This is a genomic window from Pseudescherichia vulneris, from assembly GCF_902164725.1.
GTDB classification, from domain to species: Bacteria; Pseudomonadota; Gammaproteobacteria; order Enterobacterales; family Enterobacteriaceae; genus Pseudescherichia; species Pseudescherichia vulneris.
Genome location: NZ_LR607338.1, coordinates 3,147,545 through 3,204,135 on the forward strand (window position 1 = coordinate 3,147,545; position 56,591 = coordinate 3,204,135).

A 56,591-nucleotide genomic window follows, 5' to 3' on the forward strand; every position below is an offset into this window, starting at 1 on the left:
CAAGCGTAGCGCCGCCGGGCGGAAATTACGCCTTTTCCTGCAACCAACCCAGCACAATATCGTGGTGGTTGCTGGTTTTGAAATCGTTGAACACATGCTCAACGACCCCGTCAGCGCCAATCAAAAAGCTGATGCGGTGAATGCCGTCGTAGGTTTTGCCCATAAACGACTTCTCACCCCAGACGCCAAACTGCTCGCAGACCTGATGGTCTTCATCGGACAGCAGGGTAAAGTTCAGCAGCTCTTTTTCAGCAAAGCGGGAGAGCTTTTCTGGCTTGTCGGTGCTGATACCCAGCACTTCCACACCTTTTTTCTTCAAATCGTCCATGTTATCGCGTAGGCCGCAGGCCTGAACGGTACAGCCTGGGGTCATGGCTTTCGGGTAGAAATAGACCAATACACGCTGTCCCTGGAAGTCGGCCAAATTAACTTGTTCTCCGTCTTGATCCGGCAAGCTAAATTTCGGTGCGGTATCACCGGCTTTCAGTGGATTCATCACTTCACTCCATCCTGTTCATCGTTCTGGGAATAGTTGACGACATTTATACTGCCCTGTGCATTTAATTCTGTACATAGTACTTTGAAAGCTTGTTCAATTTTTGCCGCATCTTCCAGCGCCGGGCTATGAGCCGTGATCTGAATAAAGAGCTGGGCGGCCGCACCGGCTTGGGCAGGCTGGGTGCGAGAGACCAGCTCGGCAATATTCATCTGATGGGCATCGAACAGGGCGGTAAAGCGCTCGATCAGGTGCGGGGAGTCCGCTACCTCAACCTGCACCCACACCGTGGCGGGCAGCGCCGCGCCGGGCCGCGCGGTGGTGCGTTTCATCACGATCAGCAGATCCAGCTCAGCGCCCTTCAGCGGCAGCGTGGATTCAATCAGGGTAATGGCGTTCCATGACCCGGAAAGCAGCATGATAAAGGTGAACTCTTCCCCGAGCATCGCCAGCCGGCTATCTTCAATATTACAGCCGCAGCTGCTCACGTGACGGGTGATCGTGTTGACGATACCAGGCCTGTCGACACCTAGCGCGGTAATAACCAGATAATGTTGTGATGAAGGGGTCAAACCTGTTCTTCCTATAGATGCTTCGCTAACGGTTTCGGTAATCCTAAGGAAAGCATAAAAAAAACCGGCATACAACCGCCGGAACGCCTCGCGTCGCTTGCTTTTATTACAGCACCAAACGTACCATTGAGAATCTTGTTTGCACAGAGGATGGCCCATGTTCACGGGAAGTATTGTCGCGCTTGTTACACCGATGGATGAGAAAGGTAATGTCTGCCGGTCAAGCCTGAAGAAACTGATTGATTATCATGTCGCCAGCGGAACCTCGGCGATTGTATCGGTAGGCACGACCGGTGAGTCCGCCACGCTGAGCCATGAGGAACATGGTGACGTCGTGATGCTGACGCTTGAACTGGCCGATGGGCGCATCCCGATTATCGCAGGCACCGGTGCAAATGCTACCGCCGAGGCCATCGGCCTTACCGAGCGCTTCAACGGCAGCGGCGTAGTAGGCTGCCTGACGGTAACGCCTTACTACAACCGTCCAACGCAGGAAGGGCTGTTCCAGCATTTTAAAGCCATCGCGGAACACACTGATCTGCCGCAAATTCTGTATAATGTACCTTCGCGTACCGGTTGCGATATGCTGCCTGAAACCGTGGGTCGCCTGGCGAAAGTGAACAATATTGTCGCAATCAAAGAGGCGACCGGGAACTTAAGTCGTGTTCATCAGATCAAAGAGCTGGTTTCAGATGACTTTGGTCTTCTGAGCGGTGATGATGCCACCGGGCTGGACTTTATGCAGCTTGGCGGTCACGGTGTGATCTCTGTGACCTCTAACGTGGCCGCACGCGACATGGCAGAGATGTGCCGTCTGGCTGCCGAAGGGCAGTTTAGCGAAGCGCGGGTGATTAACCAGCGTCTGATGCCGTTACACAACAAACTATTTGTCGAACCCAATCCTATCCCAGTGAAATGGGCATGTAAGGAGTTGGGGCTTGTGGCGACCGACACGCTGCGTCTGCCGATGACGCCGATTACCGACCACGGTCGTGAGGCTGTTACCGCTGCGCTTAAGCACGCCGGTTTGCTGTAAAGTTTAGGGAGATTTGATGGCTTACTCAGTACAGAAGTCGCGCCTGGTGAAGGTAGCGAGTGTTTCGCTTGTTATGCTGCTCGCTGCCTGTAATTCGGACTCGCGCTACAAGCGCCAGGTTAGCGGTGATGAATCCTATCTGGATGCCGCGCCGCTTGGTGAACTTCATGCGCCTGCTGGCATGATCCTGCCAGTGCAGAACGGTGACTACAACATTCCAGTCACCAACGGCAGCGGTGCCGTTGGTAAAGCGCTGGATATCCGCCCACCGGCCCAGCCGCTGGCGCTGGTAACGGGTGCCCGCACCCAGTTTACCGGTGATACCGCAACGCTGCTGGTGGAGAACGGCAACCGTAGCACGCTGTGGCCACAGGTGGTAAGCACGGTTCAGGGCAACAACTACGCGATTGATAAACGTGACGATGCCGCGCAGACCCTGACCACCGGTTGGGTTGACTGGAACCGCCTCGACGAAGATCAGCAGTACCGTGGCCGTTATCAAATCTCGGTTAAGCCTCAGGGCTATCAGCAGGCGGTTATCGTCAAGCTGATGAACCTGGAGCAGGCGGGCAAGCCGGTGGCCGATACCGCCTCGCTGCAGCGCTACAGCACCGAAATGCTGAACGCGATCTCCGCCGGGCTGGATAAAACCGCCACTGCGTCACAGAACGCCGCGCAGAACCGCTCCGCCGCCACCCTCGACGTACAGAGCGGTGCCGACGATACCGGTCTGCCGATGCTCGTAGTCCGTGGGCCGTTTAACGTGGTCTGGCAGCGCCTGCCTGCGACCCTTGAGAAAGTGGGTATGAAGGTAACCGACTCCACGCGCTCAACCGGCAGCATGGCGGTAACCTACAAGCCGCTCTCAGACAGCGACTGGCTGGCACTGGGCGCGCGCGATCCGGGTCTGACCTCCGGTGACTACAAGTTACAGATAGGCGATCTCGATAACCGCAGCAGCCTGCAGTTTATCGATCCGAAAGGGCACACCCTGACCCAGGCGCAAAACGATGCGCTGGTGGCCGTTTTCGAAGCTGCATTTAAGTAAAAAAATCAGGCCGGATTACTCCGGCCTTTTTTATCAGGGTAGACGCAAACGTGTGCGTAGCGGATAATGGCCGCAGTTAGACTTCAAATCATCACACCTGGAACCTGGAGTAACAAAGATGCAAAAGCAAGCTGAGTTGTATCGTGGCAAAGCGAAGACCGTATACAGCACGGAAAACCCCGACCTGTTGGTGCTCGAATTCCGCAATGATACGTCAGCAGGGGATGGCGCGCGCATTGAACAGTTCGATCGTAAAGGCATGGTGAACAACAAGTTCAACCACTTCATTATGAGCAAGCTGGAAGAGGCGGGCATCCCAACACAGATGGAGCAGCTGCTCTCCGATACCGAGTGCCTGGTGAAGAAGCTGGAGATGGTGCCGGTGGAGTGCGTTATCCGTAACCGTGCAGCGGGCTCGCTGGTGAAGCGTCTGGGCATTGAGGAGGGGATGATCCTCAATCCGCCTCTGTTCGATCTGTTCCTGAAAAACGATGAAATGCACGATCCGATGGTTAACGACTCCTACTGCGAAACCTTCGGCTGGGTGAATCAGAAAAACCTGGCGCGCATGAAAGAGCTGACCTACAAGGCCAACGATGTGCTGACCAAGCTGTTTGATGATGCCGGTCTGATCCTGGTAGACTTCAAGCTGGAGTTTGGTTTGTTCAACGGCGAGGTGGTGCTGGGCGACGAGTTCTCCCCGGACGGCAGCCGCCTGTGGGACAAAGAGACCATGGATAAAATGGATAAAGACCGCTTCCGTCAGAGCCTTGGCGGCGTGATCGAAGCCTATGAAGCCGTGGCCCACCGTCTCGGCGTGAAACTGGATTAATTTCACTCTTTCACTGTTAGCCGGAGGCGTTCCCCACTCCTCCGGCCTGTTACAGCACCTTTCTTATGGTAATCCTGCCTTTAACCGCCTACGATCAATCATATTTATTAAAATATCTTTGAGGTGATTATGCGTTGGCAAGGGCGTCGCGAAAGTAATAACGTTGAAGACAGGCGTAGCGAATCAGGTAGCCCGCTGGGCGGCCGTGGGCTGCGTTTGCCCCGGGGCAAGGGTGGGATTATCTTGCTGGTGATTGTGGTGATCGGCGGCTACTACGGCGTGGATTTAACCGGGCTGCTCACCGGGCAGCCGATGTCCCAGCCGGGTACCCAGCAGGTAGCCACGCCTCAGGAGAATGAAGCGGCGAAGTTTACCCGCGTCATTTTTGCCACCACCGAAGAGACGTGGACCCAGCTGTTTGAGAAAATGGGCCGTACCTATCAGCAGCCGACTCTGGTGATGTACCGTAACTATACCCAGACCGGCTGCGGTACTGGCCAGTCGGTCATGGGGCCGTTCTACTGCCCGGCGGACAGCAAAGTCTATATCGATCTCTCTTTCTACGATGAGATGAAGAGCAAGCTCGGCGCGGCGGGCGACTTCGCTCAGGGCTATGTCATTGCCCACGAGGTCGGTCACCACGTGCAGAAGCTGCTGGGTATCGAGCCGAAGGTGCGCCAGCTGCAGCAAAACGCCTCCCAGGTAGAAGTTAACCGCCTGTCGGTGATGATGGAGTTGCAGGCGGACTGCTTTGCTGGCGTCTGGGGCCGCAGCATGCAGCAGCAGGGCGTGATGGAGGAGGGCGATCTGCAGGAGGGGCTGAACGCCGCCGAAGCGATCGGTGACGACCGTCTTCAGCAGCAGAGCCAGGGCCGGGTAGTGCCGGATAGCTTTACCCACGGCACCTCCGAGCAGCGTTACACCTGGTTTAAGCGCGGCTTCGACACGGGTGATGTTGCCCAGTGCAATACCTTTGGCAAAACGCTGTAAGGCTTCATTTTCGGGAAAGGTGACATGGAGCGTTTGATTGCCCTGAGTGTGCAGATGGCGCGCGAGGGCATCCGTCGCCTGCTGGTTATTAGCGGGGAAGAGACGTGGTGCCAGCAGCAGGCCGCTGACCTGATAGCGCCCCAGGCGGCGCTATGGGTGGGTGACGAGCAGGATGCCGCTCTGGCGGCAGACTACTGCCATCCTCGGGCCCTCACTACGCTGCTGGGCCGCGAGTTCAGCCATGCCGTCTTTGATGCTCGCCGCGGCTTTGACGTTGCCGCCTTTGCGGCTCTCGGCGGTACGCTGCGGGCAGGAGGCTGGCTGATCCTGCTGACGCCCGTGCTTTCCCGCTGGGCAGAGACGCCCGACGTCGACGCCTGTCGCTGGAGTGATACCGCTCTGCCTATCGCTACCCCACGTTTTATTAGTCACTTCTGCCGTACGCTACAGACCCACGGCGAGGCCATTCTCTGGCAGCAGGGGCAACTGCTCACGCTTCCTGAGTTTGCCCCGCGCCCGGCGTGGCACCCGGCCAACGGTGCGCCAGAGCGGGAGCAGGCCGCAATTCTCGCTGAACTACAGGCTATGTCGCCCGGCGTCATGGTGGTAACTGCCCCGCGCGGACGCGGCAAATCAGCGCTGGCGGGAATGCATCTGCGTCATTTGCACGGCAATGCTATCGTGACCGCGCCCACCCGCGCCGCTACCGACGTGCTGGCACAGTTTGCCGGAGAGGAGGTAACTTTTGTGCCGCCGGATGCGCTGCTCCAGCGGCTCGCTGACGGAGATACGCTTTTTCCTGACTGGCTGATCGTGGATGAGGCGGCGGCAATACCTGGCCCGCTGCTGCGCCAGCTGATCGCCGGATTCAGCCGGGTTCTGCTTACGACGACCGTGCAGGGCTACGAGGGAACAGGGCAGGGCTTTTTGCTGAAGCTCTGCGCCGGGCTGGATCGCTTGCAGCACCGTAGCCTCAGCACGCCGCTGCGCTGGGCCAGCGGCTGCCCGCTTGAGGCCTTCATCAGTGACCTGCTGCTGTTTGATGATGCCCTTCCCGGTTCGGCTTCGGGCTCTGAATACCGTATTTTTCCTTTGACGCAGGATACCTGGCTAACCTCGCCAGCGCAGCCCGCCGCGCTCTACCGTCTGCTGACCAGCGCCCACTACCGAACCTCGCCTCTCGATCTGCGGCGGATGATGGATGCCCCAGGGCAGCATTTCTGGCAGGCGTTTGCCAACGAGCAGCCCATCGCCGCGTTGTGGCTGGTGGAGGAGGGGGGACTCTCACCCGAGCTTAGCCAGGCGGTGTGGGCGGGCTTCCGACGGCCGCGCGGCAATCTTGTCGCTCAGTCGCTGGCGGCGCACGGGGCTAGCCCGCTGGCGGCCACGCTGGTGGGATGTCGTATCAGCCGTATTGCCGTTCACCCTTCGCGGCAGCGGGAGGGCATCGGTCAGCGGCTGATCGCCGAAGCGCACGCCCACAGCGCAGGCTACGACTATCTGTCGGTGAGCTTCGGCTACACCCGTGAGCTGTGGCGCTTCTGGCAGCGCTGCGGTTTTCAGCTAGTGCGTCTCGGCAGCCATCGCGAAGCCAGCAGCGGCTGTTACACGGCGATGGCTCTCCTGCCGCTCACCCCTGCAGCTAAGGCGCTGGTGGCGACGGAGCAGCGCAGGCTGGCGAGGGATCTACCCTGGCTGGCTCCCTGGCGTGAGGAAAAGTTACCTCTGCCGCCGGGGGAGCCGACTACCCTTAATAGTGATGACTGGCACGAGCTGGCGGGCTTCGCTTTTGCCCATCGCCCACTTTCGGCAGCGATAGGGGCGCTCAGCCGTCTGCTGATGCACAGCAACCTGCCGCTGGCGGCGCTGCGCAGCCAGCTGGAGCAGGGTTTGAATGAGGCCCAGGCCTGTCACCGCCTCCGGCTGGCTGGACGCAAGGCGCTGCTGGCGGCTCAACGACACGAGACGGCAGCGGCGCTGGCTTCTCTGGATGCGGACCTGACAGCGCAGAGCCAGCAGCAGATAGCAGAGCTGCAATTTTTTTAACTAACTCATTCAGTTAAATGGCATGGTCATCGCCACCGTGCGGCGTAAACTTACCTCAACGCTATAAGGAGACCGCCATGGAACACGATTACCATGTAGTACAACGTCCGGACAAACCTGCCAGCCAGCTGCTGCTGCTGTTTCACGGCGTTGGCGATAATCCTGTCGCCATGGGGCAGGTTGGCACCGGTTTCACCGCTCGCTTTCCGGAGGCGCTGATCGTCAGCGTTGGTGGGGTTGAACCCTGCGGTCCGGCTCCCGCGCGGCAGTGGTTCTCCGTGCAGGGCGTCACCGAGGAGAACCGTCAGGAACGCGTGGACGCCACCATGCCCGCCTTTATTGAAGCGGTACGTTACTGGCAAAAAGAAAGTGGACTGGGGCCGCAGGCCACGGCGCTGATCGGCTTCTCGCAGGGGGCGATCATGGCTCTGGAGGGGGTTAAAGCTCAGCCTACTCTGGCGTCGCGGGTGATCGCCTTTAGCGGTCGCTTTGCCAGCCTGCCAGCGACTATCAGCGCGGCGGTAACAATCCACCTGATCCACGGCGGGGAGGATCGCGTGATTGAGCTGACGCATGCCGTTGCCGCCCAGGAGGCGCTGTTACAGGCCGGGGGCGATGTAACGCTGGATATCATTGATGATGTGGGACACGGCATCAGCCATGAGAGTATGCAGCTGGCGCTGGACCGTCTGAGCTATACCGTGCCGAAGCACTATTTTGATGAGGCGCAGAGCGGAGGCAGGTTCAACGACGACGATATTGTGGAGTTTATGTAGCGTGGTAGGCCGGGCAAGCGGTAACGCCGCCCGGCGTAATCAAAGCCGACTACTTTTTTTTCGGCCAGTCGTCTTCGTCGTCCCACTTATCGTTAAAGTCGCGATGCGGGGGCAGATCGGGCTTGTTGGCGAGAAATTTTTTATGGTCAACGCGCTTGAGGTCTTTAATAACGTTCAGCAGCACGCCCACCAGGAAAACCAGTAACAGAATCCACCAGTATTTAGCCAGCCATTCCATGCTCATGTCCTCATTCAGAAACGCCTATTATGCAACGAGCCGTTCCATAATGCGTTGATACATACGGGCCAGCAGCTGCAGATCGGCGGCGTTTACGCATTCGTTGATTTTATGAATGGTCGCATTCACCGGCCCCAGTTCCACCACCTGAGCCCCCATCCGCGCAATAAACCGCCCGTCCGAGGTCCCGCCCGTGGTTAACAGCTGCGGTTCAATTTCATTATAGTGCGCAATCGACTTCACCACCGCATCCACGAGCTTGCCGCGTGAGGTGAGGAACGGTTGGCCGGAGATCCACCACTCCACGCTGTAGCGCAACTGATATTTATCCAGCAACGCAGCGACGCGAGCTTTGATCATCTCGTCGGTGAGCTCGGTGCTGAAGCGGAAGTTAAACTGCACCTTCAAGTCGCCGGGGATCACGTTGTTACTCCCGGTACCGGCCTGGATATTGGCGATCTGCATGCTGGTCGGCGGGAAAAATTCGTTACCGCGATCCCACTCAATAGCCACCAGCTCGTTAAGCATCGGCGCAGCGCGGTGGACCGGGTTATCCGCCAGGTGCGGATAGGCCACGTGGCCCTGCACGCCGTGAATGGTCAGGTTGCAGGTCATCGAGCCGCGACGTCCGTTCTTCACCACGTCACCCACCACTTCAGTACTGGAGGGTTCGCCCACCAGGCAGTAGTCAAGACGTTCGTTGCGGGCCATCAGCGCCTCCACGACCTTCACCGTACCGTGCGTGGCACTGGCCTCTTCGTCGGAGGTGATCAGGAAGGCCAGACGACCCTTATGATTCGGATGCCGGGCCACGAAGCGTTCCGCAGCCACCACCATCGCCGCCAGGGAGCCTTTCATGTCGGCCGCGCCGCGACCAAACAGCATCCCGTCGCGAATGGTGGGTTCAAACGGCGGATTGATCCAGCGGTCAGCGTCGCCAGCGGGAACCACGTCGGTGTGACCGGCAAACGCCAGCGTCTCGCCCTGGCCGCGCCATGCCCAGAAGTTTTGCGTGTCGCCAAAATCCATCCGTTCAACGGTAAAGCCGATAGCACGCAGGCGTTCAATCATTAACGCCTGGCATCCTGCGTCGTCGGGACTAAGAGAAGGGCGGCGAATAAGCTGTTGGGTCAGCTCAATAACCGGGCATGACATAGACTACACCTCGTTAAAATAGCGCTCGTAGCTGGTTTCTGTGAAACCAAGCAGCATAGGCTTACCGGGCGCGCAGAGCAATGGGCGTTTGATAATTGCAGGCATTTCGAGCATCAGCGCCGCCGCCGCCGGGGCATTTTGGATGCTTTCCCGCCGCGCGTCGTCCAGCTTGCGCCAGGTGGTGCCCCGGGTGTTCAGCAGCGCTTCCCATCCCAGCTCAGCAATAAAGGTGTCGAGCAGTGCCGCATCCAGCCCGTCGGCCCGGTAGTCGTGGAAGCGGTAGGCTATCTGCTGTGCGTCAAGCCAGCGGCGCGCCTTTTTAACGGTGTCGCAGTTCTTGATGCCATACATCACTGGCAGCGCGTCTGATGAAATGTTATTCATAAAATTTCACTTTGTAAGCAGGTAAAGAGAGAGTATTACCCGTTCCGCCGCGAGGGTGAAGCATTTTGTTTTAGTTTAGGTTTAGTACTCATCTATTTTGAATAATGACAATCTATGAGAGAAAATAGTCGGCGGGCAGGCCTTAATATATTTGTCTGCTAATTAAATTGTGTGTTGCGCAATATATGCTCTGATTATTGCTCTGCAATTATTCTGCAACATTGACCCTGCAAATGTACAAACTTGCGAAGTGCGTCACGCTCGCGAAACGTTTCGCTGCCCGTTTTTAGGAATGTTGCTATATGTCACATTTTCTTACATGTCGTTGCGTCATAGTCTATTCAAGCCCAACAAATACCGCGGAGGTGGCCAATCATAGCAATTGATTTAGCGTCTCTTCACAGCAATGGCGATTTTTTGTAGAATACCCATAATAATTAGATGAGGTTGTTATGATTGAACATGAACTGGGGAACTGGAAAGACTTTATCGAAGGCATGCTTCGTAAATAATTCCGGATACGCACTAAGAAAGAAGCACTAATATAACAAAAGCGTGAACAATATCACGCAACAGCGAGGCGGCCACTGTGGGCCGCCTTTTTTTTGTTCAATCTTCCTGACGCTCTTTTAACGGGAAGCGCTGACGCACCAGCACAAAGAACAGCGGTACAAAGAAGATGGCCAGCACGGTGGCCGAGATCATCCCGCCCATCACACCGGTCCCCACCGCATGCTGGCTGCCGGAGCCTGCGCCGCTGCTGGTGGCCATCGGCAGGACGCCAAAGATAAATGCCAGCGAGGTCATCAGGATCGGCCGTAGACGCTGGTGGCAGGCGTGGAGCGTTGCCGAAAGCAGATCCTGGCCTTTGGCATTCATCTCATTGGCAAACTCGACAATCAGAATGGCGTTTTTCGCCGATAGCCCAATCACGGTGAGCAGCCCCACCTGGAAGTAGACGTCGTTCTCCAGACCGCGCATCCAGGTTGCCAGCAAAGCACCGATCACCCCCAGCGGCACCACCAGCATCACCGAGAAGGGTACCGACCAACTCTCATAGAGCGCCGCCAGGCAGAGGAAGACTACCAGCAGGGAGATGGCGTACAGCGCCGGAGCCTGCGCGCCGGAGAGCCGCTCCTGGTAGGACATGGCGGTCCACTCAAGGCCAAAGCTGCCAGGGAGCTGGCGCACCAGATCCTCCATAATGTCCATAGCGGTACCGGTACTGACCCCGGTGGCGGCTTCGCCGACGATCTCTACGGCGGAGTAGCCGTTGTAACGCTCCAGGCGCGGAGAGCCGGTCTCCCAGCGGGAGGTGGCAAAGGCGGAGAAGGGCACCATGCCGCCTGCGTTATTGCGCACGTACCACAGGTTAATGTCATCCGGCAGCATGCGGTACTTCGCTGCTGCCTGAACGTAGACCTTCTTCACGCGGCCGCGATCCATAAAGTCATTGACGTAGCTGGAGCCCCAGGCCGTTTGCAGCGTGTCGTTGATATCGTCGATAGAGACGCCGAGCGCCTGCGCCTTGTGCTGATCGATATCGATCTGTAGCTGCGGACTGTCGTCCAGGCCGTTATGGCGTACGCGGGCCAGAGACGGATCGCGCCCGGCCAGCTCCAATAACTTGTCGCGCGCGGCCATCAGGGCGTCATGCCCGGCTCCGGCGTGATCCTGTAGCTCCATATCAAACCCGGCCGAGCTACCGAGGCCGCTGATGGCCGGTGGGCTGCTGGCGAAGACCCGCGCCTCGTTGATATCACGAAATGCTTTGGTGGCACGGTCAATAATGGCGAACGAGCTGCCGGTGGTCGGATCGCGGTCGTCCCAGTCTTTCAGACGAACAAACATGCGGGCCACGTTCTGGCCGTTGCCGCCCGGCCCGGAGCCGATGGTGGCGAAGACCGACGTCACGTTATCTTTTTCATGGGTGGCGAAATAGTTCTCGACCTTCTCCACCACCTTCAGCGTCTGCTGCTGGGTAGCGCCGCTGGGCAACTGCACCGAGGTGGTGAACATGCCGCGATCCTCCTGCGGCAGAAACGAGGTGGGCAGGCGCAGGAAGAGAAAGACCATGCCGCCGAGGAGCAGGGCATAAATCAGCATCCAGCGCAGGCTGCGATGGAGGATCTTCGCGACGCCGGACTCATAGCGCACCGCGCTGCGGTTAAACATACGGTTAAACCAGCCGAAAAAGCCCGTCTGCCCGTGCTGCTCGCCTTTGTGCACTGGCTTGAGCAGGGTCGCGCACAGCGCTGGGGTGAGGATCATCGCTACCAGCACCGACAGCACCATCGCCGCGACGATGGTGATCGAGAACTGGCGGTAGATCGCCCCGGTGGTGCCGCCGAAGAAGGCCATCGGCACAAACACCGCGGAGAGCACCATCGCAATGCCCACCAGCGCCCCCTGGATCTGGCCCATGGATTTGCGCGTGGCCTGGCGCGGAGAGAGACCCTCCTCGCTCATGATGCGCTCAACGTTCTCTACCACCACGATGGCATCATCCACCAGTAGGCCGATGGCGAGCACCATAGCAAACATGGTCAGGGTATTGATGCTGTAGCCGAAGGCGTAGAGCACGGCGAAGGTGCCGAGCAGCACTACCGGCACGGCAATGGTTGGAATGAGGGTGGCGCGGAAGTTCTGCAGAAAGAGGTACATCACCAGGAAGACCAGGGCAATAGCCTCCAGCAGCGTCTTCACCACGTCGATAATCGAGGCCTTAACGAAGGAGGTGGTCTCGTAGGCCACCTTGTACTCCAGGCCGTGCGGGAAGAAGTGCGCCAGCTCGTCGAGCCGGTTGAGCACCAGGTTCGCCGTCTCCATCTCGTTAGCCCCGGAGGCCAGCTTAACGCCGAGGCCCGACGCTGGCTTGCCGTTGAAGCGGCTCAGGTAGTCATACTTCTCCGCGCCCATCTCGACCTGGGCGACGTCGCCGAGGCGTACCTCGGATCCGTCCTGGTTGACCCGCAGGGTGATATTCCGAAACTGCTCTGGGGTCTCTAACAGCGACTGGGCGTTGATGGTGGCGTTCAGCGCCTGCTTATCCACCGACGGGGTGCCGCCCAATTGACCAACGGCGATCTGCGCGTTCTGTGCCTCAATGGCATCGGTCACGTCCTTCGCCGTCAGCTGAACGCTGTTCAGACGGGCCGGATCAAGCCAGATGCGCATCGAATACTGTGAGCCGTAGGCGTCGATGTCGCCCACGCCGTTAACCCGGCTAAGCGGGTCCTGAATGTTACTCGCGACATAATCGGCAATATCCTGCTTATCCATTGAGCCGTCCGTTGAGACGAAGGCGATGGTTAAGATATTGGTATCACCGGTTTTGCGTACCGTTACACCCTGGTTCTGTACCGCCTGAGGCAGCTTGCGCATTGCCGACTGAAGCTGATTTTGCACCTGCTGCACTGCTTCGTCGGGATCGGTGCCCGCCGTAAAACTGAGGGTCACCGTCGCCTGCCCGGTGGCGCTGCTTTGCGAGGACATGTACATCAGGTTATCTAGCCCGGTCATGTTCTGCTCAATAACCTGGGTCACGGTATTCTCCAGCGTCTGTGCGGAGGCACCGGGGTAGTTGGCTGTGATCCGCACGTTAGGCGGGGCCAGATCGGGATACTGCTCTACGGGCAGCGAAAGAATTGCCAGCGTGCCGGTGAGGCACAAAATGATAGCTAACACCCAGGCGAAAATTGGGCGATCGATAAAGAAATTCGCCATCAGAAGGGAGACCTCTTTTATTGTGCTTTATAACTCTACATTGCTTTATGCCACTTTAACGGTAATCGCCTGACTAAACGTGGAGAAAAAAAGGAGAAAGTGTAAATTATCACGTTGTTTGCGCAGGTGGTGAAGATTAGCTGGCGCGACAAGGCTGGCCCTAAAGCGTAAAATAGGGGCTCACACTTACCGTATAGGGCCCGTATGTCGCTGAAAATAGACGTTATCAAAGATAAGATCCTCTCTGAAAATTACTTCGTATTACGCAATATCACCTACGATCTGACTCGCCGCAACGGGGAAACGATCCGCCACCGCCGCGAGGTGTACGATCGTGGCAACGGGGCAACCATTCTGCTCTATAACCGAGAGAAATGCAGCGTGGTGCTGGTTCGTCAGTTCCGCATCGCTACATGGGTGAACGGCAACGAAGATGGACGTTTGATTGAGCCCTGCGCCGGACTGCTGGACAACGATGCGCCGGAGGTGTGCGCACGTAAAGAGGCGATGGAGGAGACGGGTTACGAGGTCGGCGAAGTGCGCAAGGTCTTTGAACTGTATATGTCCCCTGGCGGCGTAACTAAAATTGTTCACTTTTTTATTGCCGAATACAGCGACAGCTTGAAGGCTAACGCGGGCGGCGGCGTAGAAGATGAGGATATTGAAGTCATTGAGATGCCTTTCACTCAGGCCCTGGAGGCAGTAGCCAGCGGAGAGATACGTGACGCTAAGGCAGTGATATTACTGCAATATTTACAGGCCTCCGGTCTAATGTCTTGATATTAATCGGGTTAATAACATGTATTTAGAATAAATCTATCCGATAAATCCGATTGAGTCGGCTACCCCATGACGACGAAGATACCCTGTTTATTTGCTACGCTTCTACTTCTGGGGTTGTACCGTTCATGCGTTATCGCGTTTTGCTGCTGCTATTGCTTAATCTGTTTGTCGCCTCGTTTGCGTGGGCGGCACCCGCCCAGCAGAATTTTTCCGACTGGCAGGTCACCTGTAATAATCAAAATTTCTGCGTAGCACGCAATACCGGCGAGCACTATGGACTCGTCATGACCCTGACGCGCAGCGCGGGAGCACGAACCGATGCGCAGCTGCGTATCGAGCTTGGCGGGAGCCAGACGCCATCGGCAAAAGAGCCGCCCGTTGCACCACGCCTGCTGCTCGACGGTATACCGCTGCGGCTGGAGGCTCAGCACTGGGCGATTTCGCCGTGGCGGTTGATCACCGAGCATGCGCCGACTATCAACGTTTTTCTACAGACTATTCAGAATGCGCAGGCGATAACCCTCAAGGACGGACAGGGCACGATATCCCTGGTTGGGCTCAAGGCGGCGCTGCTGTTTATTGATGCCCAGCAAAAACGCGTCGGCAGCGAAACGGCGTGGATCAAAAAAGGAGGCAATCCTTCGCTGAGCGTGCCGCCTGCCCCAGCATTGAAAGGGGTAGCAGTGGTGAACCCGACGCCGACGCCGCTGACTCGTGAAGAGATGGATTCCCTGCTGGATTACGGCAGCATGCGGATGAACAGCAGCCAGTGTTCGCTGGATCCGATGCGTCGAGAGGTGCGCGTGACGGCACTCACCGACGATAAAGCGCTACTGATCGTGAGCTGCGAGGCGGGAGCCTACAATACGGTGGATCTCGCCTGGATGGTTTCGCGTCATAAACCCTACGCGACCAAAGCGGTGCGCCTGCGCCTCCCCTTTACTCCCGGCAGCGGCAACGATGAGATGGAGCTAATGAATGCTGAATTCGATCAGAAAGCCCGCGAATTGACAACGCTTGCCAAAGGTCGCGGGCTGGCGGATTGCGGTATCCAGACGCGCTGGCGTTTTGACGGCCAGCGCTTTCGTCTGGTGCGCTATGCAGAAGAGCCAAGCTGTGACAACTGGCATGGGCCAGACGCCTGGCCCACGCTGTGGATCACACGTTAAGCACTTTTTTCGCTTTAGCGACCACGTTCTCAACGGTAAAGCCAAAGAATGGGAACAGCTTATCGGCCGGTGCGGACTCGCCGTAGCCGGTCATCCCAACAATGGCCCCCTTCAGGCCGACATATTTGTACCAGTAGTCGGCAATCCCGGCCTCAACGGCCACGCGGGCGCTGACGTCTGACGGCAGCACCGACTCACGGTACTCATCATCCTGAGCATCAAAGATATCCGTCGATGGCAGAGAAACTACCCGCACCTTGTGACCTTCGGCGCTCAGCTGATCCGCTGCCTTCACGGTAATCTCAATCTCCGAGCCGGTGGCGATCAGGATCAGATCCGGCTGACCATCGCTGTCCTTCAGGATATAGCCACCGCGGGAGATCGCTTTCACCTGCTCCGGGGTACGCTCCATCTGGGTAAGATTCTGGCGAGAGAGGATCAGCGCGGTCGGGCCGTTGTGCCGCTCAATCGCCAGCTTCCAGCCGACGGCGGCTTCGACCTGGTCACAGGGACGCCAGGTGCTGAAGTTCGGCGTCAGGCGCAGGCTGGCGAGCTGTTCAACCGCCTGGTGCGTCGGGCCATCTTCCCCCAGACCGATGGAGTCATGGGTATAAACCATAATTTGACGCGCCTTCATCAGCGCCGCCATGCGCGCAGCGTTACGTGCGTACTCGACGAACATCAGGAAGGTTGCGGTATAAGGCACGAAGCCGCCGTGGTGGGCAATACCGTTGGCGATGGCGGTCATACCGAACTCGCGCACGCCGTAGTGAATGTAGTTCCCGGCCGGGTCCTCTTTCAGCGACGTTGACCCAGACCAGATGGTCAGGTTACTTGGCGCAAGGTCCGCGGAGCCTCCCAGCAACTCTGGCAGCGCCGGGCCGTACTGGTTAAGCGCGTTCTGGGATGCCTTACGGGTAGCGACCTTCGCAGGCTCAGCCTGAAGTTTAGTGATGTACTCCTGGGTCAGCTGCTCCCAGTTTTCCGGCAGGCCACCGCCCATGCGACGGGAAAATTCCGCTGCCAGCTCGGGGTGCGCCTTCTCATAGGCAGCAAACTTCTCTTTCCACGACTGCTGGGCTTTCTCACCGCGTTCGCGGCCATCCCACGCCTGGTAGATCTCTTTCGGGATCTCAAAGGCCGGATGCTTCCAGCCCAGCTTCTGGCGGGTCAGAGCAACTTCTTCTTCCCCCAGCGCCGCGCCGTGGGAATCCTCTTTACCCGCTTTGTTCGGCGAGCCAAAGCCAATCACCGTTCGGCAGATGATCAGCGACGGTTTATCCTTCACGCTCTGCGCTTCAAGAATGGCTGCTTTAATCGCCTCTGGATCGTGACCGTCAATCTCATGCACTACGTGCCAGTGGTAGGCTTCAAAGCGTTTGGCGGTATCGTCGGTAAACCAGCCTTCGGTTTCACCGTCAATGGAGATGCCGTTGTGGTCATAGAAACCGATCAGCTTGCCCAGCCCCAGCGTGCCCGCTAAAGAGCAGACCTCGTGGGAGATCCCCTCCATCAGACAGCCGTCGCCCATAAAAGTGTAGGTGAAGTGATCGACGATCTCGTGTCCCGGCTGGTTAAACTGCGCTGCCAGCGTGCGTTCGGCAATCGCCAGCCCCACCGCGTTAGCGAGCCCCTGGCCGAGCGGGCCAGTGGTGGTCTCAACGCCTGGCGTATAGCCGATCTCCGGGTGGCCCGGCGTTTTGGAGTGCAGCTGGCGGAAGTTTTTCAGCTCCTCAATCGGCAGATCGTAGCCGGAGAGGTGCAGCAGGCTGTAGAGCAGCATAGAGGCGTGACCGTTGGAGAGAATAAAACGGTCGCGGTCGTACCAGGTCGGATCGGTCGGGTTATGCTTGAGGAAATCGTTCCACAGCACTTCAGCGATATCGGCCATGCCCATTGGCGCGCCGGGGTGGCCGGAGTTAGCTTTTTGTACCGCGTCCATGCTCAGGGCGCGAATGGCGTTGGCAAGCTCTTTACGAGACATATTTCACTCCATGACAAAAATTAAAGTTTAGCGGCAAGCAGATCTTCGAGTTTGCGCTGATCAACGGCGAACTGGCGGATACCGTCAGAGAGTTTTTCTACCGCCATCGGATCCTGGTTATGTTCCCAGCGGAATTCTGCTTCGGTCAGCGGCTCCTGACGTGGGAAGCTTTGTGAGGTCGGGACCAGCTTGCGCTCAATGGTACCCTCTTTGTCCTGTAGCTCCTGAAGCAGAGACGGAGAGATGGTCAGGCGGTCGCAACCGGCCAGAGCGACGATCTGTTCGATACGGCGGAAGCTTGCCCCCATCACGATGGTTTCATAGCGGTTGCGCTTGTAGTAATCGTAGATATTACGTACCGATTTCACGCCCGGATCCTCTTCAACCACGTAGGGATCCTGCGGCTTACGCTGCTGGTACCAGTCGTAGATACGTCCTACGAACGGGGAGATCAGGTAGACGCCCGCTTCGGCGCAGGCCCGAGCCTGGGCAAAGGAGAAGAGCAGGGTCAGGTTACACTTGATGCCCTCTCTCTCCAGCTCTTCTGCGGCGCGGATCCCCTCCCAGGTGGAGGCCAGCTTGATCAGAATGCGTGACTTGTCGATGCCCAGCTCCTCATAGAGCTGCACGATACGGCGCGCCTTGGCGATGCTCTTCTCTTTATCAAAGGAGAGGCGGGCATCAACTTCGGTAGAGACGCGGCCCGGAATGCTTTTCAGAATTTCCGCACCAATATTCACCGCCAGCTTGTCGCTGGCTTCGGCAACCTGCTGCTCTTGGGTCTGGCCGCGCGCTTTACCGTACTCCAGCGCATCGTCGACCAGGTGCGAAAAGTGCTCCAGCGCCGCGGCTTTCAGCAGCAGGGAGGGGTTGGTGGTGGCGTCTTCCGGTTGGTAGTGGCGAATGGATTCGATATCACCGCTGTCGGCAACGACGGTGGTGAACTGTTTGATGCCGTCTAAGTAGTTCATACACAATACTCCTTGAAAAGCAAAAGCTTACGTGAGTGCGTTGGTTCACACCTTCGTGGAAAATAGAACATGCATAACAAAAAAGCATAGCAGACGGACACCGGTTTGCTGGCGTAAGGGCATAACAGCGTTGATATATATTGATAACAAATTTTGCGGCGGGGTGGTCAGAGTTTGGCAGCGTTCAAAGTTTATGCCGCGCTCAACGGCGATACTAAGGGGCGCGTCAGGAGCGCTATCACGCTTCACCCCTAAAAACGATACGTGAAAGGAACATCATAATGGACGACCAGTTAAAACAGAGTGCCCTCGATTTTCACGAGTTCCCCATCCCCGGAAAAATTCAGGTCTCCCCGACCAAGCCGCTCGCTACGCAACGCGATTTAGCGCTGGCCTACTCGCCGGGCGTCGCCGCCCCCTGTCTGGAGATTGAAAAAGATCCGCTGGCAGCCTTTAAGTATACCGCTCGCGGCAACCTGGTGGGGGTCGTCTCCAACGGCACGGCGGTGCTGGGGTTGGGCAATATCGGTGCGCTGGCAGGCAAACCGGTGATGGAGGGCAAGGGCGTCCTGTTTAAGAAATTTGCCGGCATCGACGTCTTTGATATCGAGGTCGATGAGCTGGATCCGGATAAGTTTATCGACGTGGTGGCGGCCCTGGAGCCGACCTTCGGCGGCATTAACCTTGAGGATATCAAAGCGCCGGAGTGCTTCTATATTGAGGCGAAGCTGCGCGAGCGGATGAATATTCCGGTATTCCACGACGACCAGCACGGCACGGCGATCATCAGCACCGCGGCTATTCTCAATGGTCTGCGGGTGGTAGAGAAGAACCTCTCCGACGTGCGGATGGTGGTCTCCGGTGCAGGGGCTGCGGCCATCGCCTGTATGAACCTGCTGGTGGCGCTGGGGATGCAGAAGCACAATATCGTGGTGTGCGACTCCAAAGGGGTGATCTACCAGGGCCGCGAGACGCCAATGGCCGAAACCAAGGCCGCCTACGCCATTGAGGATAACGGCAAGCGCACGTTGGCAGAGGTGATGCAGGACGCCGACATCTTCCTCGGCTGCTCGGGGCCAAATGTGCTGACCCAGGAGATGGTGAAGCAGATGGCGCGCCAGCCGCTGATCCTCGCTCTGGCGAACCCGGAGCCGGAGATCCTGCCTCCGGTGGCGAAAGCGGTACGTGCGGACGCCATCATCTGTACCGGGCGCTCTGACTACCCTAACCAGGTCAATAACGTGCTCTGCTTCCCCTTCATCTTCCGTGGCGCGCTCGACGTGGGCGCTACCGCGATCAACGAAGAGATGAAGCTGGCGGCGGTGCACGCCATTGCCGAACTGGCCCACGCCGAGCAGAGCGAAGTGGTAGCCTCGGCCTATGGCGATCAGGATCTGAGCTTCGGCCCTGAGTATCTGATCCCCAAACCTTTCGATCCACGCCTGATCGTCAAGATCGCCCCGGCGGTAGCGAAAGCGGCGATGGACTCCGGCGTCGCGACGCGGCCCATCGCCGACTTTACTGCCTATGTCGATAAGCTCACTGAATTTGTCTACAAAACCAACCTGTTTATGAAGCCTGTCTTCTCTCAGGCGCGCAACGATCCGAAGCGGGTGGTGCTGGCGGAAGGGGAGGAGGCGCGGGTTCTGCACGCGACCCAGGAGCTGGTCACCCTCGGGCTGGCGAAGCCGATCCTGGTGGGTCGCCCCGGCGTCATCGAGATGCGTATCCAGAAGCTGGGATTGCAGATCCGTCCCGGCATCGACTTTGAGATCGTCAATAACGAATCCGACCCGCGCTTTAAAGAGTACTGGAGCGAGTACTACAACATCATGAAGCGCAGCGGCATCACCCAGGAGCAGGCCCAGCGGGCAGTGATTAGCAATACCACAGTGATTGGGGCGATCATGGTTCAGCGCGGCGAGGCGGATGCAATGATCTGCGGCACCATCGGCGACTATCACGAGCACTTTAGCGTGGTGCAACAGCTGTTTGGCTACCGTGACGGGGTGCAGACGGCAGGGGCGATGAATGCGCTGCTGCTGCCGAGCGGCAACACCTTTATTGCCGACACCTACGTCAACGACGATCCGACGCCGGAGCAGCTGGCGGACATTACCCTGATGGCGGCCCAGACCGTGCGCCGGTTCGGTATTGAGCCGCGCGTAGCTCTGCTGTCGCACTCGAACTTCGGCTCGTCGAACTCACCGGCAGCGTGCAAGATGCGCGAGACGCTGGCGAAAGTACGTGAGCGCGATCCGCACCTGATGATTGACGGGGAGATGCACGGCGATGCCGCGCTGGTAGAGAGCATTCGTCAGGACCGGATGCCGGACAGCCCGCTGAAAGGCTCGGCCAATATTTTGATTATGCCTAACGTCGAGGCGGCGCGCATTAGTTACAACTTACTTCGCGTCTCCAGCTCGGAGGGCGTTACTGTCGGGCCAGTGCTGATGGGCGTAGCAAAACCGGTGCACGTGCTGACGCCTATCGCTTCCGTCCGCCGCATCGTCAATATGGTAGCGCTGGCGGTGGTGGAGGCGCAGACGCAGCCGCTATAAGAACGTTAAATCCACTCTTTCACTTTGATAAACTCGCTGAGGGCGGCTTCCGGGCTGCCCTCCTGCGGCTGGTAGTTATACTCCCACGCCACCTTCGGCGGCATCGACATCAGGATCGACTCCGTACGCCCGCCGGTCTGTAAGCCAAACAGCGTTCCACGATCCCACACCAGATTAAATTCAACGTAGCGACCCCGGCGATAGAGCTGGAAGTTACGCTCGCGATCGCCGTACGCCATCGCTTTCCGCCGCTGGACAATCGGCAGGTAGGCCTGGGTATACCCATCGCCTACCGCCTGGGCAAAGGCGAAGCACTGGTCAAAGTCTGGCGTATTGAGATCGTCAAAGAAGAGGCCGCCGATGCCGCGCTGCTCGTGGCGGTGCTTCAGATAGAAGTAGTCGTCGCACCATTTCTTGTAGCGCGGATAGACCTCTTCGCCGAACGGCTGGCAGAGATCCCGTGCGGTGCGGTGCCAGTGTACGGCATCCTCGCTAAAGCCGTAGTAGGGCGTGAGGTCAAAGCCGCCGCCAAACCACCAGACCGGATCCTCACCCGGCTTCTCGGCAATAAAGAAGCGCACGTTGGCGTGACTGGTTGGCACGTAGGGATTGTGGGGATGCACCACCAGAGAAACGCCCATGGCTTCAAAGCTGCGTCCTGCCAGCTCCGGGCGGTGCGCGGTTGCCGAGGCGGGCAGGGCGTCGCCATGCACGTGGGAGAAGTTGACTCCTGCCTGCTCGAAGATGCCGCCGTCGCGCAGAACGCGGGTGCGCCCGCCGCCGCCAGCCTCACGCTGCCAGTTATCTTCAAAGAAGTCGCTGCCGTCGACGGCGGAGAGCTGCTGGCAGATCCTGTCCTGCAGCTGAAGGAAAAAGGCTTTAACGGTGTTTGCGTCAGGTTTGCTCATCAACGTTTCTTCGAGTGCGCTTTGTGATTATCGAACCAGCTAAAGTAGCTCAGCACGCCGGAGGCAATGGCCGAGGCGATCTTCTGGCGAAACGCCTTGGTGCCCAGCAGCTGCTCTTCAGCAGGGTTAGTAATGAAGGAAGTCTCTACCAGCACCGAGGGGACGGAGGGGGACTTCAGCACCACAAACGCTGCCTGCTCGGTGTGCTTGCTGTGCAGGCGGTGCACCGGCTTGATCTGCTTCAGGATATGCGAGCCAAGGGTCAGGCTGTTCTTGATAGTGTCGGTCTGCACCAGGTCAAACAGCACCTGCTGTAAATAGTGATCTTTATCGCGGGCCTTTTTACCGGCCAGGTCATCGGCGGCGTTCTCGCGATCGGAGAGGTATTTTGCCATGGCGCTACTCGCTCCCCGGTTGGAGAGGGCAAATACCGACGCGCCTGCTGCATCGGGATTGGTAAAGCCGTCGGCATGGATCGACATAAACAGATCCGCCCCGTGCTGGTGGGCAATCTCCACGCGGTCGTAAAGCGGGATAAAGGTATCCCCGGTACGCGTCAGCCGCGCGTCGATGCCTTTACTGCGCAGGATCGCCCGCACGTTCTTGGCGATCGCCAGCACCACGTGCTTCTCTTTCGAGCCGTTATGACCGATGGCACCGGTGTCGATCCCGCCATGTCCAGGGTCGAGCATGACCACGCGCCTGGCTCCGGCCTTCTTGGCCTTCGGCTTAGTATGCCCGTTACCGGTTTTCAGCGTTGACTCATCTTTGGCGATGGCCCGCGACGTGCCTGTCAGTGTCAATGCCGCCAGACCTGCTTTCAGAACCTGACGACGCGATGTAAGTACTTTTAATGGTTTAAATGTGCTCATACGACCCGAAATGTATTCCTGCGTCCCTGGTGTTTTAGCGTATCGCCTACAAGATTACGACACGGCACGGTTTGAATTGCTTTATTTTTCATTTCAATACGTGACAGTCCACTATTATGCCATTTTTTCGTTGTCATTTCGCCGCATATTGGCTTCACGGGCACTTCACGCCATAATCAACCTTTTGATCCTGAAGGCAGGTACATACCATGGAGATACGCGTTTTTCGCCAGGCCGACTTCGAAGAGGTGATCACCCTGTGGGAGCGCTGCGACCTGCTGCGGCCATGGAACGATCCGGAGATGGACATCGAACGCAAGCTGAATCATGACGTTAGCCTGTTTCTGGTGGCCGAGGTCGGGGGGGAAGTGGTCGGCACGGTAATGGGCGGCTACGACGGCCATCGCGGCTCGGCCTACTACCTTGGGGTACACCCGGAGTTCCGGGGCCGGGGGATCGCCAACGCGCTGCTTAACCGTCTGGAGAAGAAGCTGATCGCCCGTGGCTGCCCAAAGATTAACATTCAGGTGCGGGAAGAGAACGACCTCGTACTCGGGATGTACGAGCGCCTCGGCTATGAGCATGCCGACGTCGTCAACCTCGGCAAACGCCTGATTGAAGATGAAGAGTATTGAGTTTTAGTCAACCAAGACGAAAGGATTTAAGCCATGAAATCGCTGCGTATGCTTCTCTGCGTCCTGCCGCTGGCCCTGACCGGCTGTTCGACCCTCGGGTCGGTGAACTGGTCGGCAGCCAACCCCTGGAACTGGTTTGGTTCCTCATCAGAGGTGACCGACGAAGGCGTCGGGGCGCTGACGGCGGATACCGCGCTGGATGAGGCCTCTATCGCCGATGCGCTGGACGGTGACTACCGCCTGCGCAGCGGGATGCGCGCTGACCAGGGCGGCAATGTGATCCGCTTTTATGAGGCGCTGGACGGGGATAAGGTCGCCTTGATCGTTAACGGTGAAAACGGCAAAGTGAGCCGTATCGATGTGCTCGACAGCAATATTGAGAGCGACACCGGGGCCAGGGTCGGCATGCCTTTCAGCGAACTGTATGACAAAGCCTACGGCAACTGCACCAAAGCCACCGGCGACGACAGCGGCGGCGTGGAGTGTAAGGCTCAGGGTAGCCAGCACGTCAGCTATGTCTTTACCGGCAGCTGGAACGGCCCGGAGGGCTTAATGCCGCCGGACGACGAGCTGAAAAAATGGACCCTGAGTAAGATTATTTGGCGTCGTTAATTGATCGGAACAATCCTGGTTCTCTGAAAAAGCGCGTACAATAGCGCCATCAATGCCGCGGCTGCGCGGCATGTTTTTTTTAGAGGAGTAGCGATGTCTCAGGTTCAAAGCGGCATTTTGCCAGAACACTGCCGGGCGGCGATTTGGATCGAAGCGAACGTAAAGGGCGACGTTAACGCCCTGCGCGAAGGCAGTAAAATTTTTGCCGATAAGCTGGCTAACTTCCAGCTCGCCTTTGCTGAGGCGAATCTCGGGGCGGTGGTGGCCTTTGGTCATCGTGTCTGGCCCGAACTGAGCGGTGGGGAAGGGGCGGAAGAGCTAAAAGCGTTCGTTCCCTACGGCAAAGGGCTGGCCCCGGCCACCCAGTACGATGTGATGATCCACATTCTCTCTCTGCGTCACGACGTCAACTTCTCTGTCGCCCAGGCGGCGCTGGCAGCGTTTGGCGACGCGCTGGAGGTTAAAGAGGAGACCCACGGCTTCCGCTGGGTAGAGGATCGCGACCTGAGCGGTTTTGTTGACGGCACAGAGAACCCGGCGGGCAGCGACAAGCGCACCGAGGTGGCCGTGATTCAGGAGGGCATTGACGCAGGCGGCAGCTACGTCTTCGTCCAGCGCTGGGAGCATAACCTCAAGCAGCTTAACCGGATGAGCGTGCCGGATCAGGAGATGATGATTGGCCGCACCAAAGAGGCCAATGAAGAGATCGACGGCGACGCCCGGCCGATTACCTCGCACCTGAGCCGCGTCGATCTGAAAGAGAACGGCAAGGGGCTGAAAATCGTCCGCCAGAGCCTGCCTTACGGTACGGCAAGCGGCAAGCACGGGCTCTATTTCTGCGCTTACTGCGCCCGCCTCTACAATATTGAACAGCAGCTGCTGAGCATGTTTGGTGATACTGACGGCAAGCGCGACGCTATGCTGCGCTTCACCCGCCCGGTTACCGGCGGCTACTATTTTGCCCCGTCGTTAGACCGTCTGCTCGCGCTGTAACGCCTGCACCTCCTCTGCCTCTTTGCGCAGGCAGGGGAGGATGTGGTATGTGGTAAAGTCTTTCCGACCTTTCAAATGTGACTGCTCTCCCTTTTTAACTTCGTAATTTAGATTATTTTCCCTGCCCGCATTATTAGCATTTATTTCTTAATAATTTCTAAAAGCATTATTTATTACAAAAATATGTTTAAAAGGATTTATGATGACAATCAAAAAGCTATTATTAATAGCATGTTCGCCATGCTGTTTTTTTGCAGCAGATGTCAATGCAAACGACTGGGAAAAGAGCCTTGCCGACGATCCGTTTTTTGCCGATTCCACCTTTGATATTTCTGCCAGGAATATGTGGAAGTATTTAAAGACGGAAAACCGTTACGATAATGAGGAAGAGCGATATGCAACCGCTGTTCAGCAGGCTTGGGCTCAGGGGCTGACCGTTGACTATACCTCCGGGTATTTCGCGGACATAATTGGCTTTGACGCCTCTTATTACAGCGCCGCAAAATTAGGGGCCAGTGATAACTTTGCCTCCCGTGCCATTCTCTATGATGATGACGGTGAAGCCAAAGGCTATACCAAAATTGGTCAGCGCTACGCGAAGCTGAAAATGGATATTCTCCGCGCTAAAGTGAACGTCAAAGGCGGCTGGTTTACCATCAAGAATACCGGCATCTTCTCTAACTCACAGCGCATGTCCCTCAACACTCACTCAGGCTGGTATGCCAATACGGCCATCGATAATGTCAGCGTTGATACGCTGTTTCTCGACGGGAAGGTGATGCGGCGTGATAGCCCTAATATCGATAGGATGTATATCCGTGATGGCAACGGAGAGAGCCGCAATGTCGATCACGTGATCACTGGGGGCATCAACTATAAGAGTAAACCCCTGAAAGTTTACTACTTCTATGGCGTAGCCGATGACCTGCTTTTTAAGCAGGGGTTCGAGGGCTGGTGGGATGCGTTTCCCGATATTACCCTCGGGACGCAAATTTATGAGCAGGAGTATGGTAGCGATGCGAAAAGAACCACCTCCAGCACCGCGAGGGGGAAACAGGATTTCGATAAGCGGGCCTGGCACTACTCGGCCACTATCGAATGGCGCATTCCGCAAACGCCCTGGAAAATAGTGGGTGGTTTAACCTATACCGAGGCCAAGAAAACAAACGGCGTGGGGCAATTTACCCGTAACGTCATTGGTAATGCCCGTGGGCGTTTTAATTCCCCGGCCTATGCGGATATCGATTACGTCCGCGACGGTGAAACTATGCTGGCGTTAGCCGCTGAGTATAAATTTACCCCCGATCTCTCGGTGGGTGTGCGGATGAACTACAGTGAATTCGATTATGAAGGGGAAACATTGCGTCAGGGGCAGCTGGGGATGTACAGCAACTGGGATCCGGCTAAAAACTGGTCTGTCTACTTAAATGGCGGCTACGGTTGGCATCACGAGCAAGAGTCAGATTACACTACGCCAAAACTTTATAATGGGCATTCGCAACGCGCTAATTCTCTTTGCGGAGAGATGAGCGTGACTTATCGGTTCAGGCTTTAAGCATAAATAATAAATTTATTCATAGTGAATATAGAGCATATGGATATTAAAAATTATTTTTCAAAAACGGTACATCTGGAGCTGATAAAAAAAGTCTATTTTCTGTTTCACGAGAATCCGCGGCTTCTCTATACGGTGACCGACGTGTGTGAGTTCTCCGATCTCAACAGAAAGCAGGTGGGGTTTATCTTAACCATTCTGGTCAGGCTGCGCATGGTCTACCGGGAGATCAAAAAGCGCGGCGCGAGTAACCGCTATCTCTATCGCGCCAGATGATACAGCCCTGTAAGCGATGCCCGGACAGGAGTCAGTTAACCCGAGCATCGCTTATGCTCTTTTCTGCTTGCAAATCACCAAACGGTATATAAAACCGTTACTCCTTTCGTACTGCTTATAAATAAACTGTGTTTTTGATAGTCATCACAGATATAAGGGTGCGCAATGGCCGTTAACTTACTGAAAAAAGGATATCTGACGCTTGCCGCTTCAGTGTTGCTGGTAGCGCAGGCGCAGGCAACGGAGCTGCTCAATAGCTCCTATGACGTCTCTCGCGAGCTGTTTGCCGCCCTTAATCCGCCGTTTGAGCAGCAGTGGGCGAAAGAGAACGGCGGCGATAAGCTGACGATCAAGCAGTCTCACGCGGGCTCCTCCAAACAGGCGCTGGCCATCTTGCAGGGGCTCAAAGCAGACGTGGTGACCTATAACCAGATCACCGACGTGCAGATCCTGCATGATAAAGGCAAGCTGATCCCTGCGGATTGGCAGAGCCGCCTGCCCAACAACAGCTCGCCGTTCTACTCCACGATGGCGTTCCTGGTGCGCAAGGGCAACCCAAAAAATATCCACGACTGGAGCGACCTGGTGCGCTCTGACGTCAAGCTGATCTTCCCGAATCCGAAAACCTCCGGCAACGCCCGCTATACCTATCTGGCGGCATGGGGGGCGGCGGATAAAGCCGACGGCGGCGATAAGGCAAAAACCGAACAGTTCATGACCCAGTTCCTGAAAAACGTTGAGGTGTTTGATACCGGCGGCCGTGGGGCCACCACCACCTTCGTTGAGCGTGGTCTCGGCGACGTGCTCATCACCTTTGAATCCGAAGTGAACACTATTCGTAAACAGTACGAAGACCAGGGCTTTGAGGTTGTGGTCCCGAAGGTCAACATCCTGGCGGAGTTCCCGGTGGCATGGGTTGATAAAAACGTGAAGGCCAACGGCACGGAGAAGGCGGCGAAAGCCTACCTGAACTACCTCTATAGCCCGCAGGCGCAGACCATCATTACTGACTACTACTATCGGGTGAATAACCCTGACGTGATGAACAAGCTGAAGGACAAGTTCCCGCAGACCGAGCTGTTTAAGGTGGAAGATCGCTTTGGCTCATGGCCAGAGGTGATGAAAACGCACTTTACAAGCGGCGGTGAGCTGGACAAGCTGCTGGCGGCGGGGCGTAGCTAATGTTTGCAGTGGCTTCAAAACGCGTGCTGCCCGGCTTTACCCTCAGCCTCGGGACCAGCCTGCTGTTCGTCTGCCTGATCCTGCTCCTGCCGCTTAGCGCGCTGGTTATGCAGCTCTCGGAGATGAGCTGGGCGCAGTACTGGGAGGTGGTGACCAACCCGCAGGTTGTCGCCGCCTATAAGGTCACGCTGCTGTCGGCCTTTGTCGCCTCGATTTTCAACGGCGTCTTTGGCCTGCTGATGGCGTGGATCCTGACGCGCTACCGTTTTCCTGGGCGCACCCTGCTGGATGCGCTGATGGATCTGCCGTTTGCCCTGCCGACGGCGGTAGCGGGTCTGACCCTCGCCTCGCTCTTTTCCGTCAACGGCTTCTACGGTCAGTGGCTGGCGCAGTTTGATATTAAAGTGACTTATACCTGGCTCGGCATTGCCGTGGCGATGGCCTTTACCAGCATCCCCTTTGTGGTGCGGACGGTGCAGCCGGTGCTGGAAGAGCTAGGGCCGGAGTATGAGGAAGCGGCTCAGACGCTGGGCGCGACGCGGCTGCAAAGCTTCCGCAAAGTCGTGATGCCTGAGCTTTCCCCTGCGCTGCTGGCGGGCGTGGCGTTGTCGTTTACCCGCAGCCTTGGCGAGTTCGGTGCGGTGATCTTTATCGCCGGCAACATCGCCTGGAAAACCGAAGTGACCTCGCTGATGATCTTTGTCCGCCTACAGGAGTTTGACTACCCGGCGGCGAGCGCCATTGCCTCGGTGATCCTTGCGGCCTCACTGCTGCTGCTGTTCTCAATTAATACTCTGCAAAGTCGCTTTGGTCGACGAGTGGTAGGTCACTAATGGCGGAAATCTCCCAATTGAAACACGATCGTTCCCGGATTAACTGGGGTAAATGGTTTCTGATCGGTACCGGAATGCTGATCTCGGCATTTATCCTGGTAGTGCCGATGGTCTACATTTTCGTGCAGGCCTTCAGTAAAGGGCTGATGCCGGTGCTGGAGAACCTCGCCAACCCGGATATGCTCCACGCGATCTGGCTGACGGTACTGATTGCCCTGATCACCGTCCCGGTTAACCTGGTATTCGGGACGCTGCTCGCCTGGCTGGTGACCCGCTTTAATTTCCCCGGTCGTCAGCTGCTGCTGACCCTGCTCGATATTCCGTTTGCGGTGTCGCCAGTGGTGGCGGGCCTCGTCTATCTGCTGTTTTACGGCTCCAACGGCCCGCTTGGCGGCTGGCTTGATGAGCACAATTTACAGATTATGTTCGCCTGGCCCGGCATGGTGCTGGTGACCATTTTCGTTACCTGTCCGTTTGTGGTACGCGAGCTGGTGCCGGTGATGCTCAGCCAGGGCAGCCACGAGGACGAGGCGGCGATTTTGCTGGGTGCGTCGGGCTGGCAGATGTTCCGCCGCGTAACGCTGCCGAATATTCGCTGGGCGCTGCTCTACGGCGTGGTGCTGACCAACGCCCGCGCCATCGGCGAATTCGGGGCGGTATCGGTGGTGTCCGGTTCTATTCGCGGCGAAACCCTGTCACTGCCGCTACAGATTGAGTTACTTGAGCAGGACTACAACACGGTGGGATCCTTTACCGCCGCGGCCCTGCTGACGTTAATGGCTATTTTGACCCTGTTCTTAAAGAGTGGGTTGCAGTGGCGTTTACATAACCAAGAGAAACGCGCGCAACAGGAGGGAAATCATGAGCATTGAGATTGCCAATATTAAGAAGTCTTTTGGTCGCACCCAGGTGCTGAATGATATCTCGCTGGATATCCCTTCCGGACAGATGGTGGCGCTGCTGGGGCCTTCTGGCTCGGGCAAAACCACGCTGCTGCGTATTATTGCCGGGCTCGAGCACCAGACCAGCGGACATATTCGTTTTCACGGCACCGACGTGGGGCGTCTGCACGCCCGCGACCGTAAGGTCGGCTTTGTGTTCCAGCACTACGCGCTGTTCCGCCATATGACGGTATTCGACAACATCGCCTTTGGCCTGACGGTGCTGCCGCGACGCGAGCGGCCGAACGCGGCGGCGATCAAAGCCAAGGTGACTAAGCTGCTGGAGATGGTGCAGCTGGCGCATCTGGCCGATCGCTATCCGGCCCAGCTCTCCGGCGGGCAGAAGCAGCGCGTTGCCCTGGCACGCGCCCTGGCCCCGGATCCGCAGATCCTGCTGCTGGATGAGCCTTTCGGCGCGCTGGATGCCCAGGTACGTAAAGAGCTTCGCCGCTGGCTGCGTGAGCTGCATGAAGAGCTTAAATTCACCAGCGTCTTCGTGACCCACGATCAGGAAGAGGCGATGGAAGTGGCCGACCGCGTGGTGGTCATGAGCCAGGGGAACATCGAGCAGGTTGACGTCCCGGAGCAGGTCTGGCGTGAACCCGCGACCCGCTTCGTGCTGGAGTTTATGGGCGAGGTAAACCGTCTGCACGGCGTGGTGCGCGGCAGCCAGTTCCACGTCGGCGCGCACCGCTGGCCGCTGGGTTACACCCCGGCGCACCAGGGCGAGGTCGATCTCTTCCTGCGTCCGTGGGAAGTGGATATCAGCCGCCGTACCAGCCTGGACGCACCGCTGCCGGTCGTGGTCGTTGAGGCCAGCCCGAAAGGGCACTATACCCAGCTGGTGGTGCAGCCTCAGGGCTGGTATGACGAACCGCTGTCGGTGGTGCTGCGTGGCGAAGATGCGCCGCAGCGCGGTGAGCGTCTGTTCATCGGCCTGCAAAATGCTCGCCTCTACCATGGCACGGAGCGTCTTGCCGAGCCAGGGGATCTTGCTCTGGCGCACTCTGCCTGATAGTTTAACGAGTATGTTTATCGCCCGGTGGCGCTGCGCTTACCGGGCCTACAATTATCACAGCGTCTTGTAGGCCGGGTAAGCGATAGCGCCACCCGGCTTTTTTATTGAGTAAAAACCGTGAACACACTCGAACACACCATCGGCAATACCCCCCTGGTAAAACTTCAGCGTATGACGCCCAACAACGGCAGTGAAATCTGGGTCAAGCTGGAGGGAAATAATCCTGCCGGCTCGGTGAAAGACCGGGCCGCGCTTTCGATGATTGTACAGGCAGAGAAGCGGGGTGAGATAAAACCCGGCGACGTACTGATTGAGGCTACCAGTGGCAACACCGGCATCGCCCTCGCAATGATCGCCGCACTCAAAGGCTACCGCATGAAGCTACTCATGCCGGACAATATGAGCCAGGAGCGACGTGCAGCGATGCACGCCTACGGCGCGGAGCTGATTCTGGTGAGCCGTGAGCAGGGGATGGAGGGGGCGCGGGACCTGGCTGCGGCGATGGCCCAGCGCGGGGAGGGTAAGCTTCTCGACCAGTTCAATAATCCCGACAACCCTTACGCCCACTACACCACCACCGGACCAGAGATCTGGCAGCAGACCGGCGGTCGCATCAGCCATTTTGTCTCCAGCATGGGCACGACCGGCACCATTACCGGCGTATCGCGCTTTCTGCGCGAACAGGCGAAACCGGTGTCCATCGTTGGCCTGCAGCCGGAAGAGGGGAGCAGCATTCCCGGGATCCGCCGTTGGCCAGCGGAGTACATGCCGGGCATTTTCAACGCCTCGCTGGTCGATGCGGTGCTGGATATCCACCAGCGCGACGCTGAGAACACCATGCGGGCGCTGGCGGTGCGGGAGGGGATCTTCTGCGGCGTGAGCTCCGGCGGCGCGGTTGCAGGTGCAATTCGCGTGGCCAATGAAAATCCGGGGGCGGTAGTGGTGGCGATTATCTGCGACCGTGGCGATCGCTACCTTTCAACCGGCGTGTTTGGTGAGGAGAGCTATGCCCAGGGGGCGGGGATTTAACAATTATGGAAATGATCTTATTTCGGGATAAGACCCGAGCGCAGCAGACGGATATCGTGGCGGTGCAGTCTCAGGTGGTCTACGGCAGCGTTGGTAACAGCATCGCCGTACCCAATATTCGTCAGCATCAGCTGGCCGTCACGGCGGTACCGACGGTGCTGTTCAGCAATACGCCGCACTACGACACCTTCTACGGCGGCGTCATTCCGGATGAGTGGTTCAGCGGCTATCTGAAAGCGCTGGAGGAGAGAGAGATCCTGCGTGAGCTGAAGGCGGTGACCACCGGCTATATGGGCAGCGCCAGCCAGATTGCGCTGCTGGCGCAGTGGCTCCGTACGGTAAAAGAGACGCATCCGGATCTGCTGATCCTGGTGGACCCGGTGATCGGTGATATCGACAGCGGCACCTACGTACATCCTGACATTCCTGAGGCCTATCGTCAGCATCTGCTGCCGCTGGCCCAGGGCATCACCCCCAACGTCTATGAGCTGGAGATATTGAGTGGCCAGCCGTGCCGGGATCCTGAAAGCGCAGTTGCCGCGGCGAAAGGGCTGCTGTCAGAGACGCTCAAATGGGTGGCTATTACCAGCGCGCCCGTGGCCGGTGACCCGAATGCGATCCACGTTGTGCTGGTTACCGAAGATGCGGTGACCATCAGCGCTCACCCACGGGTAGCCACCGATCTGAAAGGTACGGGCGATCTCTTCTGTTCTGAGCTGGTGAGCCATATCGTGCAGGGGACGAGCGTGGCAGAGGCGATTGGCCGCGCAGGCGACCGGGTAACAGCGGTAATGCGCTATACCCAGCAGGCTGGTTACGATGAATTGATATTACCAGTCTGATTTAATCAAGATAAGAAACAAAAATGGCACCCGTGTGGGTGCCATTTTGCATTCCGGCAAGAATTACTTCTTGATGCGGATCACCGGGGTTTCGCCCACGGTTACGCTACCGGACAGCTTGTTCAGCTCTTTGATCTCATCCATGTTGGAGATAACAACCGGCGTCAGGGTAGACTTGGCTTTCTCTTCCAGCAGCGGCAGATCGAACTCGATCACCGGATCGCCAACCTTAACGCGCTGGCCTTCTTCGGCGATACGTTTGAAACCTTCGCCTTTCAGTTCAACGGTATCAATACCGAAGTGAACGAACAGCTCGATGCCGCTATCGGATTCGATAGAGAAGGCATGGTTGGTTTCAAAAATCTTGCCAATGGTGCCATCAACAGGCGCAACCATTTTGTTGCCGGTTGGTTTGATAGCAATGCCATCACCAACGATTTTTTCAGCAAACACCACATCCGGCACATCTTCGATGTTGACGATCTCGCCAGACAGCGGAGCAATAATCTCAATGGTTCCGGTATCTTTCTTATCGTCAGAAACCAGAGATTTCAGTTTATCGAACAAACCCATGATCTTCTCCTAAGCAGTAATTTGGGCCGCATCTCGTGGATTAGCAGATTGTTTTTTCTTCAATGAACTTGTTAACCAGCGTCATTAACTCGTCCGTTGTCGGTTGAGCAAGAGCCTGCTCTGCTAAAACCTTCGCATCTTCGAAGTTCGTATTACGAATAATCTTCTTAATGCGCGGGATAGAAATGGCACTCATACTGAATTCATCCAGACCCATCCCCAGCAACAGAAGTGTAGCACGTTCGTCGCCTGCAAGCTCTCCACACATGCCGGTCCATTTACCTTCAGCATGAGAAGCATCAATAACTTGCTTAATTAAGGTCAATACAGACGGCGACATCGGCTGATACAGATGGGAGATCATATCATTACCGCGGTCAACGGCCAGGGTGTACTGGGTTAAGTCGTTGGTGCCGATACTGAAGAAATCGACTTCTTTCGCCAGGTGACGGGCAATAGTGGCAGCGGCAGGGGTTTCTACCATGACGCCCACTTCAATGCTCTCGTCAAAGGCTTTACCTTCGTCACGCAGCTCCTGCTTGAAGGTTTCGATCGCTTTCTTCAGCACGCGCACTTCTTCAACAGAGATGATCATCGGGAACATGATGCGCAGCTTGCCGAACGCGGAGGCACGCAGAATAGCGCGAACCTGGTCACGCAGGATCTCTTTACGATCCATGGCGATACGCACGGCGCGCCAGCCGAGGAACGGGTTCTCTTCTTTCGGGAAATTCATGTACGGCAGCTCTTTATCGCCGCCGATGTCCATAGTACGGACAATGACTGCCTGAGAGCCACACGCTTCTGCCACTGCTTTATAGGCAGCAAACTGCTCTTCTTCAGTCGGCAGCGCGTCACGGTCCATGAACAGGAATTCGGTACGGTAGAGGCCTACGCCTTCTGCGCCGTTGCGCTCGGCACCGTCTACGTCACGCACGGTACCAATGTTGGCGCACACTTCGACCTGATGGCCGTCAAGGGTGATCGCCGGCAGATCTTTCAGCTTCGCCAGTTCGGCTTTCTCGGAAGCAACCTGCTCCTGCACGTTACGCAGGTTTTCGATCTCATCGTTGGTCGGATTAACGTAAACTTTGTTATTCACCGCATCGAGGATCAGATAGTCGTCGTTTTTCACCTGGGCGGTGACGCTACCGGTTCCCACAATGGCAGGCAGCTCAAGGGAGCGCGCCATGATGGAGGTATGGGAGGTGCGTCCGCCAGCGTCGGTGATAAAGCCCAGCACCTTGTTCAGGTTCAGCTGTGCCGTTTCCGACGGGGTCAAATCCGCCGCCACCAGAATCACTTCGTCCTGAATAGCGCTCAGATCAATGATCGCCAGGCCGAGGATGTTGCGCAGCAGGCGTTTACCGATGTCGCGTACGTCAGCCGCACGCTCTTTCAGGTACTCGTCGTCCAGCTCTTCCAGGGCAGTTGCCTGACCTTCGATAACTTCATGCGCAGCTGCATCAGCCGTCATGTTTTTATCTTTAATCAGGGCTATGATTTCCTGCTCCAGCTCCTCATCTTCCAGCAACATGATGTGGCCTTCGAAGATGGCTTCTTTTTCTTCACCGAAGGTTTCACCAGCTTTGGTTTTGATCGTCTCGAGCTGCGCGGATGCCTTGGCACGACCGCTCAGAAAACGTTCAACTTCCTGATCAACCTTATCAGCAGAAATTTTTTTCCGGTCGATGACGATCTCGTCTTCTTTCAGCAGCAGTGCTTTGCCGAAAGCGATACCCGGGGATGCTAAAATGCCTGAAATCATAACCCTACCTTACTTGTGACTGATTTTTTAAAAGAACCCGGAACTTACTCGAGTTCAGCCATCAGTTTTACCAGATGCTCTACGGCTTTCTGCTCGTCTTCGCCTTCAGCAGACAGCGTTACAACGGTACCCTGAGTCAGGCCCAGAGTCTGGAGTTTGAACAGGCTTTTGGCGCTAGCGCTTTTGCCGTTGGAGGTCACGGTGATCTCTGAAGTGAAGCCTTTCGCTTCTTTCACAAACTGAGCAGCAGGGCGGGTATGCAGACCGTTCGGAGCGGTAATGGTAACTTCTTGCTGGAACATTATATTTCCCCAACTTATAGGTTTAGTGTTGTGGATCTAAAGTCTAGCCTGGCGGCATAACTTTAGCCTGTATTGTTAGCGCCGGCATAACGGGACGCGGGGCAAAAGTTCGCCTGCGCAATCCGCTGCGGGCACTTTTGACCGTGGCAAGTACTCGTCACTCACATTATGCCGCGAAAGCGAGACTTCAACCAAATCCTAAAATCGATTCAGCTAGTTTAAAGTCACAATTCGATTAATTTCGCGCTTCAAAATAAATGTGCTGGTTAAATACCAGACCCGACAGGGGGAATCAATGCCAGGTGAGTTGAAAGTTTGACGTGGGCCACAAAAAAGCACCCCGAAAGGTGCTTTTTTATGCGATTCTCGCTGTCCGCGATTACTGCTGCAGCTCTTTTTCAGTGAAGAGATCGGCAAACAGGGCGGTACTCAAATAGCGCTCACCTGAAGAAGGGAGAATAACGACAATGTTCTTTTTGGTAAAGGCCTCATCTTCCTGCAGCTTCAGCGCAGCGGCAACGGCGGCACCGGAGGAGATCCCTGCCAGAATGCCTTCCTCTTCCATCAGGCGACGGGCAACGCTAATTGCCTCATCGTTGGTAATCGCTACCACTTTGTCGATCAGCTTCAGATCGAGGTTGCCAGGGATAAAGCCGGCCCCGATACCCTGAATCTTATGCGGGCCAGGCTTCAGCTCTTCGCCTGCCAGCGCCTGGGCGATAACCGGGGAGTCCGTCGGCTCTACCGCCACGGTGATCAGATCGGTTTTACCCTTGGTGTTTTTGATGTAACGCGACACGCCGGTCAGCGTACCACCGGTGCCTACGCCGGAGATGAACACATCAACCTGACCATCGGTATCTTCCCAGATCTCCGGGCCGGTGGTTTTTTCATGAATTTCCGGGTTAGCCGGGTTGCTGAACTGCTGCAGCAGCAGGTACTTAGCCGGATCGCTGGCGACGATCTCTTCCGCTTTCTGGATCGCGCCCTTCATGCCTTTCGCGCCTTCGGTCAGCACCAGGTTCGCGCCCAGCGCTTTCAGCAGCTTACGGCGTTCAATACTCATGGTTTCCGGCATGGTCAGGGTCAGCTTGTAGCCGCGCGCGGCAGCGACGTAAGCCAGTGCGATCCCGGTGTTGCCGCTGGTCGGTTCAACCAGCTCAACGCCTGCTTTCAGCACGCCACGTTTTTCGGCATCCCAAATCATATTGGCACCAATACGGCATTTCACGCTGAAGCTTGGGTTACGGGACTCGACCTTAGCGAGGATGCGTCCATTACCGATGCGGTTCAGTCGGACCAGCGGCGTGTGGCCGATAGTCAACGAGTTGTCTTCAAAAATCTTACTCATAGCCCGTCCTTAACTGTATGAATTTGGGAACGACATCAGCATACGCGGTTAAGGAATATGCGGAAGTAAGGATTTCGCATATCTATATGCTGATGAGAAATAATAGCAACAACTATGGAATAAGACCGGAATAGCGCATCCATTTCCACCATTCATTTCCACAGGGCATGCTTCGTCCGATAGCAGTCCACCCACATGGCGGTGGCACCGCAGACGGCAACAGGCATGATCACCAGGTTGAGTACCGGGATAAGCGTAAACAGGCTGGTAAGCGCGCCAAACTGCATGTTGGTCACCTTTCGCGCCCGCAGCGCGCCGCGCATGGTTTTAAAGGCCACTTTGTGGTTATCAAACGGATAGTCACAGTACTGGATCGCCAGCATCCATGCGCTAAACAGGAACCACAGCACCGGGGCGACCGTCTGCCCAATGCCGGGAATAAAGTAGAGCAGTAGCAGAACGGCGGCCCGCGGCAGATACCATGCCAGCTTCTGCCACTCGCGTTTCATGATCCGCGGCAGATCCTTAGCAATACCGGTAATGCCGGTATCCGGCGGCGTCGCGCCGGTCAGCCGCGCCTCAAGCTGCTCGGCCAGTAGGCCGTTAAACGGGGCGGCAATCCAGTTGGCAATGGTTGAGAAGAAATAGCCAAAGACCAGCACGACGGAAATCACGGCGATGGGCCAGAGCAGATAGCTCAGCCACTGCAGCCAGTCCGGTACGTGGTTCATCAGCGCCGGGATCCAACTATCTAGCTGGGTAAAGAGCCAGGCAAAAGCACAGCCAATCAAGACGATATTGACCAGTAGCGGCATAATCACAAAGCGCCGGATGCCGGGCAGGGTGATGAGCTTCCAGCCCTGGGAAAAATAATAAACGCCGCTGCGAGGTGGGGTGACCGATGTTGAAACCATTGTCAGGCTATACTCCTTTAATGACCCCCGAATGGGGTGCGTGGCTATATTATCCGTATCGCGCCGTCTGCACAGCTCAGAAATGTTCGAAAAAACAGCAAAAAGTACGATTTTACACATCTTTATGCGGTGAAAGCTGCGTGCGCACTTGCACTTGCGGTGAACGGCAAATACTCTTAGTGAGTAAATGTTTGCCGTGGTGGCAAGGTGTTAGAACAACAGAGAATATAATGATGCAGGATTTGCGTCTGATATTAATCATTGTTGGCGCGATCGCCATAATCGCTTTACTGGTTCACGGTTTTTGGACCAGCCGGAAAGAGCGTTCGACGATGTTCCGCGATCGCCCAATGAAACGCATGAAGTCGCGTCGTGACGATGATGAGTCCTACGACGACGATACCGAAAATAACGTCGATGAAGGCGTGGGTGAAGTGCGTGTTCATAAAACGGGCCACGCCCCGAGTGCGGGTCAGGAGCATGACGTTCCGCGAACGCCGCAGCACCAGTATCAGCCGCCTTACGCGTCTGCTCAGCCTCGCCAGCATGCCCCCGTGCAGCCGGAAGAGCCGCTGCGCCAGGCTCCGCCTCAGCAGCCTGCCGCACCGCACGTTGAACCTCAGCCGGTGAGAAGTGCACCGACGCAGCCTGTTCAGCACCAGCCTGTGCAACAGCAACCGATTCAACAGCAGCCGGTACAGCCTCAACCTGTTCAGCAACAGCCTGTACAGCAGCCCCTGTCTCAGCAACCGGCAGCGCAGCAGCCGGTCGCCCAGCAGCCAGCACCGGAACCTGCGCCGCAGGAAGCACCTGCCGTCGCAGAGAAGCCGCAGCGTAAAGAGACCGTTATTATCATGAATGTTGCCGCGCATCCCGGCAGTGAACTGAGCGGTGAAGTGCTGCTGGCCAGCATTCAACAGGCCGGTTTCGCCTTTGGCGACATGAATATTTTCCATCGCCACCTTAGTCCTGACGGCAGTGGCCCGGCGCTGTTTAGCCTGGCGAATATGGTGAATCCGGGGACTTTCGATCCCGAGATGACCGGTAACTTTACGACGCCCGGCGTTACCATGTTTATGCAGGTGCCGTCCTATGGCGATGAGATGCAGAACTTCAAACTGATGCTCCAGTCTGCGCAGTACATTGCCGATGAAGTTGGCGGCGTCGTGCTGGACGATCAGCGCCGCATGATGACTCCGCAAAAGCTGCGTGAGTATCAGGATCGCATTCGCGAAGTGAAAGAAGCGAACGCGTAACGCCTGCGGTAGTGTTATCTCTCTCATAAGCCCCCGCCTGTCGGGGGTTTTTTCTATTGATGGTGCGATATGGACTCAATCGAACAACAGCTAACTGAACTGCGAACCACGCTTCGCCATCATGAATATCTCTATCACGTGATGGATGCCCCTGAAGTCCCGGATGCCGAGTATGACCGCCTGCTGCGCGAGCTACGCGCCCTGGAGGCCGAGCATCCCGATCTGATTACGCCGGACTCCCCTACCCAGCGGGTGGGTGCTGCCCCATTGACCGCCTTCACCCAGGTGCGCCATGAAGTCCCGATGCTGTCGCTGGATAACGTCTTCGATGAAGAGAGCTTTCTGGCGTTCAACAAGCGCGTGCAGGATCGCCTGAAGAGCACCGATGCGCTGAGCTACTGCTGCGAGCTCAAGCTCGACGGGCTGGCGGTGAGTATCATCTACGAGAACGGCGTGCTAATTCAGGCCGCCACGCGCGGGGACGGCACCACCGGGGAGGATATCACTACCAACGTGCGCACCATCCGGGCGATCCCACTCAAGCTGCACGGGGATAATATCCCGACACGGCTGGAGGTACGCGGCGAAGTCTTTCTGCCCCAGGCGGGCTTTGAGAAGATCAACGACGAAGCCCGGCGTACCGGCGGCAAAGTATTCGCCAACCCGCGCAACGCGGCGGCAGGCTCGCTGCGCCAGCTCGACCCGCGCGTGACCGCCAAGCGGCCCCTGACCTTCTTTTGCTACGGCGTCGGGATCCTGCAGGGGGGCGATCTGCCCCGCAGCCACCTGGGCCGCCTGCAGCAGTTTAAGGCCTGGGGCCTGCCGGTGAGTGACCGCATTCGCATCTGTGATACGCCGGAAGCCGTACTGGACTTTTATCACCAGGTCGAAGCGGATCGCCCGACGCTGGGGTTTGATATCGACGGAGTAGTCATCAAGGTCGATTCGCTCGAATTGCAGGAGCAGCTGGGGTTTGTTGCCCGCGCCCCGCGCTGGGCGGTGGCATTTAAATTTCCGGCGCAGGAGCAGCTGACCTTTGTGCGTGACGTGGAGTTTCAGGTAGGACGCACCGGGGCGATCACGCCCGTGGCGCGCCTTGAGCCAGTACACGTTGCAGGCGTCCTGGTGAGTAACGCTACTCTGCACAATGCGGACGAAATCGCCCGCCTGGGGCTAAAAATCGGCGATCGGGTGGTGATCCGCCGGGCGGGGGATGTGATCCCGCAGGTGGTTAACGTTGTTGAATCCGAGCGTCCGGCCGATGCCCGTGACGTTGCGTTCCCGACGCACTGCCCGGTTTGCGGCTCCGACGTCGAGCGCGTTGAGGGCGAGGCGGTAGCCCGCTGTACCGGGGGTCTGATCTGCGGTGCGCAGCGTAAAGAGTCGTTGAAACACTTCGTCTCCCGCCGGGCGATGGACGTTGACGGCATGGGCGATAAGATTATCGACCAGCTGGTGGAGAAGGAGTACGTACACACGCCCGCCGACCTGTTCCGCCTGACGGCAGGTAAGCTGACCGGGCTGGATCGCATGGGGCCGAAGTCGGCGCAGAACGTGGTCAACGCGCTGGAGAAGGCGAAAGAGACCACCTTTGCCCGCTTCCTCTACGCGCTGGGCATTCGCGAGGTCGGCGAAGCCACGGCGGCAGGCCTGGCCGCGCACTTTGGTACTCTGGAGGCGCTGGAAGCGGCCTCGATTGAGGATCTGCAGAAGGTGCCGGACGTCGGCATCGTGGTGGCTACCCACGTGTTTAACTTCCTGGCGGAAGAGAGCAACCGCGAGGTGATCCGCGATCTGGTCGAAGGGGTTGGCATTCACTGGCCGAAGCCGCTGGTGGTCAACGCCGAAGAGATCGACAGCCCGTTTGCCGGTAAAACGGTTGTGCTAACCGGCAGCCTGAGCCAGATGTCCCGGGATGACGCGAAGGCACGGCTGGTGGAGCTAGGGGCGAAGGTCGCAGGCAGCGTATCGAAAAAGACCGATCTGGTGATTGCCGGCGAGGCGGCGGGCTCTAAGCTGGCTAAAGCGCAGGAGCTGGGAATTGCGGTGATCGACGAAGACGAGATGCTGCGCCTGATGGGAGTCTAAGATGGATAAGGCCCAGCTGGTAGAGATTGCTAACACCGAGATGCCCTTTGGTAAATATAAGGGGCGGAGGCTGATCGATCTTCCGGAGGAGTACCTGCTCTGGTTTGCCCGCAAGGAGACGTTTCCGCCCGGGCATCTTGGGCAGCTGATGGCCTTTACGTTGCTGATTAAAACCGAGGGGCTGACGCATCTGGTGCAGCCCCTGCGGCAACCTTAGGGGTTATCAGCAGCCTGATGGGCCTGCTGCGCCTCCGCCTGCCGCTTATAGCGGCGTGCCAGCACGGCGCAGACCATCAGCTGGATCTGATGGAAGATCATCAGCGGCAGCACCATCATCCCAATGACTGAGGTCGGGAAAAGAATATTGGCCATCGGAATACCGTTGGCCAGGCTCTTTTTCGAGCCACAGAAGACGATGGTGATTTCATCGGCTTTGTTAAAGCCGCAGAGGCGTGCCACGAGGATATTTACCCCCATCACAATCGCCAGCAGGACCAGGCTGACAATCACGATAAACAGCAGCGATCCCAACCCCACCTTATGCCAGATGCCGTTCACCACCGCCTCACTAAAGGCAGAGTAGACCACCAGCAGAATGGAGGTCTGGTCGGTTTTCGCAATCCACTTTTTATTACGCGCCACAAAGGCGGCGGTCCACGGACGTGAGAGGTGGCCGAGCACAAACGGCAGCAGCAGCTGCAGCATGATTTTCCCTACCTGCTCGAGGCTGCCCTGTGCGCCGTGCATATCCATCACCAGGCCGACCAGTAGCGGCGACAGGAAGATGCCCAGCAGGCTGGAGGCAGAGGCAGAGCACACCGCGGCCGCTACGTTACCACCGGCCAGCGAGGTAAAGGCGATTGCGGACTGCACGGTGGCAGGCAGGATGCAGAGATAGAGAAAACCGGTATAGAGCTCAGGGCTGACGTTGACCGGTGCCCACCATGCAAACAGCACGCCCAGCACCGGAAACAGAATAAAGGTGCTGCACATCACCCACAGATGCAGCCGCCAGTGGCTGCCGCCAGCAATAATGGCTTCCCGGGAGAGCTTGGCTCCGTGCATAAAGAAGAGCAGGGCGATAGCGGCGGTAGTAAGTCCTTCAAAGAAGGGGACGAAGCCGCCGCGTGCTGGAAAAAAAGAGGCCAGTAAAACAACGGCAATGAGCGTGAGCGTAAAAGGATCGAGGACGCGTAAAAATTTCATAATGACTCCTGAAAGACAGTGCCACCATTTTGCTTTTATCTGGATGTTAATGAAAAGTGATTTATCGCGTTTGTTGAGAAAGAAGAGAGGCATAACGCCTCTCTGAGCGATTAGATGTAGATGTCAATCTGATGCTCGGTGGAAGGGGAGTTTACGCCTTCTGCTTTCGTCTGTTTCTGCTCCTGCTTTTTCTGCGCCTCTTCTGCCTGGCGTTGCTGGAGCTGGGCGATCTGCGCCTGCAGCAGCTTGATCTGGTTCTGGATCTGCTCCTGCTGCTTTTGCTTCTCTTCCGTGGTGCCGCTGCCGTTCGCGATCTCTTTCAGCTGTTTGGTGAGTTTAGTGACCTGCTGGGTCAGGCTCTGGATCTGGGAGGCGATATCGCTGCTGGCGCTGCTGGAGGAGCGTCCGGAACTGCCGGACTGGACTGACGGTGTAGTGGTTGAAATGGTTGTCATTATAAAACCTCTCTTGCCATAAACCTGTTATATCGGCATTTTTTTAGAGAGCTTGAGAGATATGTGGAACCGGCATGTCGGGTGGCGCTGCGCTGACCCGACCTACAAACAGCACCGAGCTCACCGTAGGCTGGGCAAACGCAGCGCCGCCCGGCGTTAAATCACAGACAGCAGATAGCAAAAAAGCGCCTTTAGGGCGCTTTTTTACATTGGTGGGTCGTGCAGGATTCGAACCTGCGACCAATTGATTAAAAGTCAACTGCTCTACCAACTGAGCTAACGACCCGAAATGGTGGGCGATGACGGGCTCGAACCGCCGACCCCCTCCGTGTAAAGGAGATGCTCTACCAACTGAGCTAATCGCCCATTTCGGAACTGCTGTTGATAAGTTGAGATTGGTGGGCAATGACGGGCTCGAACCGCCGACCCCCTCCGTGTAAAGGAGATGCTCTACCAACTGAGCTAATCGCCCAATCTCACTGCTTATCTACACTGCGGTCATCATCGTAATGATGGTGGGTGATGACGGGCTCGAACCGCCGACCCCCTCCGTGTAAAGGAGATGCTCTACCAACTGAGCTAATCACCCCCGCTGTGTGGAGTCGCATTATAGGGAGAGTTGAAAATGAGTCAACGCCTTTTCTCAAGATTTTGTTTGTTCGTCGTAAATTTAGACAAAGCGGCGCATAAATGGCTGCGTACGCATGATTTCTAAACAAAAAACGGCTTTGACTCGCCCACAGTAGTAACAACATTGAGGAATCAGCGCAGGGTGATAGAATATTGCCCATTCTGTTTTCCAGGACTTGCCGGCTGTCGGCATCGTTATCAACGTAAGGCCATTTCATGAAAATCAAAACTCGCTTCGCGCCAAGCCCGACCGGCTATCTGCACGTCGGTGGGGCGCGTACCGCTCTCTATTCCTGGCTTTTCGCACGTCACCAGAACGGTGAGTTTGTGCTGCGTATTGAAGACACCGATCTCGAACGCTCTACGCCAGAGGCTATTGAAGCCATTATGGATGGCATGAACTGGCTGAATCTGGAGTGGGATGAAGGCCCCTATTTCCAGACCAAACGTTTCGACCGCTACAATGCGGTGATCGACGACATGCTGAAAGTGGGCACCGCCTACCGTTGCTACTGCTCTAAAGAGCGTCTGGAGGCGCTGCGTGAAGAGCAGATGGCCAACGGCGAGAAGCCACGCTATGACGGTCGCTGCCGCCATGATCACAGCGAACACGCTGCCGATGAGCCTTGCGTCGTACGCTTTGCGAACCCGCAGGATGGCTCCGTGATCTTTGATGACCAGATCCGTGGCCCGATCGAATTCAGCAACCAGGAGCTGGACGATCTGATCATCCGCCGCACCGACGGTTCCCCAACCTATAACTTCTGTGTTGTCGTCGACGACTGGGATATGCAGATCACCCACGTGATCCGCGGTGAAGACCATATCAATAACACCCCGCGCCAGATCAATATCCTGAAAGCGCTGAACGCCCCGGTGCCGGTGTATGCTCACGTCTCGATGATCAACGGCGACGATGGCAAAAAGCTCTCCAAGCGCCACGGCGCGGTGAGCGTGATGCAGTATCGTGACGACGGCTATCTGCCTGAAGCGCTGCTTAACTACCTGGTGCGTCTGGGCTGGTCCAGCGGCGACCAGGAGATCTTTAGCCGCGAAGAGATGATCAATCTCTTCTCGCTGGGTGCGGTAAGCAAATCGGCCAGCGCCTTTAACACCGACAAGCTGCTGTGGTTGAACCACCACTATATCAACACCCTGGCTCCGGAGTACGTTGCGACCCATCTGCAATGGCATATCGAGCAGGCAAACATCGACACCCGTACCGGCCCGCAGCTGTCAGAGCTGATCGGACTGCTGGGCGAACGCTGCAAGACGCTGAAAGAGATTGCCGAGAGCTGCCGCTACTTCTATGAGGAGTTTGCCGAGTTCGACGCTGACGCCGCCAAGAAGCACCTGCGTCCGGTTGCGCGTCAGCCGCTGGAAGTGGTGCGCGACAAGCTGGCCGCGCTCACTGACTGGACGGCGGAAAACATCCACCATGCGATTCAGGCTACCGCCGATGAGCTGGAAGTCGGAATGGGTAAAGTCGGGATGCCGCTGCGCGTGGGGGTGACCGGGGCAGGGCAGTCGCCTGCGCTGGACGTTACCGTGCATGCCATTGGTAAAACTCGCAGCGTTGAGCGTATCAATCGCGCGCTGGGCTTTATTGCAGAGCGTGAAAGCCAGCAGTAAGCAGGCGATAACCGCACTCAACAGAAACGGCAGGGTTAACCTGCCGTTTTTTTATGCCTCAGCGTCAGCAATGCCCAGCCGGGTTAAAAACCCGCGCAGGCCCTCTCGTGCCAAAAAGCGCTCCAGACGTTCCTGCTCGGCGGGCGTCATATTCTGCAGAACAGTATTTATCTGGCGTAGCGAAGCGGTTTGAAACAGCGTGCCGTAGCCTGCAGCGGGTTCTGCCATTGACGAGGCTGATTGGCGGTGACGAACTACCGGCGTTTTGCGCATATAGGCCAGCACGCGTTCATCAATATGGATCAGTCGCGCCCTGCCACCTTTCACACCGGTTAGCGTCTCGGTTGTCCAACCCTGTTCGCGGATCCAACGGTTAACCGTTTGTCTGGCCACGCCAAGATAGTCCGCCATCTCTTCAGGCGTCATTTTATCGGGTAGCTTCATCTTATTTTTCCCTACCGCGAATACCCAGCCGTTGGAGCAGGCCGCTGATCCCCTCGCGCATTAACAGAGAGGTCAGCTGCTTCTGTTCTGAAGGCGTCATCTCTTTCGCCAGCGTCACCAGCAGCACGTCGAGTGAGGTATCCAGGCTGGCGTCAGCGTAGAGCGTCGCATCGGCAGCCCGACGAGCGTTGCGGATAAACTCACGCACCTGTTCATTGATATGCACCACGCGCGCCTTGCCGCCCTGCACGCCAGGCTTGGGTGACGTTACCCAGCCCTCTTTGCGTACCCACTTGTTAATTGTTTGGCGGCTATAGCCTGTCAGTTTGGCTAACTCTTCCGGCGTCATTCGTTCCTTGATCATACGATTTCCTGACGAGCAGTAGGGGTAATTAGGGGTTCATTTTATAGCACCATTTTACGCGAAAATGTGACAGGTTTAACTCCTGACTGCGAGCAGGCACGCAATGTCGTTCATTTGTTTGCTTTTTCAGCGGTTGAGAGAAGGAGAGACATTTTGCCGTTGACACCTGCCAAAGGAATTCATATTATGCCGCCCGTCAACACGACAGCTTTACGCAACGGGGCTATAGCTCAGCTGGGAGAGCGCTTGCATGGCATGCAAGAGGTCAGCGGTTCGATCCCGCTTAGCTCCACCAAACTCTGAACCCAACAGATTTGGTGCGTAAAGAAGACTGTGGGGCTATAGCTCAGCTGGGAGAGCGCTTGCATGGCATGCAAGAGGTCAGCGGTTCGATCCCGCTTAGCTCCACCAAAATTCAGACCCTCGCTTTTGCGAGGGTTTTTTTATGCCTGTCATTCCGCTTTCATGAACATTCAGTAAAATTTTTATAGCGATCCCAGGAAATTCTCTTATTACTTAACTATTGTTAAGCACCAATTCACTATCAGCTCGCTAACTTGATTCACTTTGTGAATAAACCTATTATTTCTGCCCAGCGAAATTGCGCGCCAAGAGCACACTTATTAACTCAAATGAAAATGAAAATATACAGTCATGTGAAAGTGTTTTTAATTGTGTTAATAATGTGTATAGCAATTGTCCCCTTTTCACGTTTTATTTCACCGCGCGCCCAGGTAGATGCAAGTGAAATCTTTTTGGCGTGGCTACCGTTCAGCGTCTCGCTGGCAATGCTCCTTCTTTTTGGCCGCCGGGCCATCTTTCCGCTGGTAGTGGGATTTGCCCTGGTTTATGAGCGTCTGCTGGATTTAAACCTGTTGCAAACCGGCGTTTTCCTTTTTTGCTTCTTCTTTCCTCTCCTGCTGTCATGCACCATTGTACGCTGGCAGCTGGGCACGCGCTGGCGATACGGCTTGCCAAACCGGCATATGGGGGTGCGCACCGTCTGGCTAGCGTTTGTTGCGCCTGCCGCTATTAAGGCAACCATGTACATTGCGGGTGCCAAAGTGGCATTTCCGACGCCGATGGCCCGGTTCTTTGATACCAGCTCAGTTATTTACAGCATCATTGATATACAGAGTTTGATTTGCGCGGCGCTGATTTTCACCATGATGTTTTATTATCCGTTGCGCATGATGGTAAATCCCCGCTATGGCCGGACGCTATGGCGAAAAAGCCTCCGGCCTTTCTTGTCGCCGAGAAGAAGAAATTTTACTTTAGGCTGGCTGCTCACATTAGCGCTGTTTCTTATTGTCGTCTGTTCACCTTATCAGTCTGACTATATAGCCGGGTACCTGGTCCCGATCATCTTTATTTTATTTACCTTAGGGATCGGTAAGCTAAGCCCGCCGTTAATCGGTATGAGCTGGGCATTTACTGCGTTGATGCTCCTCGCCAATAATCAAAATTTCTTGCAGGGCGTTTACACTGAGTATTCAATGGCCTTCGTGCTGTCGGTACTGATCTCCTTTACCATCTGTATTCTCTACATGGCCTCTATTTACCGGCGCAGCGAGTGGCTTAAGCGGGCGTGGAAGGCGCAGGCGCTAACCGATCCTCTTACCGGTCTGCCGAATTTGCGTGCCCTTGAACAGCAGTTAGAGAAGCATACGCATCGGGTCGTCTGCTGTCTGCACATCAGCAACCTGGAGTTTCTCAGTCGTCACTATGGCATGATGATGCGCGTGCAGTGTAAGCGCAGCATCACCCGTGAGCTACAGCCGCTGCTGATGCGCAATGAGAAGGTCTATCAGCTGCCGGGAAGCGAGCTGCTGCTGCTGCTCAACGGTGCCGATCCGACGGCGCGGCTTCAACATATGGTGGACTACCTCAGCGGGCGGAAAATTTTCTGGCACCACACCGCAATGGATATCGAGTTTGGGGCCTCGTGGGGCATTATTGAGGGCGCTGGGGAGGTGTTTCACCAAATGCTGGGCCAGCTGAGCTGGCTTTCCGAGCAGGCCTGTGCCAACTCGCATGTGCTAGCCCTTACCCAGAGTCTTGAGACTGTCTGCGGTCACACTACCGATCGCGTATTGCTGCTTAACCGCGTAAAGCGTGCCCTGGAGGAGGATGGACTATTGCTCTATGCCCAGCCAATCCAGAACGCGGACGGGGTGGGGTACCATGAGGTGCTAACCCGCCTTGCCGTTGAAGGTGAAATTCTCACGCCTGACCGTTTTCTGCCGGTTATCGCCCAGTTTAACCTGAGCATTCGCTTCGACATGCAGGTGCTGGAGACCCTGCTGCGCTGGCTGCGTGCGCATCCGGTTCCCGGTACTCAGGCGCGTTTCTCCGTCAACCTGATGCCGCTAACCCTGATGCAGGAAGAGTCGGCCACGCAGATTATGACCCTGTTTAAACGCTATGACGTTGCCCCCCAGTGCGTGATCATTGAGATAACCGAAGAGCAGGCTTTCTCTAATTCGGAAACCAGCATGCATAACATTCAGCGTCTGCAAAACTACGGCTTTAAGATTGCGATCGATGATTTCGGTACCGGCTACGCTAACTTCGAGCGTCTGAAGCGTCTGCATGCTGACATCGTGAAGATCGACGGCTGCTTCGTGAAGGATATTCTCACCGACTCTCTGGACGCGATGATTGTGAAATCGATCTGCTTTATGGCGAAGGCCAAATCGCTGACCGTGGTGGCAGAGTATGTGGAGACCGAGGAGCAGCGTGACCTGCTGCTCTCGCTGGGCGTGGACTACCTACAAGGTTATCTGCTGGGTAAACCCGAGAAGCTGGCGGATTAGAAATAAAAAAACCGGGGCAGGACCCCGGTTTTGTATCTGTGCGACGTGAATTTACAGCACGAGCGCAGCGATAGATGCAGACAGCACGCTGACCAGCGTAGAGCCGTAAACCAGCTTCAGACCAAAGCGTGATACCACGTTGCCTTGCTCTTCGTTCAGGCCTTTGATGGCACCGGCAATGATGCCGATAGAGGAGAAGTTAGCGAAGGAGACGAGGAACACGGAGAGGATCCCTTCCGCACGTGGCGACAGGGTGCTGGCGATCTTCTGCAGGTCCATCATGGCAACGAATTCGTTAGAGACCAGTTTGGTTGCCATAATACTGCCTACCTGCAGCGCTTCACCGGCCGGTACGCCCATTACCCATGCAATCGGGTAGAAGATGTAGCCCAGAATGCCCTGGAAGGAGATGCCCAGTACGGCGGCGAACAGGGCGTTCAGACCAGAAATAAGGGCGATAAAGCCGATCAGCATGGCGGCAACGATAATCGCCACTTTGAAGCCTGCCAGGATATACTCACCCAGCATCTCAAAGAAGCTCTGACCTTCATGCAGATTCGCCATCTGCAGATTCTCTTCGCTCTCATCCACGCGGTAAGGGTTGATCAGCGACAGAACGATAAAGGTGCTGAACATGTTGAGAACCAGCGCCGCAACGACGTACTTTGGATCCAGCATGGTCATGTACGCGCCAACGATTGACATGGAGACGGTAGACATCGCCGTGGCTGCCATGGTGTACATGCGGTTGCGCGACATTTTGCCGAGGATATCTTTATAGGCGATAAAGTTTTCTGACTGCCCCAGAATCAGCGAGCTTACCGCGTTGAAAGATTCCAGTTTGCCCATGCCGTTAACTTTTGACAGCACGGTACCGATAGCGCGAATAACAATCGGCAGGACGCGAATGTGCTGCAAGATACCGATCAGCGCCGAGATAAAGACGATAGGACAGAGTACCTTCAGGAAGAAGAATGCCAGACCTTCATCGTTCATTTTGCCAAAGACGAAGTTGGTCCCTTCGTTGGCAAAGCCGAGCAGCTTTTCAAACATCTCGGAGAAGCCACGTACGAAGCCCTGACCGATGTCGGAGTTCAAGAAGAACCAGGCGAGTAACACTTCAATGACCAAAAGCTGAACAACGAAACGAATACGAATTTTCTTGCGATCGCTGCTGACCAGTAAGGCAAGCAGCGCCACAACGGCAAGCGCCAAAACAAAGTGAAGAACGCGGGACATACTTTTTGCTCCAAACATGAGGCAGGTTTAGTTTTCGTGCACATTCTATGAAACAAGAGTAAATAAAACGAGATCAAATACACACTATCGTTATGTCCTGTGACGAGACTCAAAAATAGTGATCAAAGATACAATTTTGTTATGTTAATAAAAGAAGTGTAAAACCCGTTTACGCTGCTAGACTGTAACAAATGGGACAACCTCCCCACGCATTTTCGCTCTTTTCCTGACGTTCACTCCGTTAATCGGTTTTATCTATCAAAGAAATCCACCCAAACCAACTTGATAATCATTCGCATTTTGCTAGCATGAAACATAGCAAAGGCTATATTAGAGGCAAAAATGAACGATAGCAGCGTTGAGGGCAGCAGCGGACGTACAGCGCGGAAGCTTCGGTTCGCATTGATGGGACCCGCCTTTGTGGCGGCAATTGGCTATATCGATCCCGGCAATTTTGCTACCAATATTCAGGCCGGGGCCAGCTTCGGCTACAAGCTGCTATGGGTGGTGGTGTGGGCTAACCTGATGGCGATGCTGATCCAGGTGCTCTCTGCCAAACTAGGGATTGCCACCGGCAAAAACCTTGCCGAGCATATTCGCGATCGCTATCCACGTCCGGTGGTCTGGTTCTACTGGGTGCAGGCGGAGATCATCGCCATGGCCACCGACCTTGCGGAGTTTATCGGGGCGGCGATTGGCTTTAAACTCATTCTCGGCGTCTCGCTGCTGCAGGGGGCGGTGCTGACCGGCATTGCCACCTTCCTGATCCTCATGCTACAGCGGCGCGGCGATAAACCGCTGGAGAAGGTAATTGGCGGTCTGCTGCTCTTTGTCGCGGTGGCATACGTGGTGGAGCTGATCTTCTCCCAGCCTAAGCTGGTGGATCTGGGTAAAGGGATGCTGATCCCGAGCCTGCCGACTACCGAAGCGGTGTTTTTGGCTGCGGGCGTGCTGGGGGCAACCATTATGCCGCACGTCATCTATCTGCACTCCTCTCTGACCCAGAATCTGCATGACGGATCGCGTAAAGAGCGCTACTCGGCAACGAAGTGGGACGTAGCGATTGCCATGACTATCGCGGGCTTCGTTAACCTGGCGATGATGGCCACCGCCGCCGCCGCGTTTCACTTTAGCGGCCATACCGGCGTTGCCGATCTGGATCAGGCCTACCTTACCCTCGAACCGCTGCTAAGCCATGCGGCAGCCACCATCTTTGGCCTGAGCCTGGTGGCGGCAGGACTCTCTTCCACGGTAGTAGGCACCCTGGCAGGCCAGGTGGTGATGCAGGGGTTTGTTCGCTTCAGTATTCCGCTGTGGCTGCGTCGGTCTATCACCATGCTGCCCTCGTTTATCGTCATTCTGATGGGACTGGATCCGACGCGTATTCTGGTTATGAGTCAGGTTCTGCTTAGCTTTGGTATCGCGCTGGCGCTGGTGCCTCTGCTGATTTTTACCAGCGACGGCAAGCTGATGGGTGAGCTGGTCAATACCCGACTGGTAAAACGCCTCGGCTGGGTGATAGTGGCTCTGGTGGTAGGGCTTAACCTGTGGCTGCTGATAGGGATGGCGCTGGGGCTGTAATGTGAGAGGAACGCCGGGTGGCGGCTGCGCCTGACCCGGCCTACGAAATAAATTACGCGTTTATCAATGGTGGTGGCCGTGACCATGACCATGACCATGACCATGACCGCGNCCTGGGCCACGACGGTCGTTACGATCGTGCCAGCCTTCGCGATAGCCACGCTCGTATGCCTTACGGTTGTCCCAGCCACGATGGTAGCCGCGATCGTGCGGACGCCAGCGGTTCTCGCGCCACTGATAGTGACGGTGCCAGTAGTCCCGGTCGCGCCAGTCTCGGCCATCCCAGTAGTGGCCCCGATCGTCCCGGTCGCCAATCTGTAATTTTATAGACGGCAACAGCGTGATCTCACCGGCGTGGGCGACCAGCGGGGCTGTAGTAGCCATTAACAGTGCTGCCAGAATAAGTGACCTGAACATAAAAAAATCCTCCACGAGCGGGCCACAATGGCCTGTAAGAAAATATTACGAGACGTAAAGTCCCGTAGCATCTCCTTAACTCCTAATTCGTGGAGGGGAGCACTTTTTGTTAAAAAAAGAGTTAACCTGCGTCGTTCAGGATTGCATCAATGGCGGCACACTCCTGCTCGGTAAAGTGGCGGTTAGCCAGCATGCCCGCAGCGTCGTCCAGCTGGGCAATTTTACTTGCGCCAATCAGCACTGAAGTCACTCTGTCCCCGCGCAGCACCCACGCCAGCGCCATCTGCGAGAGCTTCTGCCCGCGCGCCTGTGCTAAGGCATTAAGCTTACGCACCTTATCCAGCTTCTCCTCGGTAAGCTGATCCGGATTGAGGAAGCGGCTGCCGCTGGCAGCCCGTGAATCTTCCGGAATGCCGTTGAGGTAACGATCCGTTAGCTGACCACCCGCCAGCGGCGAGAAGGCGATGCTGCCGACGCCTTTTTCTGCCAGCAGATCCAGGAGTTCGTCTTCTACCCAGCGCTCAAACATCGAATACTTCGGCTGATGGATCAGGCAGGGCGTGCCCAAATCGTCGAGGATGGCGATGGCCTCGCGGGCCAGCTCGGCCGGGTAGTTCGAGAGCCCAACGTAGAGCGCTTTCCCCTGGCGCACAATATGATCCAGGGCGCGCATGGTCTCCTTCAGCGGGGTATGCGGATCCGGGCGGTGATGATAGAAGATATCGACATACTCAAGCCCCATCCGGCGCAGGCTCTGATCGAGGCTGGCAATAAGGTACTTGCGTGAACCCCAGTCGCCGTAAGGGCCGTCCCACATGGTATAGCCGGCTTTGGAAGAGATAATCAGCTCGTCGCGATACGGCAAAAAGTCCTCTTGCAGGATGCGGCCAAAGTTGCTTTCGGCAGAGCCCGGCGGCGGCCCGTAGTTATTGGCGAGGTCAAAATGGGTGATGCCTAGATCGAAGGCGTGGCGTAGCAGCTGGCGGCTGGTATCAACCCGCGTCGCGTCACCAAAGTTATGCCACAGCCCCAGCGATATTACTGGCAGCCTGATGCCGCTATCGCCGCAGCGGCGATACTCCATTCCCTGATAGCGCTCAGGATTGGCCTGATAAACCATGCAGTTACCCTCTCGGTTCTGTAAAAAGCGCAACATTACACCGGACGAGCCGATGAAACCCGCGCGGGCGTTAATCTTTGCGACGTGGCGCAATCATCAACGGTTTTCCCGCCAGCAGTAGCCACGCGGGAAGCATCACAATGCACAGCAGCGGTAGCAGGGTAGTATCCGGTACCACTGCCGCCGCCATAAACAGGCTCAGCCAGCCGTCGCGGGTCACCACCAGCACCAGGCCAAGAATGGCGCATGACACGGTAATGGCTGCCGGGACGGCCTCGACGTGTTCGTGCAGCATCAGCCCTAACGCCACTGCAACAAACACTGCCGGGAAGATGCGTCCGCCGCGAAAACCGCAGGCGGCGGCAATTACCAGCGCAGCGAGCTTCACCACCGCAAACAGCAGGTAGTCGCTGACGGTAAAGGTCTGGCTAAACGCCAGCTGCTGCATCTCACTCAGCCCCTTGAACAGCGTGATATGCCCACCGATAATGCCGAGAATACCCAGCAGAAAGCCGCCGATACCGAGGATCAGCACCGGATGGCCCAGCCTGTGCATCAGCTGGTGCAGGCGTGGCAGGCACCACACCGCAATCATCCCCAATGCAATCGCGATGGCGGCTACTACCGCACCGCTAAAGATATCCACCAGCTGCATCTGCCCGTAGTGGGCAATCGGCAGCGAGAAGTGCGGGTGGAAAAAGAGGCTGGTGGTGAGCGCGCCCGCGGCGGCGGACATCAGCGGAGCGAAGAGCCGATCCCACAGCGGAACGTCGCTGTTACCGCCCAGGGTCTGGGAGAAGATCAGCGCGGCGGCAACCGGTGTGCCAAACAGCGCGCCGATCGTGCCGGCAGAGGCCAGCACCGTCCAGTCAAGCGCCGTCACCCGGGGAAATAGCCGCGCACCAACGGCCACCGCGAGGGCAATATTGATTACCATAATAGGATGCTCAGGGCCAAGGCTGACCCCGCCCGCCAGGCCAATAATCAGCGCGCAGAGCAGGCCGGGGAGGGTAGAGGTGGCTACCGGTGCACCAATCAGCGGCTCGGTGGCCGGATCCGGTCCACCGTGGCCCGGGCTGTAGCGCAGCACCAGCCCGACGGCCACGCCGGTGAGCGTCAGCATCAGCAGCGTCCAGAAGGGAGAGTCCAGCGGGACGCCGAGCGTTGTCGGCAGGCTGGACCAGAGAAGAGATTGCAGCACGGAGGCGACTTTCATCACCGCCACCAGTACAACACTCGACGCTACGCCAATAATCAACGCGGGAAGCGACAGCAACAACATGGTTCTGGCTCGCGGATGGAGCATGATGATTTCCTTCTACTTTCACTTATGGGCACCATTGCACGGCTCGCCTGGCGGCGTCGACACAAATGATGCGGAAAGAGTAAAGTTATTCTGTGATGAAGCTCTATAATCCCTCAGCACTCGTGCTATGGTCGTTGTTGTTACAGCGCCTTGAATTTACAGTGTGCCAAAGATTTATTCTGACTTTAGCGGAGCCGTAAAAGAATGACAAAGTATGCTTTAGTAGGAGACGTAGGCGGCACCAATGCGCGTTTAGCGCTATGCGATGTCGCCAACGGCGAAATTTCCCAGGCTAAGACCTATTCCGGGCTGGATTATCCAAGCCTTGAAGCCGTGGTTCGCGTCTACCTTGCTGAACACAACGTCAGTGTTGAAGATGGCTCCATTGCCATCGCCTGTCCGATTACCGGCGACTGGGTCGCCATGACGAACCACACCTGGGCCTTCTCCATCGCCGAGATGAAGCAGAACCTGGGTTTTGCTCACCTGGAGATCATCAACGACTTTACCGCCGTATCGATGGCGATCCCCATGCTGGACAGAGAGCATCTGACCCAGTTTGGCGGCGGGGAGCCGGTCGAAGGTAAGCCGATTGCCGTCTACGGAGCCGGTACCGGCCTTGGGGTTGCGCATCTGGTGCATGTTGATAAGCGCTGGGTAAGCCTGCCGGGTGAGGGCGGCCACGTTGACTTCGCGCCAAACAGCGAAGAAGAGGCCATTATCCTGGAGGAGCTGCGTGCTGAAGTAGGGCATGTCTCTGCCGAGCGCGTGCTGTCAGGACCTGGGCTGGTCAATCTCTACCGGGCGATTGTGAAATCGGATGGTCGCCTGCCGGAAAACCTCCAGCCGAAAGACGTGACCGAGCGGGCGTTAGCTGACAGCTGTACCGACTGCCGCCGGGCGCTGTCGCTGTTCTGCGTGGTGATGGGCCGCTTTGGCGGCAACCTGGCGCTGACGCTGGGCACCTTCGGCGGGGTCTATATTGCGGGCGGTATCGTGCCGCGCTTCCTCGACTTCTTTAAGGCGTCCGGCTTCCGCGGCGGCTTTGAGGATAAAGGACGCTTTAAAGCCTATGTGCAGGACATTCCAGTGTACCTGATCGTGCATGACAACCCAGGCCTGCTGGGCGCAGGTGCGCATATGCGCCAGACCCTGGGCTACATCCTCTGATCACAGGTGCATTAGCTGCCTGAACTCTTTTACCTTGCTGCGGCTGACGGGAACCTGGAAATCAAGATCCCTCAGCCGCAGAATATAGGTGTTGTTAAACCAGGGTTCGATCTCGCGGATCTTGTTCAGATTAACGCAGTAGGAGCGATGGCAGCGGAAGAAGTGCGCCGCGGGTAGCTTGCTGCAAAATTCAGTGATGTTCATCGGCATCACGTAGGATTCCCGCCGGGTGTAGACAAACGTCATCTTCTCATGGGCTTCGGCATAGTAGATATCGTGAATGCTGGTCACGATAATGCGCTCGTCCTTAACGAGATTGATGGTGTCATTCTCACGGGTCGCTACCGGGCTGCCGCTGGTGCCGGATTGCTGCTGCCAGGCTGCCTCCAGCTTTTGCAGCATGGTGATGATCCGCGACTCCTGATAGGGCTTCAGAATATAGTCAAACGCCTCCAGCTCAAACGCCTCGACCGCATGCTCTTTCCACGCGGTAATAAACACAATAAAAGGCTTATGCGCGAACTGGCTGATGTTTTGCGCCAGCAGCACGCCGTCCAGGGACGGAATATTGATATCGAGAAACAGGGCATCCACCTTGTTGTGCTGAAGGTACTTCAGCACGTCCAGACCGTCATCAAAGGTGGCGACAATCTCCATCTGGCTGTGCGCTTTGATAAGCCAGCTCAGCTCCTGCTGGGCGAGGATCTCATCTTCAACGATGATAACTTTCACTGTCACTCTCCTGTTTAACGCAGCAGCGTTACTGGCCCGGGAGCCGGGGTACGCTGATGCGGCACGTAAAAGGCAATTTCCGTTCCAGGCTCAAGGCGGCGAATGTGCAGACCTTCACCGTAGAGCAGCTTCACGCGATGATGAACGTTCAGCAGGCCGATTTTATTTCCGGGCATCTCATTGGCTTCAACGCGCTCAATCACTTTGGGATCGATACCGTGGCCGGTGTCGCGCACGGCAATGCGCACCCGGTTGCCACACTCCTCCACGCTGATGTTCACTACTCCCTTGCCTTTACACGGCTGGATCCCGTGGACGATGGCGTTCTCTACCAGCGGCTGGATCAGCAGACTGGGGATCACGCAGGTGACCTCTTCATCAATATCATAAATGACCGTCAGCTTGTCACCGAAACGCGCCTGCTCAATGGCGATGTAATCTTTAATTTGGTATAGCTCTTTTTTAATGTCGATCTGCTCGTCGTCATTGAGCTCGATGTTATAGCGCAGGTAGCGCGACAGGTTGATGATCAGCTGCCGGGCGGTATCTGGATTCATGCGAATCGACGAGGAGATGGCGTTCAGCGCGTTAAACAGAAAGTGTGGGTTAATTTTGCTCTGTAGTGCCCGCAGCTCTGCTTTATTGGCCATCTCCCGCAGCTGTTCGGCGCGGGAGACCTCCAGCTGGGTCGAGATAATCTGCGACAGGCCTACCGCCATCTCCTGCAGCGACGAGGTGATCTGGTGAGCATGGCAGTAGTAGAT

Annotated in this window: 53 protein-coding genes and 6 tRNA genes (1 of these 59 cut by a window edge); 30 read left to right on the forward strand and 29 right to left on the reverse strand. The window is 56.7% G+C overall.

What is annotated here, in order from left to right; genetic code table 11:
* Window positions 1-25 precede the first annotated feature (25 nt).
* Window positions 26-496 (reverse strand): thioredoxin-dependent thiol peroxidase, encoded by a 471-nt coding sequence (gene bcp, locus FN633_RS13050; RefSeq protein WP_154057991.1) that lies wholly within the window; start codon window positions 494-496, stop codon window positions 26-28.
* Complete coding sequence (locus tag FN633_RS13055) at window positions 496-1,068, reverse strand: glycine cleavage system transcriptional repressor (RefSeq protein WP_042389343.1); 573 nt, start codon at window positions 1,066-1,068, stop codon at window positions 496-498. Before FN633_RS13055 ends, bcp begins: the two co-directional genes overlap by 1 nt.
* 157 nt (window positions 1,069-1,225) lie before the next feature.
* On the opposite strand from FN633_RS13055, the gene dapA reads away from it, so the two are divergent.
* The 6 genes from dapA to ypfH all read left to right on the forward strand — a co-directional run bounded on the left by dapA (window position 1,226) and on the right by ypfH (window position 7,796).
* Complete coding sequence (gene dapA / locus FN633_RS13060) at window positions 1,226-2,104, forward strand: 4-hydroxy-tetrahydrodipicolinate synthase (protein WP_042389345.1); 879 nt, start codon at window positions 1,226-1,228, stop codon at window positions 2,102-2,104.
* 16 nt (window positions 2,105-2,120) lie between these two features.
* Window positions 2,121-3,152, forward strand: coding sequence for an outer membrane protein assembly factor BamC (gene bamC, locus FN633_RS13065; protein WP_154057992.1), 1,032 nt, complete (start codon window positions 2,121-2,123; stop codon window positions 3,150-3,152).
* 118 nt (window positions 3,153-3,270) lie between these two features.
* Window positions 3,271-3,984 (forward strand): phosphoribosylaminoimidazolesuccinocarboxamide synthase, encoded by a 714-nt coding sequence (gene purC / locus FN633_RS13070; protein ID WP_103818897.1) that lies wholly within the window; start codon window positions 3,271-3,273, stop codon window positions 3,982-3,984.
* Between the two features lie 129 nt (window positions 3,985-4,113).
* Complete coding sequence (gene ypfJ / locus FN633_RS13075; RefSeq protein ID WP_154057993.1) at window positions 4,114-4,974, forward strand: KPN_02809 family neutral zinc metallopeptidase; 861 nt, start codon at window positions 4,114-4,116, stop codon at window positions 4,972-4,974.
* Window positions 4,975-4,998: 24 nt separating this feature from the next.
* Window positions 4,999-7,020, forward strand: coding sequence for a tRNA(Met) cytidine acetyltransferase TmcA (locus FN633_RS13080; RefSeq protein ID WP_154057994.1), 2,022 nt, complete (start codon window positions 4,999-5,001; stop codon window positions 7,018-7,020).
* Window positions 7,021-7,097: 77 nt separating this feature from the next.
* Entirely contained in the window at window positions 7,098-7,796 is a 699-nt protein-coding gene (gene ypfH, locus FN633_RS13085) for an esterase (RefSeq protein WP_154057995.1), read from the forward strand.
* A 49-nt stretch (window positions 7,797-7,845) separates the two neighbouring features.
* On the opposite strand, the gene FN633_RS13090 is transcribed toward ypfH, so the two are convergent.
* Genes FN633_RS13090 through FN633_RS13100 form a run of 3 tightly spaced genes read right to left on the reverse strand, consistent with a single transcriptional unit; the run spans window position 7,846 to window position 9,549 of the window.
* Window positions 7,846-8,034 carry a YpfN family protein gene (locus tag FN633_RS13090; RefSeq protein ID WP_042389360.1) on the reverse strand — a complete coding sequence of 63 codons (189 nt, stop codon included), beginning with the start codon at window positions 8,032-8,034 and terminating at the stop codon, window positions 7,846-7,848.
* A 27-nt stretch (window positions 8,035-8,061) separates the two neighbouring features.
* Window positions 8,062-9,189 carry a succinyl-diaminopimelate desuccinylase gene (gene dapE / locus FN633_RS13095; RefSeq protein ID WP_154057996.1) on the reverse strand — a complete coding sequence of 376 codons (1,128 nt, stop codon included), beginning with the start codon at window positions 9,187-9,189 and terminating at the stop codon, window positions 8,062-8,064.
* A gap of 3 nt (window positions 9,190-9,192) precedes the next feature.
* Window positions 9,193-9,549: an ArsC family reductase gene (locus tag FN633_RS13100; protein ID WP_154058936.1), complete on the reverse strand. Its 357-nt coding sequence runs from the start codon at window positions 9,547-9,549 to the stop codon at window positions 9,193-9,195.
* Between the two features lie 476 nt (window positions 9,550-10,025).
* Between FN633_RS13100 and ypfM the strand changes: the two genes are divergently transcribed.
* Window positions 10,026-10,085, forward strand: coding sequence for a protein YpfM (gene ypfM, locus FN633_RS13105; RefSeq protein WP_100181659.1), 60 nt, complete (start codon window positions 10,026-10,028; stop codon window positions 10,083-10,085).
* A gap of 97 nt (window positions 10,086-10,182) precedes the next feature.
* On the opposite strand, the gene acrD is transcribed toward ypfM, so the two are convergent.
* Entirely contained in the window at window positions 10,183-13,299 is a 3,117-nt protein-coding gene (gene acrD, locus FN633_RS13110; protein WP_154057997.1) for a multidrug efflux RND transporter permease AcrD, read from the reverse strand.
* A gap of 204 nt (window positions 13,300-13,503) precedes the next feature.
* Between acrD and nudK the strand changes: the two genes are divergently transcribed.
* Entirely contained in the window at window positions 13,504-14,079 is a 576-nt protein-coding gene (nudK, locus tag FN633_RS13115; protein ID WP_154057998.1) for a GDP-mannose pyrophosphatase NudK, read from the forward strand.
* A gap of 128 nt (window positions 14,080-14,207) precedes the next feature.
* Complete coding sequence (locus FN633_RS13120) at window positions 14,208-15,251, forward strand: DUF1176 domain-containing protein (protein WP_154057999.1); 1,044 nt, start codon at window positions 14,208-14,210, stop codon at window positions 15,249-15,251.
* Here FN633_RS13120 and tkt read toward each other — a convergent pair.
* Window positions 15,241-17,235: a transketolase gene (gene tkt / locus FN633_RS13125; RefSeq protein WP_154058000.1), complete on the reverse strand. Its 1,995-nt coding sequence runs from the start codon at window positions 17,233-17,235 to the stop codon at window positions 15,241-15,243. The two genes, FN633_RS13120 and tkt, sit on opposite strands and share 11 nt — an antisense overlap.
* 20 nt (window positions 17,236-17,255) lie before the next feature.
* The gene (gene tal / locus FN633_RS13130) at window positions 17,256-18,206 is read right to left on the reverse strand and encodes a transaldolase (RefSeq protein ID WP_144818206.1); all 951 of its coding nucleotides are present in this window, start codon (window positions 18,204-18,206) and stop codon (window positions 17,256-17,258) included.
* A gap of 281 nt (window positions 18,207-18,487) precedes the next feature.
* On the opposite strand from tal, the gene maeB reads away from it, so the two are divergent.
* On the forward strand, window positions 18,488-20,767 hold the full coding sequence (maeB, locus tag FN633_RS13135; protein WP_154058001.1) for an NADP-dependent oxaloacetate-decarboxylating malate dehydrogenase: 2,280 nt from the start codon (window positions 18,488-18,490) through the stop codon (window positions 20,765-20,767).
* Window positions 20,768-20,772: 5 nt separating this feature from the next.
* Here maeB and hemF read toward each other — a convergent pair whose 3' ends face one another.
* Complete coding sequence (gene hemF / locus FN633_RS13140) at window positions 20,773-21,675, reverse strand: oxygen-dependent coproporphyrinogen oxidase (protein WP_154058002.1); 903 nt, start codon at window positions 21,673-21,675, stop codon at window positions 20,773-20,775.
* Window positions 21,675-22,547, reverse strand: a complete 873-nt coding sequence (amiA, locus tag FN633_RS13145) for an N-acetylmuramoyl-L-alanine amidase AmiA (RefSeq protein WP_154058003.1) — start codon at window positions 22,545-22,547, stop codon at window positions 21,675-21,677. Before amiA ends, hemF begins: the two co-directional genes overlap by 1 nt.
* Before the next feature lie 209 nt (window positions 22,548-22,756).
* Here amiA and FN633_RS13150 point away from each other — a divergent pair, with 209 nt between their 5' ends.
* The 11 genes from FN633_RS13150 (at window position 22,757) to pdxK (ending at window position 32,463) form a co-directional block, all read left to right on the forward strand.
* Complete coding sequence (locus FN633_RS13150) at window positions 22,757-23,182, forward strand: GNAT family acetyltransferase (RefSeq protein ID WP_144818210.1); 426 nt, start codon at window positions 22,757-22,759, stop codon at window positions 23,180-23,182.
* A 33-nt stretch (window positions 23,183-23,215) separates the two neighbouring features.
* The gene (locus tag FN633_RS13155) at window positions 23,216-23,794 is read left to right on the forward strand and encodes an RpoE-regulated lipoprotein (RefSeq protein WP_154058004.1); all 579 of its coding nucleotides are present in this window, start codon (window positions 23,216-23,218) and stop codon (window positions 23,792-23,794) included.
* Window positions 23,795-23,887: 93 nt separating this feature from the next.
* Window positions 23,888-24,787, forward strand: a complete 900-nt coding sequence (locus FN633_RS13160; protein WP_154058005.1) for a Dyp-type peroxidase — start codon at window positions 23,888-23,890, stop codon at window positions 24,785-24,787.
* A gap of 199 nt (window positions 24,788-24,986) precedes the next feature.
* On the forward strand, window positions 24,987-26,342 hold the full coding sequence (locus FN633_RS13165) for an OprD family outer membrane porin (protein WP_243731505.1): 1,356 nt from the start codon (window positions 24,987-24,989) through the stop codon (window positions 26,340-26,342).
* Window positions 26,343-26,381: 39 nt separating this feature from the next.
* Window positions 26,382-26,618 (forward strand): hypothetical protein, encoded by a 237-nt coding sequence (locus FN633_RS13170; RefSeq protein ID WP_154058006.1) that lies wholly within the window; start codon window positions 26,382-26,384, stop codon window positions 26,616-26,618.
* 165 nt (window positions 26,619-26,783) lie between these two features.
* Window positions 26,784-27,800 (forward strand): sulfate ABC transporter substrate-binding protein, encoded by a 1,017-nt coding sequence (locus tag FN633_RS13175; protein ID WP_154058007.1) that lies wholly within the window; start codon window positions 26,784-26,786, stop codon window positions 27,798-27,800.
* Window positions 27,800-28,633: a sulfate/thiosulfate ABC transporter permease CysT gene (gene cysT, locus FN633_RS13180; protein WP_042389399.1), complete on the forward strand. Its 834-nt coding sequence runs from the start codon at window positions 27,800-27,802 to the stop codon at window positions 28,631-28,633. The genes FN633_RS13175 and cysT overlap by 1 nt, the downstream gene beginning before the upstream one ends.
* On the forward strand, window positions 28,633-29,505 hold the full coding sequence (cysW, locus tag FN633_RS13185) for a sulfate/thiosulfate ABC transporter permease CysW (protein WP_154058008.1): 873 nt from the start codon (window positions 28,633-28,635) through the stop codon (window positions 29,503-29,505). Before cysT ends, cysW begins: the two co-directional genes overlap by 1 nt.
* Window positions 29,495-30,589, forward strand: a complete 1,095-nt coding sequence (gene cysA, locus FN633_RS13190; RefSeq protein WP_154058009.1) for a sulfate/thiosulfate ABC transporter ATP-binding protein CysA — start codon at window positions 29,495-29,497, stop codon at window positions 30,587-30,589. The genes cysW and cysA overlap by 11 nt, the downstream gene beginning before the upstream one ends.
* A 120-nt stretch (window positions 30,590-30,709) precedes the next feature.
* The gene (gene cysM, locus FN633_RS13195; RefSeq protein ID WP_154058010.1) at window positions 30,710-31,621 is read left to right on the forward strand and encodes a cysteine synthase CysM; all 912 of its coding nucleotides are present in this window, start codon (window positions 30,710-30,712) and stop codon (window positions 31,619-31,621) included.
* Between the two features lie 5 nt (window positions 31,622-31,626).
* Window positions 31,627-32,463, forward strand: a complete 837-nt coding sequence (gene pdxK / locus FN633_RS13200; RefSeq protein ID WP_154058011.1) for a pyridoxine/pyridoxal/pyridoxamine kinase — start codon at window positions 31,627-31,629, stop codon at window positions 32,461-32,463.
* Window positions 32,464-32,526: 63 nt separating this feature from the next.
* On the opposite strand, the gene crr is transcribed toward pdxK, so the two are convergent.
* The 5 genes from crr to cysZ form a co-directional block, all read right to left on the reverse strand.
* Window positions 32,527-33,036 (reverse strand): PTS glucose transporter subunit IIA, encoded by a 510-nt coding sequence (gene crr / locus FN633_RS13205; protein WP_042389417.1) that lies wholly within the window; start codon window positions 33,034-33,036, stop codon window positions 32,527-32,529.
* A gap of 40 nt (window positions 33,037-33,076) precedes the next feature.
* On the reverse strand, window positions 33,077-34,804 hold the full coding sequence (gene ptsI, locus FN633_RS13210) for a phosphoenolpyruvate-protein phosphotransferase PtsI (RefSeq protein WP_154058012.1): 1,728 nt from the start codon (window positions 34,802-34,804) through the stop codon (window positions 33,077-33,079).
* 44 nt (window positions 34,805-34,848) lie between these two features.
* Window positions 34,849-35,106 (reverse strand): phosphocarrier protein Hpr, encoded by a 258-nt coding sequence (gene ptsH / locus FN633_RS13215; protein WP_002913505.1) that lies wholly within the window; start codon window positions 35,104-35,106, stop codon window positions 34,849-34,851.
* 379 nt (window positions 35,107-35,485) lie between these two features.
* The gene (gene cysK / locus FN633_RS13225; protein WP_154058013.1) at window positions 35,486-36,457 is read right to left on the reverse strand and encodes a cysteine synthase A; all 972 of its coding nucleotides are present in this window, start codon (window positions 36,455-36,457) and stop codon (window positions 35,486-35,488) included.
* A 152-nt stretch (window positions 36,458-36,609) separates the two neighbouring features.
* Window positions 36,610-37,371 (reverse strand): sulfate transporter CysZ, encoded by a 762-nt coding sequence (cysZ, locus tag FN633_RS13230; RefSeq protein ID WP_154058014.1) that lies wholly within the window; start codon window positions 37,369-37,371, stop codon window positions 36,610-36,612.
* A 230-nt stretch (window positions 37,372-37,601) separates the two neighbouring features.
* Here cysZ and zipA point away from each other — a divergent pair, with 230 nt between their 5' ends.
* The 3 genes from zipA (at window position 37,602) to FN633_RS13245 (ending at window position 40,932) form a co-directional block, all read left to right on the forward strand.
* Window positions 37,602-38,627 carry a cell division protein ZipA gene (zipA, locus tag FN633_RS13235; protein WP_154058015.1) on the forward strand — a complete coding sequence of 342 codons (1,026 nt, stop codon included), beginning with the start codon at window positions 37,602-37,604 and terminating at the stop codon, window positions 38,625-38,627.
* A gap of 69 nt (window positions 38,628-38,696) precedes the next feature.
* Window positions 38,697-40,715 (forward strand): NAD-dependent DNA ligase LigA, encoded by a 2,019-nt coding sequence (ligA, locus tag FN633_RS13240; protein ID WP_154058016.1) that lies wholly within the window; start codon window positions 38,697-38,699, stop codon window positions 40,713-40,715.
* A gap of 1 nt (window position 40,716) precedes the next feature.
* A complete protein-coding gene (locus tag FN633_RS13245; protein WP_154058017.1) occupies window positions 40,717-40,932 on the forward strand; it encodes a DUF3820 family protein in 216 nt (71 codons plus the stop codon).
* Here FN633_RS13245 and FN633_RS13250 read toward each other — a convergent pair.
* The 6 genes from FN633_RS13250 to FN633_RS13275 all read right to left on the reverse strand — a co-directional run bounded on the left by FN633_RS13250 (window position 40,929) and on the right by FN633_RS13275 (window position 42,965).
* Complete coding sequence (locus FN633_RS13250) at window positions 40,929-41,921, reverse strand: bile acid:sodium symporter family protein (RefSeq protein WP_154058018.1); 993 nt, start codon at window positions 41,919-41,921, stop codon at window positions 40,929-40,931. The genes FN633_RS13245 and FN633_RS13250 overlap by 4 nt on opposite strands.
* Window positions 41,922-42,031: 110 nt before the next feature.
* Window positions 42,032-42,376, reverse strand: coding sequence for a FlxA-like family protein (locus FN633_RS13255; protein WP_154058019.1), 345 nt, complete (start codon window positions 42,374-42,376; stop codon window positions 42,032-42,034).
* 210 nt (window positions 42,377-42,586) lie between these two features.
* Window positions 42,587-42,662 (reverse strand) — tRNA-Lys (locus FN633_RS13260).
* A gap of 4 nt (window positions 42,663-42,666) precedes the next feature.
* Window positions 42,667-42,742 (reverse strand) — tRNA-Val (locus FN633_RS13265).
* 30 nt (window positions 42,743-42,772) lie between these two features.
* Window positions 42,773-42,848, reverse strand: a tRNA-Val gene (locus tag FN633_RS13270).
* A 41-nt stretch (window positions 42,849-42,889) separates the two neighbouring features.
* Window positions 42,890-42,965 (reverse strand) — tRNA-Val (locus FN633_RS13275).
* 257 nt (window positions 42,966-43,222) lie between these two features.
* Here FN633_RS13275 and gltX point away from each other — a divergent pair.
* A complete protein-coding gene (gltX, locus tag FN633_RS13280) occupies window positions 43,223-44,638 on the forward strand; it encodes a glutamate--tRNA ligase (protein ID WP_154058020.1) in 1,416 nt (471 codons plus the stop codon).
* 51 nt (window positions 44,639-44,689) lie between these two features.
* On the opposite strand, the gene FN633_RS13285 is transcribed toward gltX, so the two are convergent.
* Window positions 44,690-45,082 carry a YfeC-like transcriptional regulator gene (locus FN633_RS13285; protein WP_208674109.1) on the reverse strand — a complete coding sequence of 131 codons (393 nt, stop codon included), beginning with the start codon at window positions 45,080-45,082 and terminating at the stop codon, window positions 44,690-44,692.
* A gap of 1 nt (window position 45,083) precedes the next feature.
* Entirely contained in the window at window positions 45,084-45,446 is a 363-nt protein-coding gene (locus FN633_RS13290) for a YfeC-like transcriptional regulator (RefSeq protein ID WP_042389450.1), read from the reverse strand.
* A gap of 219 nt (window positions 45,447-45,665) precedes the next feature.
* On the opposite strand from FN633_RS13290, the gene FN633_RS13295 reads away from it, so the two are divergent.
* From FN633_RS13295 to FN633_RS13305, 3 genes are all read left to right on the forward strand, one after another.
* Window positions 45,666-45,741: transfer RNA gene (locus FN633_RS13295), tRNA-Ala, on the forward strand.
* A 40-nt stretch (window positions 45,742-45,781) separates the two neighbouring features.
* A tRNA-Ala gene (locus FN633_RS13300) sits at window positions 45,782-45,857 on the forward strand.
* 272 nt (window positions 45,858-46,129) lie between these two features.
* Window positions 46,130-48,262, forward strand: a complete 2,133-nt coding sequence (locus tag FN633_RS13305) for an EAL domain-containing protein (protein ID WP_341805710.1) — start codon at window positions 46,130-46,132, stop codon at window positions 48,260-48,262.
* A gap of 51 nt (window positions 48,263-48,313) precedes the next feature.
* On the opposite strand, the gene FN633_RS13310 is transcribed toward FN633_RS13305, so the two are convergent.
* Window positions 48,314-49,501: a NupC/NupG family nucleoside CNT transporter gene (locus tag FN633_RS13310; protein WP_154058022.1), complete on the reverse strand. Its 1,188-nt coding sequence runs from the start codon at window positions 49,499-49,501 to the stop codon at window positions 48,314-48,316.
* Between the two features lie 342 nt (window positions 49,502-49,843).
* Between FN633_RS13310 and FN633_RS13315 the strand changes: the two genes are divergently transcribed.
* A complete protein-coding gene (locus FN633_RS13315) occupies window positions 49,844-51,082 on the forward strand; it encodes an Nramp family divalent metal transporter (protein ID WP_154058023.1) in 1,239 nt (412 codons plus the stop codon).
* A gap of 63 nt (window positions 51,083-51,145) precedes the next feature.
* Here FN633_RS13315 and FN633_RS13320 read toward each other — a convergent pair whose 3' ends face one another.
* The 3 genes from FN633_RS13320 to FN633_RS13330 form a co-directional block, all read right to left on the reverse strand.
* Window positions 51,146-51,499 carry a DUF2502 domain-containing protein gene (locus FN633_RS13320; RefSeq protein WP_154058024.1) on the reverse strand — a complete coding sequence of 118 codons (354 nt, stop codon included), beginning with the start codon at window positions 51,497-51,499 and terminating at the stop codon, window positions 51,146-51,148.
* A gap of 121 nt (window positions 51,500-51,620) precedes the next feature.
* The gene (gene mgrA / locus FN633_RS13325) at window positions 51,621-52,619 is read right to left on the reverse strand and encodes an L-glyceraldehyde 3-phosphate reductase (RefSeq protein ID WP_154058025.1); all 999 of its coding nucleotides are present in this window, start codon (window positions 52,617-52,619) and stop codon (window positions 51,621-51,623) included.
* Window positions 52,620-52,689: 70 nt separating this feature from the next.
* Window positions 52,690-53,925 carry an ion channel protein gene (locus FN633_RS13330; RefSeq protein ID WP_154058026.1) on the reverse strand — a complete coding sequence of 412 codons (1,236 nt, stop codon included), beginning with the start codon at window positions 53,923-53,925 and terminating at the stop codon, window positions 52,690-52,692.
* 204 nt (window positions 53,926-54,129) lie between these two features.
* On the opposite strand from FN633_RS13330, the gene glk reads away from it, so the two are divergent.
* Window positions 54,130-55,095: a glucokinase gene (gene glk, locus FN633_RS13335; RefSeq protein ID WP_042389469.1), complete on the forward strand. Its 966-nt coding sequence runs from the start codon at window positions 54,130-54,132 to the stop codon at window positions 55,093-55,095.
* Here the strand turns inward: glk and FN633_RS13340 are convergent, their stop codons facing one another.
* Window positions 55,096-55,827 carry a LytR/AlgR family response regulator transcription factor gene (locus tag FN633_RS13340; RefSeq protein WP_154058027.1) on the reverse strand — a complete coding sequence of 244 codons (732 nt, stop codon included), beginning with the start codon at window positions 55,825-55,827 and terminating at the stop codon, window positions 55,096-55,098.
* A 14-nt stretch (window positions 55,828-55,841) separates the two neighbouring features.
* Window positions 55,842-56,591, reverse strand: partial view of a sensor histidine kinase gene (locus FN633_RS13345; RefSeq protein WP_154058028.1) — the final stretch only. 948 nt of this gene lie beyond the right edge of the window; 750 of the gene's 1,698 nt are visible here — the last part of the coding sequence; its start codon lies off the right edge, out of view — the gene reads right to left on this strand; its stop codon occupies window positions 55,842-55,844.

What these genes read in the sequence shown, in the direction of transcription:
- dapA (WP_042389345.1), top strand. Translation starts at nt 1,226, where the DNA reads ATGTTCACGGGAAGTATTGTCGCGCTTGTTACACCGATGGATGAGAAA.
- FN633_RS13155 (WP_154058004.1), top strand. Translation starts at nt 23,216, where the DNA reads ATGAAATCGCTGCGTATGCTTCTCTGCGTCCTGCCGCTGGCCCTGACC.
- dapE (WP_154057996.1), bottom strand. Translation starts at nt 9,189, where the DNA reads ATGTCATGCCCGGTTATTGAGCTGACCCAACAGCTTATTCGCCGCCCT.
- bamC (WP_154057992.1), top strand. Translation starts at nt 2,121, where the DNA reads ATGGCTTACTCAGTACAGAAGTCGCGCCTGGTGAAGGTAGCGAGTGTT.
- zipA (WP_154058015.1), top strand. Translation starts at nt 37,602, where the DNA reads ATGATGCAGGATTTGCGTCTGATATTAATCATTGTTGGCGCGATCGCC.
- mgrA (WP_154058025.1), bottom strand. Translation starts at nt 52,619, where the DNA reads ATGGTTTATCAGGCCAATCCTGAGCGCTATCAGGGAATGGAGTATCGC.
- FN633_RS13315 (WP_154058023.1), top strand. Translation starts at nt 49,844, where the DNA reads ATGAACGATAGCAGCGTTGAGGGCAGCAGCGGACGTACAGCGCGGAAG.
- bcp (WP_154057991.1), bottom strand. Translation starts at nt 496, where the DNA reads ATGAATCCACTGAAAGCCGGTGATACCGCACCGAAATTTAGCTTGCCG.
- ypfJ (WP_154057993.1), top strand. Translation starts at nt 4,114, where the DNA reads ATGCGTTGGCAAGGGCGTCGCGAAAGTAATAACGTTGAAGACAGGCGT.
- hemF (WP_154058002.1), bottom strand. Translation starts at nt 21,675, where the DNA reads ATGAGCAAACCTGACGCAAACACCGTTAAAGCCTTTTTCCTTCAGCTG.
- FN633_RS13160 (WP_154058005.1), top strand. Translation starts at nt 23,888, where the DNA reads ATGTCTCAGGTTCAAAGCGGCATTTTGCCAGAACACTGCCGGGCGGCG.
- FN633_RS13290 (WP_042389450.1), bottom strand. Translation starts at nt 45,446, where the DNA reads ATGATCAAGGAACGAATGACGCCGGAAGAGTTAGCCAAACTGACAGGC.
- FN633_RS13285 (WP_208674109.1), bottom strand. Translation starts at nt 45,082, where the DNA reads ATGAAGCTACCCGATAAAATGACGCCTGAAGAGATGGCGGACTATCTT.
- crr (WP_042389417.1), bottom strand. Translation starts at nt 33,036, where the DNA reads ATGGGTTTGTTCGATAAACTGAAATCTCTGGTTTCTGACGATAAGAAA.
- cysT (WP_042389399.1), top strand. Translation starts at nt 27,800, where the DNA reads ATGTTTGCAGTGGCTTCAAAACGCGTGCTGCCCGGCTTTACCCTCAGC.
- FN633_RS13170 (WP_154058006.1), top strand. Translation starts at nt 26,382, where the DNA reads ATGGATATTAAAAATTATTTTTCAAAAACGGTACATCTGGAGCTGATA.
- FN633_RS13120 (WP_154057999.1), top strand. Translation starts at nt 14,208, where the DNA reads ATGCGTTATCGCGTTTTGCTGCTGCTATTGCTTAATCTGTTTGTCGCC.
- tal (WP_144818206.1), bottom strand. Translation starts at nt 18,206, where the DNA reads ATGAACTACTTAGACGGCATCAAACAGTTCACCACCGTCGTTGCCGAC.
- ypfH (WP_154057995.1), top strand. Translation starts at nt 7,098, where the DNA reads ATGGAACACGATTACCATGTAGTACAACGTCCGGACAAACCTGCCAGC.
- ligA (WP_154058016.1), top strand. Translation starts at nt 38,697, where the DNA reads ATGGACTCAATCGAACAACAGCTAACTGAACTGCGAACCACGCTTCGC.
- cysZ (WP_154058014.1), bottom strand. Translation starts at nt 37,371, where the DNA reads ATGGTTTCAACATCGGTCACCCCACCTCGCAGCGGCGTTTATTATTTT.
- FN633_RS13090 (WP_042389360.1), bottom strand. Translation starts at nt 8,034, where the DNA reads ATGGAATGGCTGGCTAAATACTGGTGGATTCTGTTACTGGTTTTCCTG.
- FN633_RS13305 (WP_341805710.1), top strand. Translation starts at nt 46,130, where the DNA reads ATGTGTATAGCAATTGTCCCCTTTTCACGTTTTATTTCACCGCGCGCC.
- nudK (WP_154057998.1), top strand. Translation starts at nt 13,504, where the DNA reads ATGTCGCTGAAAATAGACGTTATCAAAGATAAGATCCTCTCTGAAAAT.
- FN633_RS13080 (WP_154057994.1), top strand. Translation starts at nt 4,999, where the DNA reads ATGGAGCGTTTGATTGCCCTGAGTGTGCAGATGGCGCGCGAGGGCATC.
- ptsI (WP_154058012.1), bottom strand. Translation starts at nt 34,804, where the DNA reads ATGATTTCAGGCATTTTAGCATCCCCGGGTATCGCTTTCGGCAAAGCA.
- FN633_RS13255 (WP_154058019.1), bottom strand. Translation starts at nt 42,376, where the DNA reads ATGACAACCATTTCAACCACTACACCGTCAGTCCAGTCCGGCAGTTCC.
- FN633_RS13150 (WP_144818210.1), top strand. Translation starts at nt 22,757, where the DNA reads ATGGAGATACGCGTTTTTCGCCAGGCCGACTTCGAAGAGGTGATCACC.
- FN633_RS13310 (WP_154058022.1), bottom strand. Translation starts at nt 49,501, where the DNA reads ATGTCCCGCGTTCTTCACTTTGTTTTGGCGCTTGCCGTTGTGGCGCTG.
- purC (WP_103818897.1), top strand. Translation starts at nt 3,271, where the DNA reads ATGCAAAAGCAAGCTGAGTTGTATCGTGGCAAAGCGAAGACCGTATAC.
- maeB (WP_154058001.1), top strand. Translation starts at nt 18,488, where the DNA reads ATGGACGACCAGTTAAAACAGAGTGCCCTCGATTTTCACGAGTTCCCC.
- pdxK (WP_154058011.1), top strand. Translation starts at nt 31,627, where the DNA reads ATGGAAATGATCTTATTTCGGGATAAGACCCGAGCGCAGCAGACGGAT.
- ptsH (WP_002913505.1), bottom strand. Translation starts at nt 35,106, where the DNA reads ATGTTCCAGCAAGAAGTTACCATTACCGCTCCGAACGGTCTGCATACC.
- amiA (WP_154058003.1), bottom strand. Translation starts at nt 22,547, where the DNA reads ATGAGCACATTTAAACCATTAAAAGTACTTACATCGCGTCGTCAGGTT.
- cysA (WP_154058009.1), top strand. Translation starts at nt 29,495, where the DNA reads ATGAGCATTGAGATTGCCAATATTAAGAAGTCTTTTGGTCGCACCCAG.
- tkt (WP_154058000.1), bottom strand. Translation starts at nt 17,235, where the DNA reads ATGTCTCGTAAAGAGCTTGCCAACGCCATTCGCGCCCTGAGCATGGAC.
- gltX (WP_154058020.1), top strand. Translation starts at nt 43,223, where the DNA reads ATGAAAATCAAAACTCGCTTCGCGCCAAGCCCGACCGGCTATCTGCAC.
- cysK (WP_154058013.1), bottom strand. Translation starts at nt 36,457, where the DNA reads ATGAGTAAGATTTTTGAAGACAACTCGTTGACTATCGGCCACACGCCG.
- FN633_RS13250 (WP_154058018.1), bottom strand. Translation starts at nt 41,921, where the DNA reads ATGAAATTTTTACGCGTCCTCGATCCTTTTACGCTCACGCTCATTGCC.
- FN633_RS13165 (WP_243731505.1), top strand. Translation starts at nt 24,987, where the DNA reads ATGATGACAATCAAAAAGCTATTATTAATAGCATGTTCGCCATGCTGT.
- FN633_RS13175 (WP_154058007.1), top strand. Translation starts at nt 26,784, where the DNA reads ATGGCCGTTAACTTACTGAAAAAAGGATATCTGACGCTTGCCGCTTCA.
- FN633_RS13330 (WP_154058026.1), bottom strand. Translation starts at nt 53,925, where the DNA reads ATGCTCCATCCGCGAGCCAGAACCATGTTGTTGCTGTCGCTTCCCGCG.
- glk (WP_042389469.1), top strand. Translation starts at nt 54,130, where the DNA reads ATGACAAAGTATGCTTTAGTAGGAGACGTAGGCGGCACCAATGCGCGT.
- cysW (WP_154058008.1), top strand. Translation starts at nt 28,633, where the DNA reads ATGGCGGAAATCTCCCAATTGAAACACGATCGTTCCCGGATTAACTGG.
- FN633_RS13245 (WP_154058017.1), top strand. Translation starts at nt 40,717, where the DNA reads ATGGATAAGGCCCAGCTGGTAGAGATTGCTAACACCGAGATGCCCTTT.
- acrD (WP_154057997.1), bottom strand. Translation starts at nt 13,299, where the DNA reads ATGGCGAATTTCTTTATCGATCGCCCAATTTTCGCCTGGGTGTTAGCT.